Here is a 55,624-nt window from a genome sequence, read left to right as displayed (position 1 = left end):
CGAACTGCGAGCCGTGGGGGAGCTGTACGACACGTCGACCCCCGTGACCGTCACCCACACCTGGTGATCACCCGGAAACCCCGCAGGAGTCTCCCGTATGCATGACGACCGCAAGCTGGTCGAAGCACGCCTCCGGCGCGTCCTCGACGAGCGCATCCGCCCCGCCGTGTACCCCGAGTCCGTGCCGCTCCAGGTCGCGGTGTGGCACGCGCCCGGCGAACCCGTCCCGGTGGCGGAGGGACTCGCCGCCGAGCCCCGGCCCGTCGAGGCCGGCGCCCGCTGGGGCGCACCCTGGGGCACCAGCTGGTTCCGGGTCACCGGGACCGTGCCCGAGGAGTGGGCCGGCCGCACCGTCGAGGCCGTGCTCGACCTCGGCTTCGACGAGAACATGCCCGGCTTCCAGTGCGAGGGCCTCGTCTACCGGCCCGACGGCACCCCGGTGAAGGGCCTCAACCCGCGCAACCAGTGGGTGCGGATCGGCGCTCCCGTCGCGGGCGGCGAAGAGGTGCGTCTGCACATCGAGGCCGCCTCCAATCCGGTCATCCTCGACTACCACCCCTTCCGGCCGACCTGGCTGGGCGACAAGGACACCGCCGGGCACGAGCCGCAGTACACCCTCACCCGCATGGACCTCGCCGTCTTCGACGACACCGTCTGGCAGCTCGTGCAGGACCTCGAGGTGCTCGGCGAGCTGATGGCCGAGCTGCCCGAGGACTCCGCGCGGCGCTACGACATCCTGCGCGCCGTCGGCCACGTCCTGGACGCCGTCGACCTCCAGGACGTGAACGGCACCGCCGCCACCGCCCGGGAACGGCTCACCGCCGTCCTGGCCACCCCCGCCGTGCCCTCCGCCCACCGGATCAGCGCCGTCGGCCACGCGCACATCGACTCGGCGTGGCTGTGGCCGCTGCGGGAGACGGTCCGCAAGGTGGCCCGTACGACGTCCAACATGACCGCGCTCGTCGAGGACGAGCCGGACTTCGTGTTCGCCATGTCGCAGGCCCAGCAGTGGGCCTGGGTGAAGGAGCACCGGCCCGAGGTGTGGGCGCGGGTGAAGAAGGCCGTCGCCGACGGGCGGTTCGTCCCGGCCGGCGGCATGTGGGTGGAGTCGGACACCAACATGCCGGGCTCGGAGGCCATGGCCAGGCAGTTCGTGCACGGCAAGCGGTTCTTCCTCGACGAGTTCGGCGTCGAGAACGAGGAGGCCTGGCTGCCGGACACGTTCGGCTTCGCCGCCGGGCTGCCGCAGATCATCAGGGCGGCGGGCTCCAAGTGGCTGCTGACGCAGAAGATCTCCTGGTCGCAGACCAACAGCTTCCCCCATCACACCTTCCGCTGGGAGGGCATCGACGGCACGCGGATCTTCACCCACTTCCCGCCCGTCGACACCTACAACTGCTCCATGAAGGGCAGCGAGATCGCCCACGCGGCACGGAACTTCAAGGACCGGGGCCGCGCCCGGCACTCCCTCGCACCCACCGGCTGGGGCGACGGAGGCGGCGGCACGACCCGGGAGATGGTCGCCAAGGCCGCCCGGCTGCGCGACCTGGAGGGCTCCGCGACGGTCAACTGGGAGACACCCCGCGCGTTCTTCGAGAAGGCCGAGGCCGAATACCCCGACGCCCCCGTGTGGGTGGGCGAGCTGTACCTCGAACTGCACCGCGCCACGCTCACCAGCCAGGCCAAGACCAAACAGGGCAACCGTCGCAGCGAACACCTGCTGCGCGAGGCGGAACTCTGGGCCGCGACGGCCGCCGTACGCACCGGATCCGCCTATCCCTACGAGGAGTTGGACCGGATCTGGAAGACGGTCCTGCTGCACCAGTTCCATGACATCCTGCCCGGCTCCTCGATCGCCTGGGTGCACCGCGAGGCCCGCGCCACCTACGACCGCCTGGCCGCCGAACTGACCGCGATCATCGACGCGGCCCAGCGCGCCCTGGCCGGGCAGGGCGACATCCCGCTGCTGTTCAACGCGGCCCCGCATGCCCTGCGGGGCGTCCCGGCGGGCGGCGCCGCGACCGCCGAGGCCGAGAGCACGACGACCCGCACGCCGGGCCCGGACGGCGGTCACGTCCTGGACAACGGCCTGCTGCGGATCACCGTCGACGTCAACGGGCTGGTCACCTCGGCGTACGACCTCGCCGCCGACCGCGAGACCGTCGCCCCCGGCACGGCCGCCAACCTGCTCCAACTCCACCCGGACTTCCCGAACATGTGGGACGCCTGGGACGTCGACGCCTTCTACCGCAACACCGTCACCGACCTCACCGAGGCCGACGAGGTCACCGCCGGCGAGGACGGGCGGTCGGTGCGGGTCGTCCGGTCCTTCGGCGCCTCCCGCGTCTCCCAGGTGCTGTCGCTGGCGCCGGGTGAGCGGCGCCTCGTCATCGACACCGAGGTCGACTGGCACGAGACGGAGAAGTTCCTGAAGCTGGCCTTCCCGCTCGACCTGCACGCCGAACGGTACGCGTCCGAGACCCAGTTCGGGCACGTCCACCGCCCCACCCACACCAACACCTCGTGGGAGGCGGCCAAGTTCGAGGCGTGCAACCACCGGTTCGTGCACCTGGAGGAGCCCGGCTGGGGCGTCGCGCTGGTCAACGACTCGACGTACGGCCACGACGTGACCCGCACGGTCCGCCCCGACCGGGGCACGACCAGCACGGTCCGCGCCTCCCTGCTGCGTGCCCCGCGCTTCCCCGACCCCGAGACCGACCAGGGTGTCCACCGCTTCCGGCACGCCCTGGTGCCCGGCTCCGGGATCGCCGACGCGGTCCGCGAGGGCTGGCGGATCAACCTGCCCGAGCGAAGGGTGACGGGTGCGCGTGAGGTCGCCCCGCTGGTCGCCGTCGACAACGACGCCGTCGTCGTCACGGCGGTGAAGCTCGCCGACGACGGCAGCGGCGACGTCGTGATCCGCTTCCACGAGGCCCACGGCGGCCGCGCCCGTGCCACCCTCACGGCCGGCTTCCCGGTCACCGGTCTCACCGTCACGGACCTCCTGGAACGCCCGCTCGCCGACACCGAGCCACCGGCGAGGGACGGCGACCGGATCGCCGTACGGCTCCGCCCGTTCGAACTGATGACGCTCCGGATGCGCAGGGCCTGAACCGGGCCAGGGAGGGCTGGGCTAGGGTTCCGGCATGCGATGCGCCATATGCGGCTCCGACCGGCTGAGCCCGGTCGGGGACCTGATCTCGGGCGAGAAGTGGATGGACCGCCTGTGTCTCAGGTTCGACCGCCCGGGGATTCTGAAGCCCCGTCCGACGTTCACCGCCGGCTTCGCGCGAGCCTGTCGTGACTGCGGGGCCCTGCTCCCCTTCCTCGCCGAGTACGAGCGCCGGCGCCTCGACGAGTCGGCCGACAGGCTGGCCGACGTGGAGGGCGCTCCGTAGCAGCCGCCCCGGCTACGACCGTCCGGCCGCCCGCGCCAGGCGCGTGGGCGGCAGGTACTCCCGGACGAACGTCCGCTCCCAGCACGCCCCGGTCTCGCGCAGTTCGCGCCAGGTCGTGTAGCGGTAGCGGAAGAGGCGGGCGCGAACGTGGCGGGGCGGCGTGTCCGGGGGGAACGGGGAGCGGCGCAGCAGGCGCAGGGTGTCCGGGTCGTTCTCCAGCAGCCGCTCGACCAGGGCGCCGAACCATTCCCCCGCGTAGCCCGGGGACAGCGCGGCGAACCACATCAGCCAGTCCAGGCGCAGGTGGTAGGGGGCGAACTGGCGCGGCCAGCGGTGCGGGTCGCCGGGCTTGCCCCGGAACGCGTACTCCCGCCAGTCCGAGTCCTGGCGCGGCACCTCCGCGAGCGTGCCCTCGACCACCACCTCGTAGCGGATACGGCTGACGCTGCCGAACGCGCCGTAGGTGTTGACCAGGTGGAGCGGGTCGAAGGAGCGGTTCATCACCTGGCGGCGGGAGACCATGTTCGCCACCGGGCGGTAACTCAGGAACAGCAGCAGCGCGGCGACCGCCGGCACCACGATCTCGTACCACAGCGGTGCCGGGGATGTGGACGGCTCGTTCCCGGGCAGGCGGAGCGCGGACAGCGCCAGCACGATGGTGATCCAGTTCAGCCAGGAGAAGTTGCCGGACAGCACCAGCCACAACTGGGTCGCGATCATCAGTGCGGCGGCGGCCGAGGCGATCGGCTGCGGGGTGAACAGCAGGACGGGTACGGCCAGTTGGGTGACGTGGTTGGCGGCCACCTCCACCCGGTGCAGGGGCGGCGGCAGATGGTGGAAGAACCAGCTCAGCGGGCCGGGCATCGGCTGGGTCTCGTGGTGGTAGTCGAGACAGGTCAGCTTGCGCCAGCAGGCGTCCCCGCGCAGCTTGATCAGCCCCGCCCCGAACTCGACCCGGAACAGGATCCAGCGCAGCATGAACAGCACCACGACCGGCGGCGCCACCTCGTCGTTGCCGAGGAACACCGCCAGGAAGCCGGTCTCCAGCAGCAGCGACTCCCAGCCGAACGCGTACCAGGTCTGGCCCACGTTCACGATCGACAGGTACAGCGCCCACGGCACCAGCCACAGCAGCATGCCCGCCCACAGGGGGAGTTGGTCGTGCGCCCCGGCCAGCAGAGCCGCCGACACCGCGCAGCCCGCCCAGGCGCAGCCCGCGAACAGCCGGTCCGAGTACCGCAGATGGAACAGGCTCGGCGCCCGCTTGAACGGAACCCGGGCGGTGAAGCGGGGGATCGGCAGCATGCCGCGCTCGCCCAGGAGGGGCCGGAACTGCCGGGCGGCCCCGAGGAACGCGACGAGGTACACGGCGGCCAGAGCCCGCTGGAGGACCAGCCGGCTCAGCCAGTAGTCGGGTGCGGTGAACCAGTCCACGGCTGTGCGCGCCCCTTCTGTGCGGCCGAACCGCATGACATGCCCCGAGTTGCCCGCCGGACGGGTGCGATGCAAACAATAGTGAGAAATCACCCACGGTGATGCGGAGGACGCGGTGCGGATACCTTTCGCCGGACTTGCCTTCGCGGCCTGCGCGGGCGCGACCCTGCTCGTGAGCGGCTGCGCCGGTGCCACCGGGGCCGCTGCCGGGACGCACCCCGCCGGGGAGGTGTTCCTCCAGCCCGCCGCGGCGCCCGGCCCCGACCCGTTCACGAACTCGACGGCCACCACCGCAGCGGCCTCTGCCTCGGCTTCGGTCCCGGCCTCGGATTCCGTCACCTCCTCCCGGCCGGCCGCGACGCCCGCGCGGGACGTGCGGTCGCTGTCCGGAACCACTCCGGGCCTGTACGGCGGCACCGCCCACGTGGCCGGCTGCGACGTCGAGCGGCAGATCGGCTACCTGGCCGCCGACCCCGCCAAGGGCGCGGCGTTCGCGCAGGGGGCGGGTGTCTCCCCGGCGTCGGTCCCCGGCTATCTGCGCGGTCTGACCCCGGTCGTGCTCCGCGCCGACACCCGCGTCACCAACCACGGCTACCAGGACGAGCGCGCGACCGAGTTCCAGTCCGTCCTGCAGGCCGGTACCGCCGTCCTCGTCGACGACCGGGGCGTGCCGCGCGTCCGCTGCGCCTGCGGCAACCCGCTGCGGCCGCCCGCGGCCCACAGCGGCTCCGCGACCGGCGGCACCGGCTGGTCCGGTTACCGGCCGGCCGAGGTGGTCGAGGTGACCCCGGCGCCCCACGCGGTCACCAGCATCACGATCGTCGACGTTCACACCCACACCTGGATCGAACGCCCGGTCGGACACGGCGTGGCCCACGACCACGTCGTACCGGCCCCGTCGTGGGCCACACCGACCCCGGCCGGCAAGCCCCCGCACTCGGGCAAGCCGCCGCACGCCGGGAAGCCGAGCCCGCACGCGACGCGCCCGACCGAGACCGGCAAGGCCACGCCGACGCCGATCCCGGACGCCTCGGCCTCAGCCCCAGCCTCCGCCCCCACCTCGGCCCCGGCCTCGGCTTCGGCCCTGGCTTCGGCCCCGGCCCTGGCTTCCGCCCCGGCCCTGGCTTCCGCCCCGGCCCTGGCTTCCGCCCCGGCCTCAGCCTCTTCCGCCGCATCCGCCTCCCCTTCCCCATCCCCATCCGCCTCCCCGTCGCCGAGCCGGACCGCGGACCACCTGGCCCCGCCCACCGCTCCGTCCCGTCCGCAGACACCGTCGGCCCCCCACCGGTCGCCGTCACCGCAGTCGCCCGGGCAGGACGCCCCGCCCACCGCCCCCGGCACCTCACCGGACGCGGCCTGAACGCCCGAACAACTCGAAGAATCGGACAAATGCTGGCAAGGTGGGCCCATGGCTGATCGGGGAGCGAGCGCCCTGTCACTCCCGGAGGACTGGCCCGCCCACCCGGACCCGATCCTGGCGCTCAACCGCATGGGCAGCTTCGACTGGGACCTGGACACCGGTCTGTTCCACATGGACGCCCAGGGCTACGAAGTGTTCGACCTGCTCCCCGAGGAGTTCGACGGACGCCCGGAGTCCCTCGCGGTCCGGGTGCCGCCGCCGGAGGCCGCCCGGCTCGACGCCGCCGTCGCCCACGCCATCAAGGACGGCAGCGAGAACTACGGCGCCTACTTCCGCATCCGCTGCCGCGACGGCACCCTGCGCTGGACCCACACCCAGGGCTACATCCGGCGCGACGAGACGGGCCGTCCCCGCCGGATCGTCGGCATCCTCCGGGACGCCACCCAGGAACTCGCCGCCGGCGAGACACGCAGCCTGCGCGCCGCCCAGGACGAGGCCTTCCGGCAGCAGACCAACGTCGTCGAGGTCACCTCCGCGGCCCTCGCCCACGCCCAGGGCGTCCAGGACGTCATCGACGTCCTCAAGTACGCCCAGGGCGTCCGCCACCTGGGCGCGGCCAGCCTGGTCATGGGACTGGTGGAGGCCGGCCGCATCCGGCTGGTCGCCGAGGGACCCGTGGGCAGCTTCGTGCCGGGCACCCGGGTCACCCGGATCGACGAGCCGTACCCGATGGGCGAGGTCGTCCGCACCCTCGTGCCGCGCTTCATCGAGTCGCCGGAGGAGTTCGCCCAGGGCTACCCGATCCTGTGGCCGCACCTCACCGAGCTGCACATCACCTCCGCCGCCTATCTGCCGCTGATCGCGCAGGCCCGCCCGATCGGCGCGATGGGGCTGCTCTACAACGACCGGCGCGGCTTCTCCGCCGAGGAGCGGTCCGTGCTGGTGGCGCTCGGCAGCAGCATCGCGCAGAGCCTGCAGCGGGCCATGCTCTACGAGCAGGAGAAGGACCTCGCCCAGGGGTTGCAGCAGGCGATGCTGCCGCGCACCATCCCCAGCGTCCGCGGCGCCGACGTCGCCGTCCGCTACCGCGCCGCCTCAGTCGGCGGCACGCTCGGACGGGACATCGGCGGCGACTGGTACGACCTCATCCCGCTGCCCGGCGGCCGGGTCGGCGCGGTCATCGGCGACGTCCAGGGCCATGACACGCACGCGGCCGCCGTCATGGGCCAGTTGCGGATCGTGCTGCGCGCCTACGCCGCCGAGGGGCACACCCCGGCCGCGGTGATGGCCCGTGCCTCGGTGTTCCTGCACGAACTGGACACGGACCGCTTCGCGACCTGCCTGTACGCGCAGGCCGACCTGTCCACGGGGGTCGTCCAGGTGGTCCGGGCCGGGCACATCGACCCGCTGGTGCGGGCCACGGACGGCACCTGCCGCCGCATCCCGGTCGACGGCGGACTGCCGCTCGGCCTCTCCGCCGAGTTCGGCCGGCTGGAGTACCCCGTCTCCACCCTGGAACTCGACCCCGGCGAGACCCTGCTGCTGTGCACCGACGGGCTCGTCGAGCAGCCCGGCGCCGACCTCGACGACGGCATGCGGACCCTCACCGCGCTCATCGCCGACGGCCCGGACGAGGTCCGCGACCTCGCCGACCGGCTCATCCAGATGGCCGAGGAACGCGGCGGCGACGACGACGTGGCCCTGCTCCTGCTGCGCCGCCGCGCCCCCGAGGCCCCCAGGGCCGGCGGCCGGCTCCAGCAGCACGTGGCACCGGGCGACCCCGAGGCGCTCACCCAGGCCCGGCACATGATCCGCGCCGCCGTGCGCACCTGGGGTGCCCGGGACCGGGCCGACGAGGTCGAACTGGTCGCCGACGAGCTGATCACCAACGCCCTGATGCACACCGAGGGCTCCGCGATCGTCACCCTCAGGGTCCTCGACGGCGCCGACCGCCGGCTCCGGGTGGAGGTCGAGGACTCCTCCAGCGCCCTGCCGCGCCGTCGGGAGGCCGGCGAGGACGGGGTGTCCGGGCGGGGTCTGCTGCTCGTGGACCGGCTCGCCGACGGCTGGGGCGTCGAGGCGCGCGGCGGCGGGAAGGCCGTGTGGTGCGAGTTCGTGGTCCCGCCCCGGGCCGGCCGCTGAGCGCACCGCCCCGGCGTTGTCGGTGGCGTTGTCGGTGCCGGATGGCACTCTGGACGTATGCCCGAACTGCCCGAGGTAGCGGCGCTGACGGACTTCCTCACCGAGCACCTGACCGGACGCCGGATGGTGCGGGTGCTGCCGGTCGCGATCAGCGTCCTGAAGACGTACGACCCTCCGCTCACCGCCGTCGAGGGCGGCGAGGTCACCGCCGTGCGCCGGCACGGCAAGTTCCTCGACGTCGGCACCGGGGACGGAATCCACCTGGTCACCCATCTGGCCCGCGCGGGCTGGCTGCACTGGAAGGACGAGGTGCCCACCGCGCCGCCCCGGCCCGGCAAGGGCCCGCTCGCGCTGCGGGTGACGCTGGACTCCGGCGCGGGCTTCGACCTCACCGAGGCCGGCACCCAGAAGCGGCTCGCGGTGTACGTGGTCCGCGATCCCCAGGACGTCCCGGGCATCGCCCGCCTCGGCCCCGACCCGCTCGCCGACGACTTCGACGCGGACCGCCTCGCCGCGCTGCTCAAGGACGAGAGACGCCAGATCAAGGGCGCGCTGCGCGACCAGAGCCTGATCGCGGGCGTCGGCAACGCCTACAGCGACGAGATCCTGCACGCCGCGAAGATGTCCCCCTTCAAACTCGCCGCGTCGCTTACGCCGGAGGAGACGCTGCGGCTGCACGAGGCGCTGCGTACGACGCTCACCGAGGCGGTCGAGCGGTCCCGGGGGGTGGCCGCGGGGCGCCTGAAGGCGGAGAAGAAGAGTGGGCTGCGGGTGCACGGGCGTGCGGGGGAGGCGTGTCCGGTGTGCGGGGACGTCATCCGCGAGGTGTCTTTCAGCGACTCGTCGCTCCAGTACTGTCCGACGTGCCAGACGGGGGGTAAGCCGTTGGCGGACCGTCGGTTGTCGCGGCTTTTGAAGTAAGGGTGCGCTCCGCTGCGTGGGTGTTCGGCTGCCGCGCCGTCGTGGCTTGTCCCGCCCGCGCGGCGGAGCCGCATATCGACACAGCCCCGCACCCCTAACGGGGCGCGTCCAGCGTGACCAGGTGGTGGCCGTCCGTCGTGCGGACCTCGTAGTGGTCGATGTCAAAGGGGTGCAGGGTGGTGTCGACCAGGGTGGTGGTCGTGGCGGCGTCGTGGGGGGCCACCATCCAGTTGCCGGCGAGTTGTTCCGAGCCGTCGTGGCCGATCACGACCAGCCGGCAGGAGTGCGGGCCAGAGGCGTCCTTGATCTCCAGGCGGAGCCGGCTGCCGTAGTCCTCGTTCTCGGAGGTGACCCGGGCCCAGACTCCGGTGTGCGGGTCCGTCGCGGCGGTGACGTGGGCGGCCGGTGCGCCGTGCCCGGCGAAGGCCATGACCCCGGGGCCGGCGGCGGCCAGCACCACCGAGGCGGCCAGGCCGTACAGGAAGCGGCGCCGGCGGGTCCGGTCGCGGCGGGCGATCTCGGCGAGCAGCCGGTCCAGCAGCCGGGGGCCGGGCTGGGCCAGCGGCGGCACGAAGCGCGGGGTGGCCCGCCGGTACAGCATCAACTGCCGTGTGGCCGCGCCGAATTCGGTCACGTGTGCCGCGCACTTGGGGCACTCCATGAGGTGGTCCTCGAAGCGGAAGGCGTCCGCCTCGTCCAGCACGCCGAGCGCGTACGCGCCGACGTCGCGATGCCGTTCCAGGGACCTCATGCCGAATCCTCGTGACCGTGGGGTGCGGGTGGGGTTACTCCTTGCTCCCACCCGTACGCAGCCGACAGCCGAATCACTCAAGCCCCGGACAGAATCGGGACCAAGAGATTCGGAGCGCCGCGCTCCCCGGATTGGTCCGATTTTCGGCAGCCCGCGAGAACCGGCCGGCGCGTGTCCCAGCGGGCTCAGAACAGGTGGATGGCGAGGTGCCCCAGAGGCAGTCCGAGCCGCCAGGCCGGGGTCCACACCTTCGGGCCCTCGTCCTCGCCGACCGGCGCGGCGCCTTCCGGCACCGCGTCGAGGTCGGGCGCCAGCAGCTCCGTCTCCTCCAGCCAGCGCCAGGCCTCGTCCGCCAGCGCGAGGTCCGGCGAGGGCGTGCGGGCGTCCGCCTCCTGCCCGGCCAGCTCGGCCATGCGCTCGCGCACCCACTCCCGCCACGGCTGGTCGTACGCCGTCAGCGACAGCCAGTTCTCCAGCTGGGAGACGACCCGGATGCCGGACAGCTCCCCGTCGGTGTCGGACAGGAACACGGTCAGCGCCAGCGCGTCCCGCCCGGCCCGGAACTCGAACGACGTCGGCGGCATCAGATCGCCCGTGCGCAGCAGCTCGTCGGCGATGTACTCGGCGTACAACCAGGCCATCGGGACGGTCAGTTCACCGCCGCCGGTGCCGTCCGTACTCTCGTGCCCTCTGTGCAGCATCCCTTCCTGCCTTCCTCCGGTGCGGGCGCGCCGCCCCGGTCCCCGGACCCGGCCCCCGTCCGGAACACGGATGATGAGGACAGCTGATGGCCCGAACGGGGGTCACAGCAAGGCGCTTTGCGAAGGCTTGACCCAGCCTCCGGTTTCACCGCAGGTCGGCCGCGCGTCCCGGCGGGTTCCGGTGCGGGGCGCGCGCCCCGCAATGCGCACGGGACTTCACGGTACCGGCTCGGGCGCCGGGGGTTCGCGCGCCGGGAACCACACCGGTCCCGCGGGTCCACAGGCGTACAAGCGCGTCACGGTGGTCCGGAGTGAGTGTCTTCACAGCCGGCCGCGGTGAACGGTCCGGCGGGTGCGGCGTCCGCCGGACGGCGGAGCCCGTACGGGCCAATGAGGATGCCTGAGCTGTTTGGGCGGGAAGTCAGATTCATACCCATGTGTCTGTCACGGATCGGTCGGTCAATACGACAACTCAGGGGTGAGTTGATGATCACACGCGGACGACAGGTGGCCCTGGCCCTGACCGCCCTCCTGACGGCGGCGGCCGCCTGCCAGAACCACGTGCGCCATGAGTCCACCGCCGGGCACCCGGCGCCGCCGCCGCCCTTCCGCGCGTTCACCCTGGTCGCCTCCGGTGACGTCCTGCCGCACACCTCGGTCATCGACCGGGCCCGCTACGACGCCGGCGGCGACGGCTACGACTTCCGCCCGATGCTGGCCGGCGTCGAACCCGTCGTCTCCCACGCCGACCTGGCTCTGTGTCACATGGAGACCGTCTACGGCGCCGACGGCGACTACACCGGCTACCCGGTGTTCAAGTCCCCGCCGCAGATCGCCCAGGGCCTCACCGCCACCGGCTACGACGGCTGCTCCACCGCCTCCAACCACTCCCTGGACGACGGCGCGGACGGCATCCGGCGCACCCTGGACGCCATGGACCAGGCCGGCCTGAAGCACGCCGGCACCGCCCGCACCGAGGCCGAGGCCCACTCGGTCACCATGCTCCGGGCCGGCGCGGCCAAGGTCGCGCACCTGTCGTACACGTACGGCACCAACGGCGCCCCGATGCCCCCGGGCGAGCCCTGGGCGGTGAACGTGACCGACCCGAACCGGATCGTCTCCGACGCGCGGGCCGCCCGGCTGGCCGGCGCCGACGTGGTCGTCGTCTCCCTGCACTGGGGCACCGAATGGCAGGACGCCCCCGACCAGAAGCAACTCGCCCTCGCCGACCGGCTCACCGCGTCCCGGACCAACGGCCGCCCCGACATCGACCTCGTCCTCGGCACCCACGCGCACGTCCCGCAGGCCTACCAGAAGGTCAACGGCACCTGGGTGGTCTACGGCCTCGGCGACCAGATCGCCGGGGAGATGTTCGACAACCGGGGAGTGCAGGACTCGCGCGGCAACGAGTCCACCATCGCCCGCTTCACCTTCTCCCCGCCCCCGGCCGCGGGCGGCCGCTGGCGCGTCACCAAGGCCGAGTTCGTTCCGCAGATGTACGACATCGACGCCGGCCGGGTCCTCGATCTGAACAAGGCCATCGCCGGCGGCGCCGAACTCCAGGGCGTCCGGGACCGCATCCGCGGCGTGGTGCTCAGCCGCGGCGGCGCCAAGGACGGCCTGGTCATGGCCAAGTAGCCGGGCTCCGGTGGCCGGGCCTGGCGATGATCAGGCCCGGTCGCGCGGCGTGGCCAGCGCCGAGTGGCGGTAGGAGTAGCCGAAGTAGATCCCGCACCCGATCACGAACCACACCGCGAACCGCACGCAGGTCTGCCACTGCGGGAACGTGATCAGCCAGATCGAGAGGACGATGCCCAGCGCCGGCACGAACGGCATCCACGGCGTGCGGAAGGTGCGCGGCAGGTCAGGCTGCCGGTAGCGCAGCACGACCACGGCCGTGCACACCACCACGAACGCCAGCAGGATGCCGATGTTGGTCAGCTCCGCCGCCTCCGCGATCGGGAAGAACCCGGCGATCACCGCCGACGCCACCCCGACGATCCAGGTGACCCGCGTCGGCACGTGCCGCGTCGGGTGCGTCTTGGCGAACCACTTGGGCAGCAGGCCGTCCCGCGCGGCGGAGAATCCCCTCACCCATTCGGAGCCTGGCCATGCGCCTCACCTCTTCGCCTTCGGCAATCGGCTGACGGCCGATCATGATGGCTCAGGGGCGCCCTTCCTGGGAAGACGCCACGCACGGGTTCGGCGGCCCCGCGCGTGCGCCGGGCCCTCACCGCCCCGCCCGCCCCCGGCGTCGCACAACCACCGGTTGTGCGCACGGGGCCCGCGGTTGTTTGCGCCGCGGACCGCCGCCCGCTTTCATGACCGGGGTCAACGGGAGGTTGTGCATGCGGCTGGGACGCCGGTTCGGGTGGCTGTGGGCCGCGTACACCGTCAGCGCCTTCGGGACCTGGCTCGCCTTCGACGCCCTCCCGCTGATCGCGATCCTCGTCCTGCACGCGGGGTCCGCCCAGGTGTCCCTGCTCGCCTCCGCCGGACTCGCCGTCGGCGCGGCGGTGGCCGTGCCGCTCGGGCCCTGGATGGAGTTCCGCCGCAAACGCCCGGTCATGATCACCACGGACCTCGTCCGGTGCGCGGCCCTGCTCAGCATCCCCGCCGCCTACGCCCTCGACGCGCTCGGATTCCCCCAGCTCCTGGTGGTCTCCATCGTCGTGGCGGCCGCCGGCATCACCTTCACCGCCGCCTCCGGCGCCCACCTGAAGGACCTCGTGGCACCCGCCGACCTGCTCACCGCCACCAGCAGGTTCGAATCCACCAGCTGGACCGCGACCGTCCTCGGCCCTCCGCTCGGCGGCGCCGCCGTCGGCGTTCTCGGACCGGTGACCACCATCGCCGTCGACGCCGTCAGTTACCTGCTGTCCGCCCTCGGCATCCGGGCCATCGGCGGCGCCGAAACCCCGCCTGCCCGCCCCACCGCCGCCCCGGCGCGGCGCCCCCGGGCCACCGACCTGCTCGACGGCTGGCGGTACCTGCTCACCGACCCCGCGCTGCGCCCGCTGTTCCTCAACACGGCCCTGGTCAACTCGCTCATCATGGCCGGCGCGCCGCTGCTCGCCGTCCTGATGCTGGGCCCGCTCGGCTTCGCGCCCTGGCAGTACGGGCTGGCCTTCGCGCTGCCCTCCCTCGGCGGTCTGCTCGGCTCCCGGCTGGCCCGCCCCCTCGCCGACCGCTACGGCAGGCGCCGCGTGCTGCTGACCGCGGGCGCGCTGCGTTCCTGCTGGCCGGTCGGGCTCGCGTTCGTCCGCCCCGGCGTGCCCGGCCTGCTCCTCGTGATGGCCGTGGAGTTCGGCCTGATCGCCTGCGCGAGCGTGTACACCCCGGTGCTCGCCGCCCACCGGCTGGATGTGACCCCGGCCGACCGGGTGGCCCGTACCCTCTCCGCCTGGTCGGTGACCGTCAAACTTAGCACCGCGGTCCTGACCGCCCTGTGGGGTCTGCTCGCCGCGCTCGCCGGTCCGCGCACCGCGATCGCCCTGGCCGGCGTCCTGCTGCTGGCGACGCCGGCGCTGCTGCCGGGCGTGCTCACGGCACCACGGTCACCGGCCACCGTCCCGCCTTCACCAGACGCACCGCCACCGACCCGATGATCCGGTGGCCCGCCTGCTCGGAGGCGCCCACCACCACCGCGTCCGCCTTCAGTTCGTCGGCCGCCTTCACCAGGCCGGTGTAGGGGTCACCGCGGAACGTGTGGAACTCCCAGCGCACGTCGAATATCCCGCGGACCCGCTCCGTCGCCTCCCGGATGTGGGCGATCAGGTCCTCGGCGATCTCGTCGGTCGTCTCCGCCACCGGCGCCCCGAGCGCCGCCCCGGCCGCCAGCACCGGCTGCACGTACACCACCGCCAGCAGCGCGTGCTGCCGCCGGGCCAGCCCGCCCGCGTACGCGGCGGCCCGCAGCGAGGACTCGGAGCCGTCCACACCGGCCACGATGACCTTGGGCCCGTCCGTGCCCCGCTCGAACCGCCCCGCGGACCGGTGGACCGGCTCGGACCCCTCATGATGCTCGCCCTGCTCGTGCTGTTCCGTCACGGCCGCGAGGCTATCGGAACCCCCGCTTCCCCCGGGAGGCCCGCCCACGCCGCTCCCGCGTCCGCGTTGCCCATCGCGCCCACGTCCGGCATCGCGGTGTGCTCACGGCCTCCGTTCCCTCCGGGCGCGGCTGCCGCTCCCGGCGCGCACCGGGGCCGCTCGACGGGCGAGGCGACCGGCTGCTTCCTACAGTCGGAACCATGACTGCCACCGCGGAGCCCGCCGCACGGCGCGACGTCACGGGCCCGCCACGTCCGCGGGCCGGCACCCGCCTGGCCTGGGTGCCCGAGGCCTTCGGGACGTTCTTCGCCGCGCTCGGCCTGCTCTGCGCCCTGCTCGCCGTCATCGCCCCGCTGCGCCACCCGCTCCGCCCCGTCGCCCGCACCCTCGACCTGCTGCTCGTCCCGGTCAGCGCCAACCTGGCCTACGCGGTGTTCCTCTTCCTGCTGGCCGCCGCGACCGCCGCCCGCAAGAAGGTCGCCTGGTGGCTGGTCGTCGTCTACCTCGGCCTCGTCGTCCTCACCGACGCGCTCGGCCTGGGCCTCGGCCTGTACGCCGAGTCGCTGCCCTCGCTCGTGCTGTGCGGGCTGCTGCTGATCCTGCTGGTGGTGGCCCGGGGACAGTTCTACGCCGCCTCCCGCCGCGGCGCCGTGTGGCGGGCCCTGGCCGTCCTGCTCGGCGGGCTCGTCGTGGCCGTCCTGCTCGGCTGGGGCCTGGTCATGTTGTTCCCCGGCAGCCTGCCGCAGGGCCAGCACCTGGCCTGGGCGGCCGACCGGGTCTGCGGCGGACTGGTCTCGAACAGCTCCTTCGCCGGCCGCCCGCCCCACCAGGTCACCTTCGTCCTCGGGCTGCTCGGAGCGCTCGCCCTCTTGAACGCCGCCGCCACGCTGTTCCGTTCGCAGCGCCTGGAGGCGGCCCTGCACGGCGACGAGGAGGCCCGCATCCGCGCCCTGCTCGGCGCCTACGGCGACCGGGACTCCCTCGGCTACTTCGCCACCCGCCGGGACAAGGCCGTCGTCTTCTCGCCCAGCGGCAAGGCCGCCGTCACCTACCGGGTCGAGGCCGGCGTCTGCCTCGCCAGCGGCGACCCCGTCGGCGACCCGGAGGCCTGGCCGCACGCCATCGGCGCCTGGCTGGACGTGGCCCGCCGGCACGCCTGGGCGCCCGCCGCGATGGGCGCCTCCGAGGACGGCGCCCGCGCCTTCGCCCGCGCCGGACTCGGCGCCCTCCAGCTCGGCGACGAGGCGATCCTGCACGTCGCCGCCTTCGACCTCAACGGCCGCGACATGCGCGTCACCCGGCAGGCCGTGCACCGCGTCCGCCGCACCGGCGCCACCACCCGCATCCGCCGCCACGCCGCCCTCACCGAACGGGAGACGGAGGAGCTCGTCGACCGGGCCGACGCATGGCGCGACACCGAGACCGAACGCGGCTTCTCCATGGCCCTGGACCGGCTCGGCGACCCCGCCGACGGCGACTGCCTGCTCGTCGAGGCCCTCGGCGAGGACGGCAGGCTCCTCGCCCTGCTGTCCTTCGTGCCCTGGGGACGCGACGGCGTCTCCCTGGACCTGATGCGCCGTGACCGCAGCGCCCCCAACGGGGTGATGGAGTTCATGGTCGCCGACCTGTGCGCCCACGCCCCCAAACTGGGCGTGCGCCGGATCTCCCTGAACTTCGCCGTCTTCCGCTCCGTCTTCGAGGAGGGCGCCCGCATCGGCGCCGGCCCCGTCCTGAGGCTCTGGCGCCGGCTGCTGCTGTTCTTCTCCCGCTGGTGGCAACTGGAGGCCCTGTACCGCTCCAACGCCAAGTACCGCCCCGAGTGGTACCCGCGCTTCATCTGCTACGGCGAGACCGCCTCCCTCGCCCGGATCGGCCTGGCCTCCGGCATCGCCGAAGGCTTCGTCTCCGTACCGTCGTTGCGCAAACTCTGGGGAAAGGGGCACCCGGGGCCCGGGCAGCGGCCCGCCACCACCGAGGGGCTGCCGTCCCTGTCGGCGCTCGGCCTCGACGGAGGGGACCAGGCCACGGCCGGCACCCCGGACGCGGGCCTGCCCGACCAGGTCCGCGTCCGGCACCGCACCCTCGACCGGCTGCGCGCGGGCGGCACCGACCCCTACCCGGTCGGCGTCCCCGCCCCGACCCACACCCTCGCCGACGTCCCGCAGGGCCAGGAGGTGACCGTCGCCGGCCGCGTCATGCTCGTCCGCGACTTCGGCGGCATCGTCTTCGCCGTGCTGCGCGACTGGTCCGGCGACCACCAGATCGCCCTCACCCGAGACCTCTCCGGCGCCGCCCTCGACCGCTTCACCGCCGACACCGACATCGGCGACCACATCACCGTCACCGGCCGCGCGGGCCTGAGCGACCACGGCGAGCCCACCGTCTTCGCCGCCTCCTGGCAGCTCACCGGCAAATGCCTGCGCCCGCTGCCCGACAAACGGCGGGGCCTCGCCGACCCCGAGGCCAAGGTCCGCCGCCGCTACCTCGACCTGGCGACCAGCCCGGACGCCCGCGCCGTCGTCCGCGCCCGCTCCGCCGCCGTACAGGGGCTGCGCCAGGGCCTGCTGGACCGCGGCTACCTGGAGGTCGAGACCCCGATGCTCCAGCAGATCCACGGCGGCGCCAACGCCCGCCCCTTCACCACCCACATCAACGCCTACGACCTCGACCTCTACCTGCGCATCGCCCCCGAGCTGTACCTCAAGCGGCTGTGCGTGGGCGGCCTGGAGAAGGTCTTCGAGATGGGCCGCACCTTCCGCAACGAGGGCGTCTCCTACAAGCACAACCCCGAGTTCACGATGCTGGAGGCCTACCAGGCGCACGCCGACTACGACGTGATGCTCGACCTCACCCGCGAACTGATCCAGGGCGCCGCGACCGCCGCGTACGGCCGCCCGGTCGCCCACAAGGACGGCACCGAGTACGACATCTCCGGCACCTGGCCCGTGAAGACCGTGTACGGCGCGATCTCCGAGGCGCTGGGGGAGGAGATCGGGCCCGGCAGCGAACTCCTCAGGCTGCACCGGCTGTGCGACCGCGCGGGAGTGCCGTACACCGCCGACGACGGCCCCGGCGACGTCGTGCTGGAGATGTACGAACGCCTCGTCGAGGAACGCACCCGGCTGCCCACCTTCTACAAGGACTTCCCGACCGACGTCTCCCCGCTCACCCGGCAGCACCGCACCGACCCGCGGCTCGCCGAACGCTGGGACCTGGTCGCCTTCGGCACCGAACTCGGCACCGCCTACTCGGAGCTGACCGACCCCGTGGAGCAGCGCCGCCGGCTCACCGCCCAGTCCCTGCTGGCCGCCGGCGGCGACCCGGAGGCCATGGAGATCGACGAGGACTTCCTCGACGCGCTCGAGTACGCGATGCCCCCGACCGGCGGCCTCGGCATCGGCGTCGACCGGCTCGTCATGTTCCTCACCGGCCGCACCATCCGCGAGACATTGCCCTTCCCGCTGGTACGGCGCCGCTGAGCCGCTCCTTTCGCGCTGCTCCGATCGGGTGCATTCGCGCCGCCACACCGGTGTCGCTGGGGTGCGCCCGAGGTTGGCCGGGCGACTGATGAGTCATGCAGAAGGATCAGTTGTTCACCCGGCGCCGGCTCCTGTTCGCCGGCGCCGCCGCCGTGGGTGCCGCGGGCACCGCCACCGGAGTCGTCCTGGCGGGCGGCGAGGACACCGGCGGCCGGGCCGCCCCCGCGCCGGGTCCCCAGGCACGCCAGGCCCCCAAGGCCTCCGCCTTCCGGCTCCAGCCCCTCACCGGCTACGGCCAACCGCGCGCCGCCCCGCCCGCGCTGAAGGCGCGGACCGAACCCTTCCTCGAGATCCCCGCCGCCGGCCGGCACATGATGCTCACCTTCGACGACGGCCCCCACCCGGACTACACCCCGCACATCCTGGACACCCTCGCCAAGTACGACGTACGAGCGATGTTCTTCGTGTGCGGCGAACAGGTCGAGTGGAACCGCGACCTGCTCGCCCGGATGGCCGACGAGGGGCACGTGGTCGGCAACCACACCTGGACGCACCCCCTGCTGATCCGGATGAGCCGCAAGAAGATCCGCTCCGAGATGAAGCGGACCAGCGACATCATCGAGGACACCTACGGGGAGCGGCCGCAGTGGTTCCGCGCCCCCTACGGCGCCTGGAACCGGAACGTGTTCGAGCTGGGCGCTGAGATGGGCATGGAGCCGATGGCCTGGACCGTCGACACCACCGACTGGACGACACCCGGCACCAGGACCATCGTCGAAAGGGTGGAGAAGGGCGCCGCCCCCGGTGTCGTCGTGCTCTCCCACGACGCCGGGGGCGACCGGACGCAGAGCGTCCGAGCGATCCGTGAGTACCTGCCGTATCTGATCGACCACGGCTACCACCTCACCGTGCCGCGTCACCGTCCCGTCTGACCGTCTGACGGGCCCTCACGGCGGGCGGCCGGCCGTGGGGCCCGCGTCCGCCCGGCCGCGACCGTCCGACCGCGTTCGTCGGCCGCTGGGAACTCACTTCACCGCGACCAGGCGGGCGAAGACGACGACGTTGCCGTCGTAGCCGTGCTGCTTGGAGAAGCCGCCGCCGCACGTGATGACCCGCAGCTCCGGAGTGCCCTTCGAGCCGTACACCCGGTCGCCGGGGAACTTGCTCTTCTCGAAGACCTCGATGCCGTAGATCTCGAACACCGCGGTCCTGCCGTCCTTGCGCAGGACCTCGATCCTGTTCCCCTTCTTCAGCGCCCCGAGGCCGTAGAACACGGCGGGGCCCTGCTTGTTGTCGACGTGCCCGACGATGACCGCGGTGCCCTTCTCGCCGGGGGAGACCGCACCGGTGAACCAGCCCGCCAGGTCGGCGTTGTCCGGCGGTGGCGCGGCCACCCAGCCGTCGGTGTCGAGACCGACCGGGATCACGGGCGCGTCGACCCGGATCGTCGGGATCCGTACGCGGTCGACCGCCGAGAACGGCAGCGCGGCCGGGGCGGAGGACGTGGACGTGTGCGCCGGGGCGGTGCTCGCCGGGGCGGCCGCCGACGCCGGCTGCGGCGGACCGGAGTCGAACTCCCCCGAACCGTTGCGGATGAGGGCCAGACCGGTCAGCAGCACCAGCGCTATGGCACCCCAGGGAGCGCGCTTCCGCCGCCGCTCCTCCTCTTCGGCGAGCTCGGACAGCTCGGACGCAGACATGCGCAGACCCCTCTCGTCACGGCCGTCACCACGCCCATCGCGCATGGGAAAACGCTAAGTCCCGCGCGCGCGGCGGGCGACGGGACGGGGGGCGAACGGGTGGCGCCCGGCCGGGGCGGTGCGCCATCCGAGTTGCCGTTCACAGGAAATTTCTGACGGGGCGTGACCTGCGGCTATATCCGATTGTGTGGTTTTCTGACGGCGTGTCCGCTCACCAGGACGGACCATTCTCGACATGCGGGCGTGTTCCGTGCGGCCGAGGGTCATGTGCAGAGGTGCTTTCTCGCCGATCGACCGGGGACGGGACCCGGGGCGCCTCTCGCGGAGGATCACATGCGAAACCAACGTGCCCTGGCAGCCGCGTGCGCCGCGGTCGCCGCGCTCGGGCTCGCCGCGCCGGTGGCCGTCGCGGACGGCATGGGCAACGGGGGCGGCCCCTCGAACAACAATTCCTTGACCGCGCCGGACAACGGCAACTTCAACGCGCCCGGCAACGGCAACAACAACGGCAACTGGAACAACGGGAACTGGAACAACAACAACGGCAACAACAACGGCAACAACAACGGCAACAACAACGGGAACTGGAACAACGGGAACGGCAACAACAACGGCAACGTCAACGGGAACAACAACAACAACTTCGGGAACGGCAACGGGAACAACCAGGGCAACAACGACGGCGGGCGCGGTGACGGCAACCCGCGCAACATCGTCGCCACGCCCAGCGTGCTCGCCGCCGGCTCCCGGCTCACCGTCACCGTCGAGGGCTGCCGCGGCGGCACCATGTCCTCCCGTGCCTCACGCACCACCCGCCTGACCCCGTACCGCGGCGACTCCGCGCGCGGCGTCGCCACCATCGACCGCGACGCCCGTCCCGGCCGGTACGACATCACGGTCAACTGCGACGGCCGGACCCTCACCCGCCCGTCCGCCTTCACCGTGCTCGGCGGTGTCCAGGGCGGCGTCGGCGGCAGCCAGTCCCACGGGGCCACGGCGACCGACATGGCCATCGGCGGCGGTCTGGTGGGCGCGGCCGTCATCGGGGGCGGCGTCTTCTGGCTGCGGCGCCGCAACGAGAAGCGGATCTGACGCGGCGCCCCGGGCGTGGGTCCCGGCGTCCGAGTGAGCCTCGCACGTGCACGGCCCTTCGCCCCGGCCCCCAGGGATCCGTTCCCCCGGGGATCCGGGGCGGAGCCCTGCCGTCCGCACGTCAGGCGCCGTCGTCCCCGGTGCGGCGGCGGGTGCGGCGGTAGGCGACCCCGAGCGAGCCGGCGATCAGGGCGGCGCCGAGGCCGATCTCCTTGGCGTCGAACCCGCCGATGCTGCCGCCCGCCCCGGCCTCGACCCCGTGCTGGGCCGGCCGCAACGGCATCGGCCGCGCCGTACCGCCGTCCTGGGCGATGGTGAGCTGGGTCCAGCCGCTCGACCCGTCGCAGCTGAACGTCACCCGGTACGCGGCCCCCGGCCGGGCGTCCCAGTCGATGACCGTGGCCGCCGTGTCCTGCCCCGGCGGGAGGCGGACCGTGTCGAAGACGCCCGAGGTGACCGTCGCGGTGCCCCGGCAGCCGCCGTCGCGGTTCAGCTGGAGGCTGACCTGGCCGCCCGCCGCCACGGTGGACGGGACGACCCGGAAGCCGAACGGGGTGATGCCGTGGCCGTCACCGGCGACGGCGGGCGGCGCCGACAGGGCGAGGGCGCCGGCACTCAGCAGTGCGGCCGAAGCGACGCGTATCGCAGGCATGGTGGTTCCTCCGGTCTGTCGAGGAGCAACCGCGGACCTCTTCCGCTCGCGCCGGACCTCTGCGCCGGGAATGCGCCTCGATGACCGGAACGCTAGGAACGCCGGCCCACCCGCGCGATCGCAGTAGTGCGAATGGGGCACGGGTGTGCGCCGTCCGGGGGAAGCCGTTGCGGCGGCCGGGTGACGTTTCCGCGCCGGGCGACACTCCCGGCCGTGCGCCGCCCGCGGGGAGACCGGACCGCTAGGTCCCGGCGTGCGGGAACAGGGTGAGGAACGGCTCCGCGGTCGTCGCGATGCCCCGGCTGAACGGGGCGTCGAAGTCCCAGATCAGGAAGAGCATGAAGGCGATGGTCGCGGAGAACACCCCGGCCAGGATCAGCTCTCGCCGGGTGCGCCGGATCTGCAGCGCGAAGACCATGCCGACCGTGATCAGCGCCCCGGTGATCAGCCCCCACCACACCACGGACGGCATGGTCGCCCCGGTGGAGTCGGCGCGGGCGTTGCGCGCCTGGTCGGCGGCGGCCATCTGGTCCAGCACCGGCTGGTAGGCCTGTGCCTCGAAGTCGTTCTTCGGCTGGTAGTCCGTGACGTCCGCGCGGACCCGTGCCAGCAGTTCGGTGCCGTGCCCGGTGACCCGCTCGTGGTCGGTCATCGACTTCCACTCGGTGGTGACGACGTAGCTCACGTACGCGTCGACGTCGTCCCGGATGTGGTCACGCACGGCCGGCGGGTAGACCCGGACCCGCTCCGAGATCTCGTGCAGCGCCTGGGCCTCGGCCTGCACATGGTCCTGGGCGGCGTTGCGGGCCTCCCACACGCCCGCGATGGCCAGCCCCAGGACGATGGCGTACACGACGCCGATCCACATGGTCATGTACTCGATGACGTCCGGCGTCTCGCTGGGGTCGTCGTCCTCGGCCGCGGTCCGGTGCCGTACGAGGGTGATGACGACCACCACGGCGCAGGCCCCCAGCATCGCGAGGACGAGAACAAGCCAATCCGACAACGGGTGACTCCTTAGGTGAGCGGCCCGGCGCGTCAGCGCGGGCGCAGCGCCGCGACGGCGACGATCGCGGGAACGGTGATGAGCAGGACGTAGGTGACGGGTGTGGTCGGGTCGGGCGCCGAGTGCGGCGTGGGCCGCGGGTGGTACGCCGGGTAGCTCACCGGGGTGACGGTGGGCCGGGGGCGGGGCTTGGCCGGCGGGGGCGGCTCCGGTGCCGGGGCGGGCGGAGGCGGCGGAGCCGGCCGGGCGGCCGGCCTCGGTGCGGGCGGGGGCTTCGGCGTCGGAGTGGGCCGCGGCTTCGGGGCCGGCTCGGCCGGCGGCGGCTTCCGGACCGGTGTGGGTGTGGGTACGGGGGTCGGTGTCGGGGTGGGCGTGGGCGTAGGGGTGGGAGTCGGCGGGCACGGCGGCGGGGGCGGCTCGGGACACGGCTGGGGAGCGGGCCAGTGGTGATCGGGTCCGTGGGGGCCGTGACCGTGATGCCCGCGACCGTCATGTCCGCCGTGACCTCCGTGGTCACCGTGACCGTCATGGCCGCCGTGATGCCCGCGGTCCTCGGGTGGGCCGTGGTGGCCGCCGCCGGCGACGGCCACCGCCACCGTGCCGTCCGGGCCCGTCGAGGCGTACGCGCAGGCGTCGGCCGACGCGCTGCCGACCGGGCAGCCCACGAGGGTCCACGTCAACGCCAGCAGGGCCAACGCCCGTGTGGCGGGCGCGCGTCGGGTCACTTCGGGTGCATACACGACGACGATCATGGGCAGCCGCGAGCCGTCGCACGCCAGAGTACGGCAGGAATGATCCGAAGGAGGGATAAGACAGGATCAGCCGTTTGACGGACCAAAGGGCCGAACTGGCCGGATGTGGACGCCCGTACGAGCCCCGGGAGGCGGACCTGGTGGGGACCCGGGCGCGGCCCGGGCGCAGGTCCGCCGAAGAAAATCCCTCACCCGTTGAACGCAACCACCCCCGCCCCGCGTACCCATGGCCGTGCGGCGGCGCACCAAGGCGAGCTGCAATTGCCATGCGAATCATGGGGAGTTGACGATGAATACCTCCTGGCGGACCGCCTCACTGGTGGCCACGGCCGCCGCGGTGCTGACGCTGACGACGGCGTGCGGTCAGGACAACACCACCACGCCGTCCTCGGCCGCCCAGAACGTCGGGGCCACGGCCGTACCGGGCGGCTACGGCAATCCGGGCACGGGTGCCGGGACGGGCGCGGGCAACGGCTACGGCGCCGACGGCAACCAGAGTTCGGCCTCCTCCGCCCCGGCGGCCCCCGCCGGCAAGCTGACCGTGGCCGCCAACCCCGACCTGGGCAACGTGGTGTCCGACGGCTCCGGCCTCACCCTGTACCGCTTCGACAAGGACACCGCGAATCCGCCCAAGTCGAACTGCGCCGGCGACTGCGCCACCACCTGGCCGCCCGTGCCCGCCGACGACGCCCAGGCCGGCGCCGGCATCGACAAGGCCCTGCTCGGCGAGGTCACCCGGGCCGACGGCAGCAAGCAGCTCACCATCGGCGGCTGGCCCGCCTACCGCTACGTCAAGGACGTCAACTCCGGTGACGTCAACGGACAGGGCGTGGGCGGGAAGTGGTTCGCCATGGCGCCGGACGGCAAGAAGGCCAAACTGTCCGACCTGCCCGGCCTGTCCGTCCGCAAGGACCCCAAGCTCGGGGACATCGTCGTGGACAAGAACGGCATGACGGTCTACCGGTTCCTCAAGGACAAGGCGTGGCCGAAGTCCGTCTCCAACTGCTCCGGTTCCTGCCTGGAGAAGTGGCCGGCCGTCGCGCCCGTCGAGAGCGGCGACACCAAGGGCATCCAGAAGAAGGGCCTCATGGGCTTCACCAGGCCCGACGGAACCAGGCAGATGACCGTCGACTGCTGGCCGATCTACACCTTCTCCGGTGACAAGGCCGCCGGAGACACCAACGGCCAGGGTGTGGGCGGCACGTGGTACGCCGTCTCGCCCTCCGGCAAGCCGGTCGGCGCGCCCGGCAAGTAGGGATCACCCGCCCGGGTCGACCGCCCGCCCGGGTCGACCGCCCGTCCGGGGCGATCGCCCGCACGGCCGGGCACCCGACCGAAGGTCCGCCCCCCTCCGCGCCGCACGGAGGGGGGCGGACCGCTGTGTGCGCTCGCCGGACGGCGCTCGTCGTCACCCAGCGCGCACGCGCGGGCACTTCCCGCAGGCAGTGACCGGGAACGGACGGTCAATTTCCGGTTCGGGTCGCTCCATTGGCGGGCGATCAGTAGCCTCAGCTCGAACACCGGATCGCCTGTCCCTGCCGTCTACGCGTTGGAGAGATACATGGAGCGTCCCGCCTGGGCCCCCCGGAGCATCGACATCTCGGTGCCGAGCGTTTCGCGTATCTACGACTACTACCTGGGCGGTTCGCACAACTTCGAGGTCGACCGGGAAGCGGCCCGCAAGGCGATGGAGTTCCTGCCGGGCCTGCCGAAGATCATGCAGGCGAACCGGGCGTTCATGCGCCGGGCCGTGCGCTACGCGGCCGGTGAGGGCATCACCCAGTTCCTCGACATCGGCTCCGGCATCCCGACGTTCGGCAACGTCCACGAGGTGGCCCGCGCCGCCGCCCCGGGCGCCCGGGTGGTCTACGTCGACCACGACCCGGTGGCCGTGGCGCACAGCCAGGCGGTCCTGGCGGGTGACGACGCCGCGGACGTCGTCGCCGCGGACCTGCGCAAGCCGCACGAGATACTCGCCAGCCCCCAGGTGGAGCGGCTGATCGACCAGAACCGTCCAGTGGCCCTCCTTCTCGTTGCCATACTGCACTTCGTGGAAGACACGGACGACCCGCACGCCGCGGTGGCCGAGCTGCGCGCGGCACTCGCCCCCGGCAGCCTGCTGATCCTCACGCATGCCTCGTACGAGGGAATCCCGCTGCCTCCGGAGCGGGCCGAGGGCGCGGTGGACGTATACAAGGACATTCGCAACCCGCTGATCATGCGCTCGCGCGACGAGATCGCGCGGTTCTTCGAGGGGTACGACATGGTGGAACCCGGACTGGTGCCGATGCCGCGCTGGCGCCCGGAGTCCGAGCCGGAGGACGAGGATCCGTTCGCCTTCTCCGGGTTCGCCGGCGTGGGGCGTACGGCGTGAGCGCGGAGCCGGACGGCCCGGAGGACAGACTGCGCCGGCTGACGACGATCTGGAGCCGGGCGCTGTTCCCGGTGACGTCGACGACGTCGACGCGCGCCGAGTTCGAGGAACAACTGCTCCCGCTCGCCCGCCGGCTGAGCGAGCTGCTGCGGGCCCGCGGCTTCGCCGCCGGGGAGGCGAAGGCGGTCGGCGCCGCCCTCGTCCACGCGCACTGCACCGACCCGGAGGCGCTCGCCCGCACCCTCGACTGCGTCGACGCCTACCTGGTGCTCTACTGCGGCGGGGACGGCCCCCAGGACGAACTGCGCATCCGCTCCTCCCGGTTGCAGCACGCCATGGCCGCCGGGTACGCGGAGGCGCTGCGCGAGCGCACCCTCGCCGAGCAGGAGGCCATCGCCCAGGCCGCGTTGCAGGCCCAGGGCGTGGTCGCCCAGGCGCTGCACGCCAGCGAGGCCCGCTTCCGCGCGGTGTTCGAGGGCGCCGCCATAGGAATCGGCATCGCCGACCTCGACGGCAACATCCTCCAGGTCAACCAGGCCCTGCTGCGCATGTTCGGGCTTCCCGAGCACTCCCTGCGGGGCCGCCGGGTGACGGACTGGAAGCACTCCGAGGACGCCCCCCAGACCTGGCGGCTGTACGACGAACTCGTGCGCGGCGAACGCGAGCACTTCCACATGGAGAAGGCGTTCAACCGGCCCGACGGCACGGTCCTGTGGACCAACCTGACGGTCTCCCTGCTGCGCGACGCCGACGGCGAACCGCAGTACCAGCTTGCCCTGATGGAGGACACCACCGAACGGCGGCTGCTCAACCTCCGGCTGCGCTACGAGGCCACCCACGACGCCCTCACCGGCCTGCCCAACCGCACGCTGTTCTTCGAGCGCCTGGAGAAGGCCCTGAACGCCGGCGAGGGCCAGCGGTTCGGCCTGTGCTACCTCGACCTGGACGGCTTCAAGACCGTCAACGACAGCCTCGGGCACGCGGCCGGCGACCGGCTGCTGGTGGAGGTCGCCGACCGGCTCCAGTCCTGCGCGACCGCGCCCGGCGAGATGGTCGCCCGGCTCGGCGGCGACGAGTTCGTCGCGCTCACCACCGGCCCCGCCGGGCGGCGCACGGTCGACGAACTCGCCGAGCAGATCATGAGCGCGCTGGTCACCCCGATCAGCATCGACGGCCGCGACCTGCTGGTCCGCGGCAGTCTCGGCATCGTGGAGGGACCCGCAGGGGAGCGCACGGCGGCGGAGGTGCTGCGCAGCGCGGACATCACGATGTACCGCGCCAAGTCGGCGGGCGGCAACCGGATCGAGCTGGCCGACGCCGAGGCCGACGCCCGCGCCATCACCCGGCACGGTCTGACGACCGCGCTGCCGACGGCCCTGGACCGCGGCGAGTTCTTCATCGAGTACCAGCCGCTGGTGCACCTCGGCGACGGCAGCGTCAGGGGCGCCGAGGCGCTGGTCCGCTGGCTGCACCCGCAGCACGGCATCCTCGGCCCCGACCGGTTCATCCCGCTCGCCGAGCACACCGGCCTGATCGTGCCGCTCGGCCGCTGGGTCCTGGAGGAGTCCGTCCGCCAGGCCCGCACCTGGCGCGAGCGGTACGGCGAGCACACGGCGGGCGGTCCGCTGCGCATCAACGTCAACCTCTCGCCCTGCCAGCTCACCCATCCCGGCCTGGTCCAGGACACCGTCGACATCCTCGAACGCGCCGGCGTCGCCCCGGACGCCCTCTGCCTGGAGGTCACCGAGTCCGCCCTGATCGGCGCCGACGACGACCTCCTCAAACCGCTGCGCCGACTGGCCGAGATGGGTGTCGACATCGCCCTCGACGACTTCGGCACCGGCTACTCCAACCTCGCCAACCTGCGCCGCCTCCCGGTGAGCATCCTCAAACTGGACCGCTCCTTCACCCAGGGCATGCAGCAGTTCCCGGCCGACCCCGTCGACCTCAAGATCGTCGAAGGCATCGTCTCCCTCGCCCACAGCCTCGACCTCACGGTCACCGTCGAGGGCGTCGAAACAGGAGCCCAGGCCGAACAACTCCGCATACTGGGCTGCGACACAGCCCAAGGCTGGTACTACGCCCGCCCGGGCCCCCCAGACCGCCTGCACGACCTGGCCCTGGCAGACGCCACGGGCTGAAGAAGGGGCGCCCTCTCATCACAGGGAGGGCGCAACCGGCCCCTAGCCTGCCGAGGGTGCCTTCTCATCGCCGAGAGGGCCCAACCCCCCAAGGGGCGCGGGGCTGTATCGATATGCGGCTCCGCCGCGTGGGCGCGACCAGCCACAACGCACCCGCACCCCGAAACGCACCGCACCCCGCACGACGCACCGCCCCGGCCCCAAAAGGACCCTCACCGCTCGATCAACATCCGCTGCAACTCCCGCGCAGCCCGAGGCGGAGCCACATCACTGCGGTGCGCCAGCGCGATGACCCGGTGCAGCCCAGGCCGTGCCAACGGGGTCACCCGAAGCCCGGTCCCGGCCCGCGCGGCAACCATCCGGGGCACCACAGCCACCCCCAACCCCGCCCGCACAAACCCCAGCACCGCGTCCATCTCACCCCCCTCCACCGCGAACTCCGGCTCGAACCCGGCGGAGCGACACGCCGCGACGGTCAGCTCCCGCAGGTCGTACCCGTGCCGGAACATCACCAGCCGCTCACCCTCCAGATCGGCGATGCCGACCACGCGCCCGCCGCGCCCCGGCGCCGGCGCCTCCGGTGAGGACACCACCACCAGGTCCTCCCGCAGCAGCTCCACCGTGGTCAGCGCGGGCGCCGGGGCCGGCAGCGGCAGCACGACCAGCGCGAGATCCAGCGCACCACGCGCCAGCTCTCGCACGAGGTCGTGCGAGCCGCCCTCCTCGACCAGCAGCCGGACGCCCGGATAGCGGTCGTGGAAGGCGCGCAGCACGTCCGGCAGCAGCCCCGTGCACAGACTCGGCGTCGCCCCGAGCCGTACCCGCCCGCGCCGCAACTGCACCAGCTCCTGCACCTCCTGCCGCGCCGTGTCCGCGTCCGCGAGGATCCGCCGGGCCAGCGGCAGCAGCGCCTCGCCCGCCGCGGTGAGGGTGATGTTGCCCCGGGCGCGCAGGAACAGATCGGCGCCCAGCTCCCGCTCCAGCGCCTTGATCTGCTGCGACAACGACGGCTGGGCGACATGGACCAGCTCGGCGGCCCGGGTGAAGTGCCGGGTCTCGGCGACCGCCACGAAGTACTGGAGCTGCTGGAACTGCATGGAGACCAGCATAGCCGTAGCCTATGGAAACAAGCTGGACCATGTCTTGGACCGATCGCACCTTTCGGCCCTAGCGTGCTGTGTCATGGCTCTGGTAACGCGGACGGACCGACGGCCGTCCATGGCGCGGACGGTGTGGGACTCCACCGTCGGCAAGAAGACCGTCATGGCGGTCAGCGGCGTGATCATGCTGCTGTACCTGGTCGCGCACGTGATCGGCAACCTGAAGATCTTCTTCGGGGCGGGGGAGTTCAACCACTACGCGCACTGGCTGCGCACGGTCGGCGAGCCCTTCATGCACTACGAGTGGACGCTGTGGCTCATCCGCGTCGTCCTGATCGTCGCGGTGCTCGCGCACGCGGTCTCCGCGTACCAGCTCAGCCGCCGCGACCTCAAGGCCCGCCCCAGCCGGTACGTCCACAGCAGGCCCCAGGCGAGCTACGCCACGCGCACCATGCGCTGGGGCGGCATCATCCTCGGCCTGTTCATCGTCTGGCACATCCTGGACCTGACCACCGGAACCGTGCACTCCGGCGGTTTCCAGGAGGGCCACCCGTACCAGAACGTCGTGGACACCTTCTCCACCTCGTACGGCGACGCGATCTACATCGTCGCCATGCTGGCGCTCGGCCTGCACATCCGGCACGGCTTCTGGAGCGCCGCCCAGACCCTCGGCGTCGGCAGCCGCAGGCGCGACCGCACCCTGAAGACCGTCGCCAACGTCCTCGCAGTGCTGCTCACGGCCGGCTTCATCGCCGTACCCGTGGGCGTGATGACCGGAGTGGTGAGCTGACATGACCTCCTACGCCGACTACGCGACCGGTGACCCGGTCGCCGACACCAAGGCCCCGGCCGGACCGATCCACGAGCGCTGGGACAGGCGCCGCTTCGAGGCCAGGCTCGTCAACCCCACCAACCGGCGCGGCAAGACCGTCATCGTCGTCGGCACCGGACTCGCGGGCGGCTCCGCCGGCGCGACCCTGGCCGAACAGGGCTACCACGTCGTCCAGTTCTGCTACCAGGACTCCCCGCGCCGCGCCCACTCCATCGCCGCGCAAGGAGGCATCAACGCGGCGAAGAACTACCGCAACGACGGCGACTCGGTCCACCGCCTGTTCTACGACACCGTCAAGGGCGGTGACTTCCGCTCCCGCGAGTCCAACGTCCACCGCCTCGCCCAGATCTCGGTGGAGATCATCGACCAGTGCGTGGCCCAGGGCGTCCCGTTCGCCCGCGAGTACGGCGGCCTGCTCGACACGCGTTCCTTCGGCGGCGTCCAGGTGTCCCGCACCTTCTACGCCCGCGGCCAGACAGGCCAGCAGCTCCTCCTCGGCGCCTACCAGGCACTGTCCCGGCAGATCGCGGCCGGCAACGTCGAGATGCACCCGCGCACCGAGATGCTCGACCTGATCACCGTCGACGGCCGGGCCCGCGGCATCGTCGCCCGCGACCTGGTCACCGGGAGGATCGACACCTACTTCGCCGACGCCGTCGTCCTGGCCTCCGGCGGCTACGGCAACGTCTTCTACCTGTCGACCAACGCCATGAACTCCAACGCGACGGCCGTATGGCGGGCGCACCGGCGCGGCGCGTACTTCGCCAACCCCTGCTTCACCCAGATCCACCCCACCTGCATCCCGCGCACCGGCGACCACCAGTCCAAGCTGACCCTGATGAGCGAGTCGCTGCGCAACGATGGCCGCATCTGGGTGCCCAAGGCCAAGGGCGACACCCGCCCTCCCCACCAGATCCCCGAGGACGAGCGCGACTACTACCTGGAGCGCGTCTACCCCTCCTTCGGCAACCTCGTGCCCCGCGACATCGCCTCCCGCGCCGCGAAGAACGTCTGCGACGAGGGCAGGGGAGTGGGCCCCGGCGGCCAGGGCGTCTACCTGGACTTCGCCGACGCCATCCGGCGGATGGGCAGGAAGAAGGTCGAGGAGAAGTACGGCAACCTCTTCGAGATGTACGAGCGGATCACCGCGGAGAACCCCTACGAGGTGCCGATGCGGATCTACCCCGCCGTGCACTACACGATGGGCGGCCTGTGGGTCGACTACGACCTCCAGACCACGATCCCCGGCCTGTTCGCGGTCGGCGAGGCCAACTTCTCCGACCACGGAGCCAACCGCCTCGGCGCCTCCGCCCTCATGCAGGGCCTCGCGGACGGTTACTTCGTCCTGCCGGCCACCATCAACGACTACCTGGCCCGCAACCCGCTCGACGACGACCTGACCGCCGACCACCCGGTCGTCCAGGAGGTGCTGGCCGAGACCGAGGACCGCCTCAATCTGCTCCTCGCCGTCGACGGCGACCGCACCCCCGACTCCTTCCACCGCGAACTCGGCGAACTCATGTGGGAGTTCTGCGGCATGGCCCGCACCGACACCGGGCTGCGCAAGGCACTGGAGCGCATCCCGCAGATCCGCGAGGAGTTCTGGCGGCGCATCAAGGTCCCCGGCAGCGGCGAGGAACTCAACCAGTCCCTGGAGAAGGCCAACCGCATCGTCGACTACCTCGAACTGGCCGAGCTGACCTGCCTCGACGCCCTGCACCGCGCCGAGTCCTGCGGCGGCCACTTCCGCGAGGAGTCCCAGACCCCCGACGGCGAGGCGGCCCGCAAGGACGACGAGTTCGGCTACACGGCCGCCTGGGAGTTCACGGGCGCCGGCGAGGCCCCCACCCTGCACAAGGAAGACCTGGTCTTCGAGTACGTCCACCCCACCCAGCGGAGCTACGCATGAGGCTCACCCTGCGCGTCTGGCGGCAGAAGAACGCCGACGCCGACGGCGCCATGTCCACCTACGACGTGGACGGCATCTCACCCGACATGTCCTTCCTGGAGATGCTGGACGTCCTCAACGAACAGCTCATCCTCGGCGGCGAGGAACCGGTCGCCTTCGACCACGACTGCCGCGAGGGCATCTGCGGCGCGTGCAGCCTCGTCATCAACGGCGACGCGCACGGCCCCGAACGCACCACCACCTGCCAGCTGCACATGCGGTCCTTCCGCGACGGCGACACGATCGACGTCGAACCCTGGCGGGCCTCCGCGTTCCCGGTCATCAAGGACCTCGTCGTCGACCGGTCCGCCTTCGACCGGATCATCCGGGCCGGCGGCTACGTCACCGCCCCGACCGGCTCCGCGCCCGAGGCGCACGCGACGCCGGTGCCGAAGGCGGACGCCGAGTTCGCGTTCGAGCACGCGGAGTGCATCGGGTGCGGGGCGTGTGTGGCCGCGTGTCCCAACGGGGCGGCGATGCTGTTCACTTCGGCGAAGGTGAACCATTTGAACGTGCTGCCTCAGGGGGCGCCGGAGCGGGAGACGCGGGTGCTGGACATGGTGGCCCAGATGGACTCCGAGGGGTTCGGGGGGTGCACCTTGGCCGGCGAGTGCGCCGGCGCTTGTCCCAAGGGGATTCCGCTGATGTCCATCACGAGCATGAACAAGGAGTGGTTGCGGGCTGCCCGGAAGGTGGGGAGGGGGTAGCGCCGGTACGGGGTGCGGGCCCGCTGTGGCTGGTCGCGCAGTTCCCCGCGCCTCCTACGGGGCGCTGCAGTGATCGTTCGTCGTATCTGGCGGACGGGCGGGGTCGGGAGTGGTGCTCATCCCCGGCCCCGTCTGGCTTTCGTACCCCCTCAGGGCATGACACGCGCCAAGTACGGTGCCGTCGCGCTGCCCTTCGTCGCTACGACCTCGGACGGTGGGCCGGACGCGATGACGCGGCCGCCTTGGTCGCCGCCGCCCGGGCCGAGGTCGATGACCCAGTCGGCGTCCGCGGCCACCGTCATGTCGTGCTCGACCACGACGACCGTGTGGCCGGCGTCGACCAGGCCGTGCAGCCTGTCCATCAGGACCTCGACGTCGGCCGGGTGCAGGCCGGTCGTCGGCTCGTCCAGGAGGTAGAGGGTGTGGCCGCGGCGGCCCCGCTGCAGCTCGCTCGCCAGCTTGATGCGTTGCGCCTCGCCGCCGGACAGTTCGGTGGCGGGCTGGCCGAGCCTGAGGTAGCCGAGGCCCACGTCGAGCAGCGCGGCCAGGCTGCGGGCCGCCGCCGGGGTGTCCGCGAAGAACTCCGCCGCGCCCTCCACGGTCAGGTCCAGGACCTCGGCGATGTTCCGTCCCCGGTACGTGACGTCCAGGGTCTCCGGGTTGTAGCGGGCGCCCGCGCAGTCCGGGCACGGCGCGTAGGTGCTCGGCAGGAACAGGAGTTCCACGCTGACGAAGCCCTCGCCCTGGCAGGTCTCGCAGCGGCCGCCCGCGACGTTGAAGGAGAACCGGCCGACGCCGTACCGGTGTTCCCGTGCGTCGTCGGTGGCGGCGAACACCTTGCGTACGACGTCGAACAGGCCGGTGTAGGTGGCCAGGTTGGAGCGCGGGGTGCGGCCGATGGGCCGCTGGTCCACCCGGACCAGCCGGTCCACGCCCGCGAGGTCCTCGGTCAGCGCGCCGAGCAGGGTGGACTTGCCCGAGCCGGACACACCCGTGACCGCCGTGAACGCGCCGAGCGGGAACCCGGCCGTCACCTCCCGCAGGTTGTGCCGGGTCACCGGACCGACCTGGAGCCAGCCGCGCGGCTCACGGACCTCACGGGCCGGTCCCGGCGCCTCGTCGAAGAGGTGGCGTGCCGTCGCCGAGTCCTCGACCGAGGCGAGTTCGGCCAACGGCCCGCTGTAGAGCACCTGTCCGCCGTGCTCGCCCGCGCCCGGTCCGACGTCCACCACCCAGTCGGCGCCGCGCACAACCTCCAGCTGGTGCTCCACCACGAACACCGAGTTCCCGGCCGCCTTGAGCCGGTCCAGCACCGTCAGCAGCGCCTCGGTGTCGGCCGGGTGCAGACCCGCCGAGGGCTCGTCCAGGACGTACACCACACCGAACAGCCCGGAGCGCAACTGCGTGGCCAGCCGCAGCCGTTGTAGCTCGCCCGCCGAGAGCGTGGGGGTCGAGCGGTCGAGGCTCAGATAGCCGAGGCCCAGCTCCACCACCGGCGCGATCCGGGACTTCAGGTCCTCGGTGAGGACACGGGCCGTCTCCGAGTCGCCGTGCAGCAGTCCGGACAGGTCGGTCAGGGGAAGGGCGGCCAGGTCGGCGATGGTCCGGCCGGCGAAGGTGACCGCGAGCGCCTCGGGCCGCAGCCTGCTGCCTTCGCAGGCCGGGCAGGGGGCGGCGGTCAGGAAGCGTTCCGCCTTCGCCCGCAGCGTGGGGGACTTGGTGTCCGAGTAGGTCTTGAGCACATAGCGCCGGGCGCTCATGTACGTGCCCTGGTAGGGGCGTTGGATTCGGTCGGCGTCCCGGAGGGGATGCACGGTGACGACCGGCTGCTCGTCCGTGAACAGGATCCACTCCCGCGCCTCGGCGGGCAGTTCGCGCCAGGGCCGGTCCACGTCGTACCCGAGCGCGTCGAGGATGTCGCGCAGGTTCTTGCCCTGCCAGGCACCCGGCCAGGCCGCGATCGCGCCCTCGCGGATCGACAGGGCGGGGTCGGGGACCAGCAACTCCTCGCTGGTGCGGTGCACTTGGCCGAGACCATGGCACTCGGGGCAGGCTCCGACGGCGGTGTTCGGCGAGAAGGCGTCGGAGTCGAGCCGCTCGGCGCCCGGGGGATAGGTCCCGGCGCGGGAGAACAGCATGCGCAGGGAGTTGGAGAGGTTGGTGACCGTGCCGACGGAGGAGCGCGCGGTGGGGGCCGAGCGGCGCTGCTGCAGCGACACCGCGGGCGGCAGCCCGGTGATCTCGCCGACCTTGGGCGCCCCGACCTGGTGGATCAGCCTGCGCGCGTACGGCGCGACCGACTCGAAGTAGCGTCGCTGGGCCTCGGCATACACGGTGCCGAACGCCAGGGACGACTTCCCCGAGCCGGACACGCCGGTGAACACGGCCAGCACATCCCGGGGGATGTCCACGTCGACGCCCCGGAGATTGTGCTCACGGGCGCCGCGGACGCGGACGTACGGATCGTGGGGGCTGTGCACTACCCGCTACGGCTGCGGAGGCTGGTCCTGGTCCCTCCTGAGCTGCTCATTCAGCTTGTCCTGCGCGGTGTCGACCTGCGAGCTGTACTTACCCTGGGTGCGCTCGTCGAGCATGTCGCCGCTTTTGTCGATGCCCTTGCCGGCCTGGTCTTCGTGGCCCTTGAGCATTTGCTTGAGCTTGTCCATGACGGACATGGCAGCCCTCCTCGTAGCTTGAGGCTTCCCCTCCAGAGTCACCGCCCCGCGCCGGGTTCGCATCTCGAGACGGCGGCGAGCCGCCGATAGGAGTCCAGCAGGGCCGTACGGTCGTAGCTGCTCGTGGTGACGAGGGCTTCGTCCGCGCCCGTCTCCTTCAGCACCGACTCCAATTCGTCCGCGACCTCCTCCTCGGTGCCGGCGACGTGCCCGGCAAGCGCGGCGTCGTACAGGTCGCGCTCCTTCGCGGTCATCGTGCGCCGTTCGATGTCGCCGGCCGGTGCCAGCGGCGGGAACGTGCCGTGCGTGCGCGCGTGTGCCGCCGCCCACGCCTCCGGCACCAGCAGCCGGCGCGCCTCCCGCGAGGTCGCCGCGACCGCGACCGAACCGGAGATCACCACGTACGGCTCCGGAGCCCAGGCGGACGGCCGGAACGCCGAGCGGTAGACGTCGATGCCGCGCAGCATCCGCTCCCGGTCGCGCAGGTCACCGATGACCATCGGCAGCCCCGCGTCGGCGGCGATCCGCGCGCCCTCGCCCATGGCCAGCAGGTACGGCGGCACGCGCAGCCCCTCCGCAGGGCGGGCCCGCACTCCCGTGGGCGAGGTCCCCGCGAACCAGCCGAGCAGCTCGGCGACCTGTGCGGCGAAGTCCTCGGCGTCGTCCTTGTCCCGGCCGAGCGCCTTGCGGACCCCGCCGGTGAAGCCCACCGAGCGGCCGAGGCCCATGTCGATCCGGCCCGGGAACAGCGACTCCAGTACGCCGAACTGCTCGGCGACGACGAGGGGTTGGTGGTTGGGCAGCATGACCCCGCCCGTGCCGACCCGGATCGTGCGGGTGGCGGCGGCCACGGCCGCGGCCAGCACGGTCGGCGCGGACCCGGCCACCCCGGGCACGCCGTGGTGCTCCGAGACCCAGAAGCGGTGGTAGCCGAGCGCCTCCGCCTCCCGGGCCAGCGCGACGGTGTCCCGCAGCGCCTCCGCGGGCGGACGGCCCTCCCGGACGCGGGAGCGGTCCAGGACGGAGAACGGGGTCCGGGCGATCAGTGCACTCACACCACCGTTCAACACTTGGGCGGCCCCAGGATTCCCGCACCCCGCCGTGCCCGGGTGGTTAGGGTGATCGTGTGACCGACAGCCAGCAGCGGCCGCTCGCCGTGTTCGACCTCGACAACACCCTCGCCGACACGGAGCACCGCCAGCACTTCCTGACGGAGCGGCCGCGGAACTGGGACGCGTTCTTCGCCGCCGCGCCGCACGACCCGCCGCTCACCGAGGGCGTCGCCCTCGCGCTCGACAGCTCGCGGGAGTGCGACATCGTGTACCTCACGGGGCGGCCCGAGCGTTGCCGGCGCGACACCCTGGACTGGCTGGCCGCCCACGGGCTGCCCGAGGGGCCGGTCCATATGCGGGGCAACGCAGACCGCAGGCCCGCCCGGCACACCAAGCTGGAGATCCTGCGCCGGCTCGCGCGCGAGCGGGAGATCCGGGTCCTCGTCGACGACGACGCGCTCGTCTGCGACGACGCGGAGGCCGCCGGATTCACCGTCGTACGGGCACGGTGGACCGGCCGGTCCACCGTGCTGGAGGACGCCCAGGAGCGCGAGGGGCGCACCTGACGCCAGGAGCCGGGGCGGGGGCGGCGGGGAGTCAGCCCTCGTCGTCGATGCGGAACCCCACTTTCAGACCCACCTGCCAGTGCTCGATCTGCCCGTTCTCGATCTGGCCCCGGACCTGGGTCACCTCGAACCAGTCCAGGTTGCGCAGGGTCTGGCCGGCACGGTTGATGCCGTTGCGGACGGCCTGGTCGACGCCCTCGTGGGAGGTGCCGACGATCTCGGTGACCCGGTAGGTGTGGTTCGACATTCGGGTTGCTCCTCTCCGCCGTGCGGCGGGGCGGCCGGCCGCGTCGTCCGGACACGCGTGCCGGACGCCGCACGTCCGCCGTGACGGATATGTCACGGCTCACTCCACGGTGCCGTATCCGCGCCCGGTCCGCGAGGCGTCGTCCCGGATCGCCGATCCGCACTTGACCTCCGCATTGGTACATACCAAAATCCAGCCACACCCGTGCGAGCCTCCGGACTCGCCCCCCACGCCGGGCCCCCTTCCCTGTCCGCACCACCCAGACAGAACAGGACCCCTCGTGAGACGTCGTCTGCTCGCGCTCCTCTGTGTCACCGGCTCCCTCGTCAGCGGCTGCGGGCTGCTGCCGGGCGGGCACGACCGGCAGACCGTCACGGTGTGGCTGATGAAGGGCAGCGCCTCCCCGCAGTTCCTCCAGCGCTTCACCGACGACTTCGAACGCGCCCACACCGACCTCCGCCTCGACATCCGCATCCAGGACTGGACCGGCATCGGGGCGAAGGTGCACACGGCGCTGAAGGCCGAGTCCGGGAAGGGCCCGGACGTCATCGAGGTCGGTAACACCCAGGTGTCGCAGTACGTCGACGACGGCCGGCTCACCGACCTGACCCTGGAGTCGATGCGCGACTGGGGCAGCCAGGACTGGCTGCCCGGCCTCGCCGACCCCGGCAAGGACGGCGGCCAGCAGTACGGCATCCCCTGGTACGCGGCCAACCGCGTCGTCATCTACCGCAAGGACCTCTTCGAGCAGGCCGGCATCACCACCCCGCCCAGGACGCGCGCGCAGTGGATGTCCGTCACCGAGAAGCTGAACACGGGCGGCCGGCAGGGCATCTACCTCGCCGGACAGGACTGGTACACCCTGGCCGGGTTCATCTGGGACGAGGGCGGCGACCTCGCCGTGCAGCGCGAGAACCGCTGGCAGGGCACCCTGGGCACCCCGGCCGCGCTGCGCGGGATGGAGTTCTACCGGAAGCTGCAGGCCCTGGGCCGGGGTCCGGCGGACTCCGACGAGGAACACCCGCCGCAGGCCAAGGTGTTCGCCGCGGGCGGCGTCGCGCAGATCATCGGCGTACCCGGGCTCGCCCAGTCCATCGTGCAGCAGAACCCGGATCTGAAGGGCAAGCTCGGTTTCTTCCCGGTCCCGGGCAAGACCGCGGCCCGGCCCGGCACCGTCTTCACCGGCGGCTCCGACCTCGTCGTCCCGCAGAACACCGACACGCCGTACGCGGCGACCGCCGTCGTCGGGGCGCTCACCGGCGCCCGGTGGGACACCGAACTCGCCCGCACCATGAACTACGTGCCCAACAAGCCGTCGCTGGCGGGCAAGGTGGCCGGCGAGCAGGGGGTCGCCGCCATGGCGGCGGGCGCCGCGCACGGCCGGGCGACCCCCAACACACCCGACTGGGCCGCCGTCGAGGCGGACAACCCGATCAAGGGCTACATGACCAAGGTGCTGGGCGGGGCGGACCCGGCGACCGAGGCCCGCCGCGCCTCGCACAAGATCACCGAACTGCTCACTCCGCAGCTGTAGTCGGGGCAGCCCGGGAGGCCGGCCGCCGCCCGCTCACCGCGCCACGCTCAGCGACAGGGCGAAGCGGCCCGCCTCGTCCGTCCACCAGTGGGTCAACTCCATCCCGACCGCGGCGAGTTCTCCGGTGACGCCGTCCTTGCGGAACTTCGCCGACACCTCCGTGCGCAGCTCCTCGCCGGCCGCGAAGTGCACGGCGAGGTCCAGTGCGGGGATCTTCACCGTCTGCGCCGTACGGGAGCGCAGCCGCATCTCGATCCACTCCAGGTCGGCGTCCCACCGGGCCACGTGGTCGAAGGCGCCGGGATCGAAGTCGGCGCCCAGCTCGCGGTCGATCACGGCGAGGACGTTCTTGTTGAACGCGGCCGTCACTCCGGCCGCGTCGTCGTAGGCCCGGACCAGCACTCCCTCGTCCTTGACCAGGTCGGTGCCGAGCAGCAGTCCGTCGCCCGGCGCGAGCAGGGTGCGCACGGTGGCCAGGAACGCGGCCCGTTCGGCGGGCAGCAGGTTTCCGATGGTGCCCCCGAGGAAGGCCACCAGCCGGGGGCCGGGTGTCGCGGGCAGCGCCAGCGGGGCGGTGAAGTCGGCGATCAGGGCGTGCACGTCGAGGTCGGGGCGGTCCGCCACGAGCGCCTGCCCGGCCCGGATGAGCGCGCTCTCGCTGACGTCGACGGGGACGTACGCCCGAAGCCCGGTGAGGGCGTCCAGCAGATAGCGGGTCTTCTCCGAGGACCCGGAGCCGAGTTCGACCAGGGTGCGGGCGCCGCTCGCGGCGGCGATCTCCCCGGACCGGCCGGCGAGGATCTCCCGCTCGGCCCTGGTCGGGTAGTACTCCGGCAGTCCGGTGATCTCGTCGAACAGCTCACTGCCCCGGGCGTCGTAGAACCACTTGGGGGGCAGCGACTTGGGGGTGGCGGTGAGGCCGCGGCGGACGTCGGCGCGCAGGGCGGCGTCGGTGGCGTCCTCGGGGAGGGTGCGGGTGACGTGCAGGGGACTCACGAACAGGGCTCCTTACGGGATGCGGGATGCGGCCTCCGGGTCCTCGACCGTCGCGAGCAGCACACCGGCGCGGGTCGCGGTGAGCAGCGTGCGGTCGGGGACCTCCTGCCAGAGCGGGTTGTCGTCGTACGGCTCGGAGGCGACGACCGTGCGCAGGCCCGGCTCCGTGCGGTACCAGAGGGTGTCGCCCCAGGTGGTGGCGGTGATGGTGGTGCCGTCGGTGAGCAGCAGGTTCAGCCGGGAGCCGGGGCAGGCGGCGGCCAGCCGGGCCACGGTGTCGCCGAGTGCCCGGTCGGGCTCCTCGCCCTGCCGCAGCCGGTGGAGCACCAGCGCCCACACGAACGCGGAGTCGGTGCTCGCCTGCAGCGACAGCAGGTCGGCCGGGGGCAACTCGGACACCAGCGGGGCCGCCGAGTGCGGCCAGCCGGTGAGCGCGCCGTTGTGGCTGAACAGCCACCGCCCGTCCGCGAACGGCGCCGCCGCCGCCTCGGCGTCCGCACCCGCGAGGGTCGCGTCCCGTACGGCGGCGAGCACGGCACCGGAGCGTACGACGCGGGCCAGGTCGGCGAAGGACAGGTCGGCCCAGACCGGTCCGGCCCGCCGGTAGCGGGCCGGCACCGGATCGTCCGGCGCGTACCAGCCCACGCCGAAGCCGTCGGCGTTGACCGTGCCGTACCGCTGCCGCCTCGGCGCCCACGACTGCCGCAGCAGGCTGTGCGGCGGCTCCACGAGCAGCCGCCCCAGCGGTTCCTCGGGCCCCACGAAGGCCAGGTGGCGGCACATCAGACGGCCTCCGAGCGGGCGGTGCGGAACCCGGAGAAGATCTGCCGCCGGACCGGGTAGTCCCAGTTGCGGAAGGTGCCCCGGCAGGCCACCGGGTCCACGGCGAACGAACCGCCGCGCAGCACCTTGTACTCGGGGCCGAAGAACACCTCCGAGTACTCCTTGTACGGGAACGCCGTGAAGCCCGGGTACGGCAGGAAGTCGCTCGCCGTCCACTCCCACACGTCGCCGATCAACTGCCGTACGCCGAGCGGGGACGCACCGGCCGGGTAGCTGCCGGCGGGGGCGGGCCGCAGGTGCCGCTGGCCCAAATTGGCGTGTTCGGGCGCCGGTTCGGCGTCGCCCCACGGGTAGCGCCGCGAGCGACCGGTCGCCGGGTCGTGCCGGGCCGCCTTCTCCCACTCCGCCTCGGTGGGCAGCCGGCGTCCGGCCCAGCGGGCGTAGGCGTCCGCCTCGTACCAGCACACGTGCAGCACGGGCTCCTCGCAAGGGACGACCTCGGTGACCCCGAAGCGGCGCCGCAGCCACTGGCCGCCCTCCCGGAACCAGAACTGCGGGGCGTTCAGGGAGTGCTGCCGGACGTGAGCCCAGCCCTCCGGCGTCCACCAGCGCTCCGTGTCGTAGCCGCCGTCCCCGATGAACGCCTGGTACGCCGCGTTCGTCACCGGGGTCGTGTCGATCCAGAACGGTGCCACGTCCACCGGGTGCGCGGGGCGTTCGTTGTCCAGTGCCCAGGGCTCGGTGGAGGTGCCCATGGTGAACGGGCCGCCGGGGACCAGGACTTCGGCCGGCCCGGTGAACGGTGGGGCCGGTTCCGGGTCGGGCGCGGTCAGGGCCTGCGGGCCCGTGCGGAGCTGATGGGTGATCAGCATGGTCTCGTCGTGCTGCTGTTCGTGCTGGGCGATCATCCCGAAGGCGAAGCCGGCCTCGGTCAGCCGGGTGCCGGTGAAGTCCGCGCCCTCCAGCAGGTCCAGGGCCCGGCCCCGCACCTCGGCCGCGTACCGGCGGGCCTCACCGGGCGGCAGCAGCGGCAGCGAGAGGCGTTCGGCCCGCGGATGCTCGAAGGCGTCGTACAGGCCGTCGATCTCGGGCCGCATCGCCTCCCGGCCGCCGACCGCCCGCAGCAGCCACAGCTCCTCCTGGTTGCCGATGTGCGCGAGGTCCCACACCAGCGGGGACATCAGCGGCGAGTGCTGTGCGGTGAGGTCGGGCTCCTCGACGCACGTGGTGAGCAGGGTGGTGCGGTCGCGGGCGGTGAGCAGCGAGGCGAGCGCCCGCTCGCGCAGGGTCTCGGTGGAGGGCGCATCGGACTCGGTGGCGGGCGTGTCGGTCTCGGGGGCGGTCATGTGCGGATGTCCTTCCTCCCGTGGGCGGCGGCGCCCCCGGTCGAGCGAGGCCCTGTGCGGTCCGGGTCCGGCGCGAGCGGGTCCACCCCGGGCGGTCCCGCCGCGCGCAGGTGGTCCAGCAGGTCGTCGGCCGGGCAGCGGCCCCGCCGGACGTAGCGGTCCGTGTAGGCGGCCACGGCGTCGGTCACCTCGGTGGTGGCGCCGAGCCGGGGCAGCGCCTCCAGCGCCGCCGCGAAGCAGGCGACGGCGGCCTCGTGCAGTTCGGGGTCGGCGAGCCCGTGCCGGGCCGCGTCGATCCACAGCGGGTTGTGAGGTGCGGGACGGTCCCCGGCGCGCTCGGCGAGCGGCTTCACCGTGCGGTGCGCGGTCTCGGCGGCCTCCGGGTCGTCGAACAGCGCCGCCGTCACCGCGAGCGGCACGATCCAGCCGTCGTCGCCCGGCTGCGCGTCGATCATGCGCAGCTCCAGGTGACCGCGCGGCCGGACCGGCGGGAACAGGGTGGTCAGGTGGTAGTCGAGGTCCGCCCGGGTGGGCGGCCGGGGTGCCCCGGAGCGGGTCCACTCCCGGAAGGTCAGCCCCTCGGGCACGTCCCACGGGCCGGCGTCACGGCGGACGCACATCACCGGCGCGTCCAGCGCGTGCCGGGCCCAGGCGGCCCGCGGCTGCGCGTGCGCGGGAGGAGCGCCGGCCCGTCCGGGGCCGATCTCCATCCACAGCAGCTGACGGGTGGACCGCCAGCCGGTCGGTTCCCGGCCGACCAGCGGGGAGTTGGCGAACGCGGCCACCAGGACGGGGCCCAGCTGGTGCGCCAGCCACCAGCGCCGCTCGTGGCCGAGCGGTCCGGGCTCCTCGTACCCGGCGTCCAGGCACACCTGGACGGAGGCCGAGGTGCACATCATGTGCCGGCCGGCGGTCCCGGTCCGGTCGAGGCAGGTCTCCATGGCGTCGTAGCGCGGTTCGCGCAGGAACCGGCGGGGTGTGTGCCAGGGATCGTGGCCGACGCCGACGAGTCCGAGGCCGTCCTCGGCGAGGACCGCGCGGACGGCGTCCAGGTCGGCGGAGACGGTGCCGACGCACTCCATCAGGCTGGCGGCGGGCGGCGAGCTGAGCTCCAGCTGGCCGCCGGGTTCGACGGTGAGGGCCGAACCCAGGCGTACGGTGCGCAGGGCGGCGTAGGCCGCTTCGAGTCGTTCGGGGGTCACCGGGAGCTGCGGCAGCCGCAGCTCGTGGACGAGCCATTCCACTTCCACCCCGAGGGTGCGGGGCGGACCTGTCTTGAAGCAGATGCCCCTGACCAGGGCCTCCACCTCGGCCTCGGTGACGGCGGTGCGGCGCCGCGTACGGCCGTCACCGTCGTTCAGTGAATCGGACATGTCGGGATCCTCCTGAGATTCCACCATGCCACCGGCCCGGCTTTCCGTGCGCCGGGCAGGCACTCGTTCCACCCAAGACCCTCGCGCGGATTCGCACAAGGGTGCCCATAGGGACGTTCCGAATCGGTCATCTCCGTTTCCGCGGGTGTTTCCCGCCGTCGGCCCCGCCGGGAAAACTCCGTTGCACCGCACGTCCAGGATCGCTCACGATGCGTTCATGAGCACGACGGGGGAGAACGCGCGGCCTGCGCTCACGGCGTCCACGGGGGTGGCGCCGTGAGCGCACGGCTGCGCGGGATCGCGAGCGAGACGGAACGGATCGTGGCGGCGGGGGCCTACCGCGCGCCGGACGGGAGCGAGGTGCCCCTCGCGGCGGCGGTCGAGGCCGCCCGCGCGGGCACGCGGATGTACGGTCCGGAACCGGTTGCGGTGGTCCCGCCCACCGAAGCGGAGCCGCTGTTCGAGGTCACGGGCGAGAGCAGCCTGGAGGCGGCCCGCCGGCTGGCCGCCGCGCCCGTCGCCGTCCTGAACTTCTCCTCCGCCCGCAACCCGGGCGGCGGCTACCTCAACGGCGCCCAGGCGCAGGAGGAGGCCCTGTGCCGCGCCTCCGCCCTGTACACGTGTCTCCTCGAGGCCCGCGGCTTCTACGACCACCACCGCACCCACCGCGATCCGTTCTACACCGACCGGGTCGTGCACTCCCCGGCCGTGCCCGTCTTCCGGGACGACCGGGGCGCCCTCCTTGCCCGGCCGTACCTCGCGGGCTTCCTCACCGCCGCCGCGCCCAACGCGGGCGTCGTCCGGCGTACGGCCCCGGAGCGCGCCGGCGAACTGCCGGGCGCCCTGGCCGTGCGGGCCGAGCGCGTCCTGGAGACCGCCGCCGCCCACGGCTACCGCCGGCTGGTGCTGGGCGCCTGGGGCTGCGGCGTCTTCCAGAACGACCCGGCCGATGTCGCGGACGCCTTCCACGCGCTGCTGGAACCGGGCGGCCGGTTCGGCCGGGCCTTCGAACACGTGGTGTTCGGCGTCCTGGACCGCACCCGGGGAGCGACGGTCCGGGCGGCCTTCGCGGGGGCGTTCGGCTCACTGGAGAGCCGGCGTCAGGTCCAGCCGTAGCGCTCGTGCAGCCGCTGCCGGACCAGGTTGAACCGCATGCGGTCCAGCGCGCACGCCTCGCGGCGCATACCCGCCTCGTGCAGCCGGAGGACGCGATCGACGTCCACCCAGGAGTCCCGGCCCGACCGGTCCCAGGGGCCGCTCCCGATCGCCACCCACTCGCGGTCGTCGTCGTGCCGCTTGCTGGACAGTTGCACGGCGAGGAGTGTGCCCGCAGTCTCCCGGGCGACGACCAGCACCGGCCGGTCCTTGCCCCGGCCGTCGTTCTCCTCGAACGGCACCCAGGTCCACACGATCTCCCCGGGATCGGGATCGCCGTCGTGCGCGGGCGAGTACTCGGTGCGCACCCGCCCGACCTGGCGCGGATCGGCCTCGCTGGTGGCATGGGGGCCGTAGCGGCCCGGGACGTCTTCATCGGTAAACGTGCTCACAGGCAGGCACCCTAGCTCTCCCGGCCCCGGGCGCAACGTCCGTCCCGACTCCAGGCGTTACGGCAGGTCGGCGCGGGATCTGATCTGCATGCCCGGGCGGCGGCGGTGCACGGTCAGGTAGGCGAGGCCGCGCTGGCCCGCGGTGATGCTGCGGGTCGAGCCGTGCGGCAGCCAGAGTACGGCGCCCTCCGCCAGGGCCCGGGGCTCGTCCTGGGTGCCGCTGCCGACGGCACCGTCCCCGGAGACGACGAGCAGCAGGACGTCCAGGTGGGGCTCGGTGTGGGTGTCGACGCGGGCGCCCGGCGTCAGCCGGACCACGTTGGCGTCGAGTTGGCGGCCCTCCTCGGCCAGCTTCCACAGCACCGCGCCCGGAGCCGGGGGACCGGCGGCGAGGGCGACGGCATCGCACAGGACGCGCGGTTCGGGCTGTTCGGGCTGTTGGGGATGCGCGGGCTGTTCGGGTGGTGCCCCGGTGCGGTGTGCCGGGTCCGTGCCGGTGGCGGGCGGCGGGGTCGCGCGGTCCCCTCGGTTCCTGTGCTCCACGGGGTCCACCCTACAATTACTCCAGACCGCGATCGTGAAAAATGCGTGCAGGTGAAAGGAGTGGTCCTCCATGGGCACGCGGGAGAGTCCGCGCCGGCGCGCAGTCCTGGACGTGCTGCGCGCCGCCCCCGCCCCGCTCGGCGTGAGCGAGACGGCCGAACGGATGGGCGTGCACCCCAACACCGTGCGCTTCCACCTGGACGCGCTGGTCACCGACGGGCTCGTCGAACGCCGGGTGGACGACCCCTCCGGCCCCGGCCGGCCGCGGACCGTGTACACCGCCCGGCCCGGCATGGACCGCGGCGGCACCCGCGGCTACCGGCTGCTCGCGCGCATGCTGCTGAGCCGCTGGGCCGGCGCCGACCCGGCCGAGGCGCACGCCGAGGCACTGGAGACGGGCCGCACCTGGGGCCGTTTCCTGGTGGACCCGCTGCCGCCCGGCCGCCCGCCCAAGGCCGAGCGCGCCACGGCCGGACTCCTCGCCCTGCTGGACGACCTGGGCTTCGCACCCGAGCCGGAAGGCGGCGAAGAGGCCGGCCGCACGACTCCGGAACGGATCCGGCTGCGCCACTGCCCCTTCCTCGAACTCGCCGAGGAGTACGGCCAGTTGGTCTGCCCAGTCCATCTCGGTCTGATGCAGGGCGCGTTGGCGGAGCTGCGCGCGCCGCTGACCGCCACCGCCCTCGAACCGTTCGCCGAACCCGACGTCTGCCTGGCCCATTTGGCCGGGGCGGCCGCCGACGACTGAAGCGCCAGGAGAGGTAGTTTTCCACCGATGAACACCGCATCGGCCGCCGCGAGCGCGGTCGTCTTCGTCTGGCTCGGAATGGTGCTGGCGATCTCCTTCCTGGAGGCGCCGCTCAAGTTCCGCGCGCCGGGCGTGACCATACCCGTGGGCCTGGGCATCGGCCGGCTGGTGTTCCGGGCGCTGAACGCCGTGGAGGCCGTGCTGGCCGCCGTCGTCATCGCCGCGGTCGCCGTGGGCGGCTCGGCCGCGTCCGGGGTGATCGCCCTGACGGCCGCCGCGGCCGTTCTGCTCCTCGGCCAGTTGGCCGTCGTCCGGCCGCGCCTGAACCGACGCTCCGACCGGGTCCTGGCCGGCGAGGAACTGCCGCGCTCCCGCAGCCACTTGTGGTATGTGGGGTTCGAGGCCGCCAAGGTCGCCGTCCTGATCGCCCTCGGCGTCAGCCTCCTCGCCGCGAGGTGACCTCTGCGGCGTGTCTCGTCCGCGAGGTGACCTCGGGGCGTCGCGCCCGCGGGCTGACCTCTGAGGCGTGTCGCGCGACACGCCCTGGCGCCGTCACGCGGCCTCGGCGTCCGCCGCCTGCACTTGGGGCGGCCACCGCTCGTGCCAGTTCAGCTCAGCCTCCAGCTGGGCGGCGAGCGAGACGAGCAACGGCTCGCTCGCGGCCGGACCGAGGAGCTGGGCGCCCACCGGGAGTCCGGGCGCGACGAAGCCCGCGGGGACGTTGACGCCGGGCCAGCCGAGGACGTTCCACGGCCAGGCATAGGGGCAGGCGGCGATCATCGCGCGGTCGGTGGCCAGCCCGCCGAGCCTGTACAGGGCGCCGATCCGGGGCGGGGGAGCGGCCGTCGTCGGCGCGAGGACCACGTCGTACGACCCGAAGAACCCGCCGATCCGCCGGTGCAGGACCGCCTCGGCGCGCCGGGCCGCCCGCAGCGGGGCCCCGCCGAGCAGCCGGCCCAGCCGGGCCGCGTCCCGGGTGCGCCGGTCGAGCAGTGCCGGGTCGGGCGCGTCGCGGACCCACTCGGCGATGCCCACGGTGGCCCGGGGCACGAAGGTCAGCCCGATCTGGCCGTACGGCGGGTCGGCCTCCTCCACGTCGTGCCCCAACGCGGCCAGCTTCTCGGCGAGTCGGACGACGAGGGCCCGCACCTGAGGGTGGAGGCGGGCCGGTACCGCGGTGAACGGCGGCTTCAGCGACAGGGCGATGCGCAGCCGCCCCGGGTCGCGGCCGACCGCGTCGAAAACGGTCAGGGCGGCCGGGCAGTGCGGGTCCCGGGCGTGGTTGCCGCTCGCCGCGTCGAGCAGCAGGGCGGCGTCGGCGACCGTGCGGGCCAGGGTGCCGTTGACGGTGATGCCCTGGAAGGACTCGCCGCGCGGCCAGGTCGAGATGCGGCCGCGCTGGGGCTTGATGCCGACCAGATGGGTCCAGGAGGCCGGGATCCGCACCGATCCGGCGCCGTCCGACCCCAGCGCGGCCGGTACCAGGCCCGCCGCGACGGCGGCGGCCGAACCGCCCGAGGAACCTCCGGGAGTGTGGCCGGTGTGCCACGGATTGCGGGTGTCCCCGAACGCGGCGCCCTCGGTGAACGGCCACTGCCCCAGCTCGCAGGTGTTGGTCTTGCCGATGATCACCGCTCCGGCGGCGCGCAGCCGTCGTACCGCCTCCCCGTCCTCGGCCGCGGCGGGGAAGTCGCCCCGGCAGCCGAACGCGGTCGGCTCGCCCGCCACGTCCATGTCGTCCTTCACCGCCACCGGAACGCCCAGCAGCGGCCGCCGCACGCCTGCCGCCAACTCCCGGTCAGCGGCGTCCGCTTCGGCCAGGGCGGCCTCGGCGCGCACCACGCGGAAGGCGTTCAGCGTCGGCTGGGTGGCCGCGATCCGGGCCAGGGACCGCTCCACCAGGGTGCGGGAGGTCACCTCGCCCTCGGCCAGCGCGCGAACGGACTCCGCGAGACCTGCGGCACGGTCGGGCGTCATGGCGGGGAACCTCCGGGGGAGCGTCCTGGCACGGTGTCTACCGAACGGTAACCTCTCGGGCGAGGGTGTGCGATAGGTTCCCGGCCATGACCGAACTCGCCGCTGTCGCCTGGCCACCCGCCCCGATCAGGACCGAGCGGCTCGTGCTCCGTGAGTCGGAGGCCCGCGACCGCGTGGCCTTCATCGACCTGCTCGCCTCGGCCGACGTGCACGTCTACCTCGGGGGCCCGCGACCGCGCGCCGAACTCGACCGCGAGGTACCGGAGATACCCGCGCGACGGCCCGGTCACTTCGTCATCGAGCTCGACGGAGCGATGATCGGCGTCGTCCACCTCACCCCGCACGACGAGGAGAGCGCGGGGCACAGTTCGGCCGGACCTCGGTCAGGCCGAACTCGGTTACCTGCTGATGCCAAGGGCGTGGGGCCGCGGGTACGGCGCCGAGGCGTGCGCGGCGGCCCTCGACTGGTTCGCCGCGGAACGTCCCGGCGCATGCGTGGTGTTGCGCACCCAGACCGCCAACGAGCGCTCGATGCGCCTGGCGGCCGGCCTGGGGTTCACCGAGGTGGAGCGGTTCCACGCCTACGACGCCGAGCAGTGGTTCGGCGTGTGGAGTCCGGCCGTACGGGTGGGGTGAGCCGGAAAGCCGGAACGCCCGGCCGGAAGAGTCCGGCCGGGCGTTCGGCGTTCGCGTGAAAAGACCGCAGTCGCGGGTGTCAGGCGGCCACGGCCTCGCCGACGTTGCCGTGCAGGCGGGCGACGACCTCGGTCAGCTGCGCGGCGACCTCGGCGTCGTCGGCCGGGTGGGTCTCGGCGAAGCGGGTCACGGAGCCCGGGATGGACAGCTTGATGTCCTCGATCACCTTGCCGCCGGCGATGCCCACGGCCTTGCGGGTGTCGTCCTGCGCCCACACGCCGCCGTACTGGCCGAAGGCGGTGCCGATGACGGCGACCGGCTTGCCGCCGAAGGCGCCGGCGCCGTAGGGGCGGGACAGCCAGTCGATGGCGTTCTTCAGGACGGCCGGGATGGTGCCGTTGTACTCGGGCGAGAAGAGCAGGAAGGCGTCGGCGGCACCGGCGGCCTCCCGCAGCGCGGCCGCGGCGGCCGGGACGCTGCCCTCGACGTCGATGTCCTCGTTGTAGAAGGGGAGCTCGGCGAGACCCTCGTAGAGCACGACGTCCGCGCCCTCCGGGGCGAGCTTGACGGCCGCCTCGGCGAGCTGGCGGTTGTGCGAACCGGCGCGGAGGCTGCCGACGAGCGCGAGGATGCGAACAGACATGGGAACTCCAAGGGGGGTGACAAGCGCTTCAACGATCCGGACCGAGGTCCGTTTAAGTTTGTATCAGGCTAACCGGACCGCGGTCCAGTTTTGTTCCCGATGCTTTACGCTGGCTTCATGTCCAGCGCCCCGCCCCCCTTCCCGAAGCCCCCGGAGTCCCTCGGTCCGCCGCACCTGCTGGAGGTCGGCCCGGCTCCGGACGAGCCCTGCCTGCGCGCCGACGCCGCGCGCAACCGGGCCCGGCTGCTGGAGGCCGCCGCCCGGCTGATCGCCGAGCACGGGGTGGAGGGGGTCACCATGGAGGCGGTGGCCGCCGCGGCGCAGGTCGGCAAGGGCACGGTGTTCCGCCGCTTCGGCGACCGCACCGGGCTGCTGACGGCCCTGCTGGACCACTCGGCGAAGCAGCTCCAGGCCGACTTCCTCGGCGGACCCGCGCCCCTGGGGCCCGGCGCGCCACCGCTGGAGCGGCTCCGGGCGTTCGGTGTGGCGGTGCTGTACCGCTCGGCCGAGCAGCTCGACCTGCAACTGGCCGCCCAGCCGCACCCGACCCGCCGGTTCTCCCACCCGGCCGCGCTCGCGCTGCGCACCCACGTCACGGTGCTGCTGCGCAAGCTGGTGCCGACCGCCGACTGCGACCTCCTCGCCCAGACCCTCATGGCCAGCCTCGACCCCGCCCTGATCCACCACCTGATCCGGCAGTGCGGGATGCCCATGGAGCGGCTGGAGACCGGCTGGATGGACCTGGTCGCCCGTGTCACCCGCACGGAACCGCCCCGCTGAGGGCCGGTCGGACGCCAAGCGCTCTCCGGCGCGCCGAAAGGGCCCGCGGCACGGCCGCGGGCCCCAGGGCAGGCCGTCGTCCCCCTCCCGGGTGCTACTGCGCCCCGTCCTGCCCCTGCTGCTCGGCGATGCTCTTACGGACCTCGTCCATGTCCAGCTTGCGGGCCTGTCCGATGACGTCGGTCAGCGCGGCCTCGGGGAGCGCGCCCGGCTGCGCGAACACGGCGACCTGGTCACGGACGATCATCAGCGTCGGGATCGACTGGATGCCGAAGGCCTGCGCCAGCTCCGGCTGCGCCTCCGTGTCCACCTTGCCGAACACCAGGTCCGGATTGCCCTCGGCAGCCTTCTCGTACACGGGTGCGAACTGACGGCACGGCCCGCACCACTCCGCCCAGAAGTCGATGAGAACGAACTCGTTCTCCGTGACCATCTGGTCGAAGTTCTCCTTGGTCAGCTCCACGGTGCTGCTGCTCATGGCCTTCCCTCTTCCTGGTGTCGGGGTGCTGCCGACGACGCCAACGCGGGCGGCCGGTCGCGTATTCCGGTGCGCGTACGCCCGTATTCCGCGCACGTACCCATGTGGCCACCGGGCACACCACCCAGCAGACTGACCCCATGACGGAAACGGAAGCCATCGCGTACGACGTCGTGGTGCTCGGCGCCGGACCCGTGGGGGAGAACGTCGCCGACCGCATCCGCGCGGGCGGCCTGACCACCGCGGTCGTGGAGAGCGAACTCGTCGGCGGCGAGTGCTCGTACTGGGCGTGCATGCCCAGCAAGGCGCTGCTCAGACCGGTCATCGCCCGGGCCGACGCCCGCCGCCTGCCTGGCCTGAGCGGGGCCGTCCAGGGGCCCCTCGACACCGACGCCGTCCTCAGCCGGCGCGACACCTACACCTCGCACTGGCAGGACGACGGCCAGGTCGGCTGGCTCGACGGCATCGGCGCCGACCTGTACCGGGGCCACGGCCGGCTCGCCGGCCCCCGCACGGTCACCGTCACCGGACCCGACGGCACCGTCACCACCCTCACCGCCCGGCACGCCGTCGCCGTCTGCACCGGCACCCGCGCCCAGCTGCCCGACCTGCCCGGACTCGACGGTGTGGGGCCCTGGACCAGCAGGGAGGCCACCAGCGCCAAGGCCGCCCCGGGCCGGCTGATCGTCGTCGGCGGCGGTGTCGTCGCCACCGAGATGGCCACCGCCTGGCAGGCCCTCGGCTCCCGCGTCACCCTCCTCGTCCGCGGCAAGGGCCTGCTCAACCGCATGGAACCCTTCGCCGGTGAACTCATCGCCAAGGCGCTCACCGAGGCCGGCGTCGACCTGCGCACCGGCACCTCCGTCGCGTCCGCGACCCGCGAGAACGGGACCGTCGTCGCCGTCACGGGCACCGGCGACTGCATCGAGGCCGACGAGATCCTCTTCGCCACCGGCCGCGCCCCACAGACGGACGACATCGGGCTCGACACCGTCGGCCTCGAACCCGGCTCCTGGCTCGACGCCGACGACACCCTCCGCGTCACCGGCACCGACTGGCTGTACGCGGTCGGCGACGTCAACCACCGGGCGCTCCTCACCCACCAGGGCAAGTACCAGGCCCGTATCGCCGGCTCCGCCATCGCCGCACGCGCCGCCGGCGACCCCGTGACCGCAGAGCCCTGGGGCGCCCACTCGGCCACCGCCGACCACGACGCCGTACCCCAGGTCGTCTTCACCGACCCCGAGGCCGGTGCCGTCGGCCTGTCCCTCGCCGAGGCCGAACAGGCCGGGCACCGCGTGCGCGCGGTCGACGTCGAGTTCTCCTCGGTCGCCGGGGCGGGTCTGTACGGCGAGGACTACCGGGGCCGCGCCCGCATGGTCGTCGACGTCGAGCAGGAGATCCTGCGAGGCGTCACCTTCGTCGGCCCAGGCGTCGGAGAACTCGTCCACTCGGCCACCGTCGCGGTCGCCGGCCGGGTCCCGATCGGCCGCCTGTGGCACGCGGTGCCCTCGTACCCGACGCTCAGCGAGGTGTGGCTGCGCCTGCTGGAGGCGTACCGGGACAGCTGAGCCTGCTGTACGGCGTCTCCGCAGCCGCTACGGCAGCCCGAAGCCCAGCGCCTCGGCTGCCGCCACCGGGGCCGGAGCGTTCCAGCGGGCCAGCACCGCCTCGTTCGTCGACAGCGAGCGCGGCTCGGCCCGGTCCAGGTAGAGCGTGCCGTCCAGGTGGTCCGTCTCGTGCTGCACGATCCGGGCGGGCCAGCCGGTGAAGGCCTCGTCCACCTCGCGGCCCAGCTCGTCCTGGCCCCGCAGCCGCACCTCGACGGGCCGGGCCACCACCGCCTGCCAGCCCGGCACGCTCAGACAGCCCTCGAAGAACGCGGCACGAGCGGTGCCGACGGGCTCGTACGACGGATTGACCAGCACCCGGAACGGCTGCGGCACCCGGCCCCGGACCCGCGCGACCTCCTCGGACACCGGCGCCGGATCCTCGATGACCGCGATCCGCAGCGGCACGCCCACCTGCACGGCGGCGAGGCCCACGCCGGGCGCCGCGCGCATCGTGCCGTGCAGGGACTCGACGAACCGGGCCAGCAGAGCGTCGCCGAGCTGCCCGTCGTACGGCTCCGTGCCCCGCCGCAGGACGGGATGGCCCGCCGCGACGATGGGCAGGGGCCCGCCCGCGGCGAGGAGCTCCTCGACCCGTTCGGCGAGAGGTGCGCGGTCGTCACTGGGTGTCGCCATCACGCCAGCATGCCACGTTGGGCGCTCGCCACCCGGGGTACTTGCGACAGCATGACGCAAGCGCAGTTCGCCGTCGGCGACCACGTCCGGTGGAACTCGGAGGCCGGACCCGTCGAAGGCGTGATCATCAAGAAGCACACCCGCGACGTCGAGTACAAGGGGCACATGCGCCGCTGCTCCAAGGACGACCCGCAGTACGAGATCAAGAGCGACCGGACCGACCACGTCGCCCTCCACAAGGGGGGCGCGCTGACGAAGCTGTAGCGGACGGACCCGCGGTGGGTGAGGCGGTGGAACGGTGAACCGCGTCTGTACGGTCGGGCACTCGACCCGCGACTTCGACGAGCTCCTGGCGATGCTGCGCGCCCACGACGTCACCTGCCTGGCCGACGTCCGCTCCTTCCCGTCGTCGAGGAAGTACCCGCAGTGGAACCAGGCGGCGATCACCGAGGCCCTGCCGTCCGACATCTCCTACCGCTGGATCCGCCGGCTGGGCGGCCGGCGGCACACCCCCAAGGGCGTGCCCAGCGTCAACGGCGCCTGGCGGGTCAAGGCCTTCCGGGACTACGCCGACTACATGGCCGGTGAGGAGTTCGCGCACGGTCTCGCCGAACTGCTCGACCTGGCCGGGCACGAACGGCCGGCCATCATGTGCAGCGAGGCGGTGCCCTGGCGCTGTCACCGCCGGCTCGTCACCGACGCGCTGCTCGTCGCCGGCGTGGAGGTGCTGCACATCCTCTCGCCCACGTCGTCGAAACCGGCCGCCCTCAACGAACACGCCCGCGTCCGGGACGGCCACCTGATCTACCCGCCGCCCCCGGACGAATGAGCCGCTCGGCTGCCGCGCCGCCGGGGCCGGTCGCGCAGTTCCCCGCGCCCCTTCGGGGCGCGCAACCCTCGGGCCACCGCGTCCCCCGCGCCCCTGCGGACCGTTGCGGTGCAGCCGTGCGCGATCACACAGCGCGGACTCGGCCGGTGGGGCGATCACGGACCGCGGCACGGTCACGGAGGCCGGTCCCGCGTCATCGCGCGCTGCGCACATACACGCGGTCACCGTCGGTCCGCACGTCCCAGCGTGGCTCGTCGACTGTCGCCGGGCCCCGTACGGCGGCGCCGTCCGCGAGCCGGAAGACGCTGCCGTGCCAGGGGCAGCGGACGCAGCCGTCGTCGAGGACCGCCCCTTCGTCGAGCGGCCCCCCGGCGTGGGTGCAGGTCGCCGAGAGCGCGTACAGCTCCCCGGCGTGCCGTACCAGCATCACCGGCACGCCGCCGGCCGTGACCCGCAGGGGTACGCCGTCGGTCAGTGCGGACAGCGCCGCGACCTCGGTCCAGTCGGTGACGGTCTCCTGGAACGCGGTGTGGTCGACGCCGACGCCCCGGACGTACGACAGGTGACCGCCCAGGTAGGCGGCGCACACGGTGAGGCCGAGACCGGCGCAGCCGAGCGCCGCCCCGGCCCGGTGCCGTCCTCGCCGTCGGGCCGCCCAGGACGCGGCCTGCAACGTGGTCGCCACGACATTGCCCAAGGCGTGCACGAGGCCGACCCGTCTCGTCCCGCCGTAGGTGTCGGACCAGTCGGCCGCCCCCGCCACGGCGGCCGGCACGGTGGCGACCAGCCCCAGGCCCACCAGGCGGCGCGCCGACGCCGCCCCGGATCCGCCCGCCGTCAGGTCCAGGGCCGAGGCCATCACCCAGGCCCCGATGGGCAGGTCCGTCAGCACGGGGTGCAGCGGATGACTCAGCCAGGTCCCCGACAGCGCGTTCTTGACCGCGTCGCGGCTCGTGGCCCGGGCCACCCAGCCGGCGGCCGTGTCGCAGAGACCGTCGAGTGCATTGAGATTCTCGACGCCTTCGATGATGTCCTCGATCGCCTTCGGCATGCCGGTGGCTCCTCGTTCGCTCGCACCCGTGCCCACCCTCGCACCGAGCTGCCCCCGGGGCCGCGCCCGCGCGTCCATACGGCTGACACCTCCGCGCCCCGGTGGCATCGCTCCGGAACGGCGCGGCGAGGCCCGACCGGACCGGACGTCAGCCGCCCAGCATCCTGCGCACGGCGTCGCGCGTGCGGTCGGCCACCGCGGCGAACGGCCCCAGTGCGAGGTTCCTGGCGCGGGACTCCATGCCGGGGTGCGGGCGGGTGGGGGCGACGATCTCGGCGGTGCGCAGGAGTTTCGCCAGGGTCTGCAGCGCCCCGTCGTCGGAGGCCGCCCGCAGCGCGGGGAACTCCTGCTCCTCCTCGGCCCGGGCGTGCGCCTCCACGGCGTCGCGCAGGGCGACGAACCGGGGCCTGAACTCGGCGGCGTCCGGGTCGGTGTCCTCCAGAGCCGCCAACAGCCGTTTGGCCTCCGCCTCCTGCTCCAGCAGACCGGCGACCAGCTCGTCGCCGTCCTCCAGGACACGCCGGACGTGCGGGTGGACGACCTCCTCCTCGGCCGTCTCGTGCACCGGCAGGAGGTGGACCAGCGAGTGGAGCGCCTTGCGCCGCTCCTTGCCGTCGACGGCGAGCACCCGCTCCATCCGGCGCCGGATCTCCTCGTGCTGCTGCTCCAGCAGGATCACGACGTCGTTGCTGTCCGGGTCCTGGCCCACCGTTGTGTGAATCGACATGCCCGATCGCCTTCTTCAGGGTGGCCGTGCCTCACGCCGGTCCCGCCGGGCCGGTTGAGTACCCCCGTCCGCCCCGCCGACACGCGCCGCGCTGACCCCGGCGTCCACGGCCCGAGGACATCCGGCGTCAACAGCCCGGTGGCACCTGCGTCAACGGCCCAGGGACACCGACGCCGCGGCCACCGCCACGAGGCAGGCGCCCACCGCCAGCGTGCCCGCCAGGCAGCGGGCGCGGAGCGTCCGGTAGCGCTCCTCGTACTCGCCGCGCAGTGACCGGCAGCGGGCCGCGATCCGTTCCAGGTCCTGC

General features: G+C 73.0%; 52 protein-coding genes and 2 pseudogenes (2 of these 54 only partly in view). 27 read left to right on the top strand and 27 right to left on the bottom strand.

Annotation, left to right across the window (positions count from 1 at the left end; genetic code table 11):
* The 3 genes in view from ABZ854_RS21455 to ABZ854_RS21445 are tightly spaced (at most 34 nt apart) and all read left to right on the top strand, a layout consistent with a single transcriptional unit that may run on beyond the window.
* A protein-coding gene (locus ABZ854_RS21455; RefSeq protein WP_361213146.1) for an endo-beta-N-acetylglucosaminidase crosses the window boundary here: on the top strand, positions 1-67 show its 3' portion. The gene continues 2,003 nt to the left of window position 1, outside the view; only the last 67 of its 2,070 coding nucleotides appear in the window; the start codon falls outside the window, past its left edge; its stop codon occupies positions 65-67.
* A gap of 30 nt (positions 68-97) precedes the next feature.
* Positions 98-3,112, top strand: a complete 3,015-nt coding sequence (locus tag ABZ854_RS21450) for a glycoside hydrolase family 38 C-terminal domain-containing protein (RefSeq protein WP_361213143.1) — start codon at positions 98-100, stop codon at positions 3,110-3,112.
* A 34-nt stretch (positions 3,113-3,146) separates the two neighbouring features.
* On the top strand, positions 3,147-3,398 hold the full coding sequence (locus ABZ854_RS21445; protein ID WP_361213140.1) for a hypothetical protein: 252 nt from the start codon (positions 3,147-3,149) through the stop codon (positions 3,396-3,398).
* Between the two features lie 12 nt (positions 3,399-3,410).
* Here ABZ854_RS21445 and ABZ854_RS21440 read toward each other — a convergent pair whose 3' ends face one another.
* Entirely contained in the window at positions 3,411-4,832 is a 1,422-nt protein-coding gene (locus ABZ854_RS21440; protein ID WP_361213137.1) for a lipase maturation factor family protein, read from the bottom strand.
* Between the two features lie 115 nt (positions 4,833-4,947).
* On the opposite strand from ABZ854_RS21440, the gene ABZ854_RS21435 reads away from it, so the two are divergent.
* Genes ABZ854_RS21435 through ABZ854_RS21425 form a run of 3 tightly spaced genes read left to right on the top strand, consistent with a single transcriptional unit; the run spans position 4,948 to position 9,255 of the window.
* Positions 4,948-6,192 carry a DUF6777 domain-containing protein gene (locus ABZ854_RS21435; RefSeq protein WP_361213134.1) on the top strand — a complete coding sequence of 415 codons (1,245 nt, stop codon included), beginning with the start codon at positions 4,948-4,950 and terminating at the stop codon, positions 6,190-6,192.
* Positions 6,193-6,240: 48 nt separating this feature from the next.
* Complete coding sequence (locus tag ABZ854_RS21430; RefSeq protein WP_361213131.1) at positions 6,241-8,334, top strand: SpoIIE family protein phosphatase; 2,094 nt, start codon at positions 6,241-6,243, stop codon at positions 8,332-8,334.
* Positions 8,335-8,391: 57 nt separating this feature from the next.
* On the top strand, positions 8,392-9,255 hold the full coding sequence (locus tag ABZ854_RS21425) for a DNA-formamidopyrimidine glycosylase family protein (RefSeq protein WP_361213128.1): 864 nt from the start codon (positions 8,392-8,394) through the stop codon (positions 9,253-9,255).
* 94 nt (positions 9,256-9,349) lie between these two features.
* On the opposite strand, the gene ABZ854_RS21420 is transcribed toward ABZ854_RS21425, so the two are convergent.
* Together ABZ854_RS21420 and ABZ854_RS21415 are read right to left on the bottom strand one after the other, a co-directional pair.
* A complete protein-coding gene (locus ABZ854_RS21420; RefSeq protein WP_361213125.1) occupies positions 9,350-10,006 on the bottom strand; it encodes a zf-HC2 domain-containing protein in 657 nt (218 codons plus the stop codon).
* A gap of 185 nt (positions 10,007-10,191) precedes the next feature.
* On the bottom strand, positions 10,192-10,707 hold the full coding sequence (locus ABZ854_RS21415; protein ID WP_361213122.1) for a hypothetical protein: 516 nt from the start codon (positions 10,705-10,707) through the stop codon (positions 10,192-10,194).
* 486 nt (positions 10,708-11,193) lie between these two features.
* On the opposite strand from ABZ854_RS21415, the gene ABZ854_RS21410 reads away from it, so the two are divergent.
* Positions 11,194-12,345 carry a CapA family protein gene (locus ABZ854_RS21410; protein ID WP_361213119.1) on the top strand — a complete coding sequence of 384 codons (1,152 nt, stop codon included), beginning with the start codon at positions 11,194-11,196 and terminating at the stop codon, positions 12,343-12,345.
* 30 nt (positions 12,346-12,375) lie between these two features.
* Here the strand turns inward: ABZ854_RS21410 and ABZ854_RS21405 are convergent.
* Positions 12,376-12,792, bottom strand: a pseudogene (locus tag ABZ854_RS21405) (APC family permease); the annotation flags it as partial.
* A 263-nt stretch (positions 12,793-13,055) separates the two neighbouring features.
* On the opposite strand from ABZ854_RS21405, the gene ABZ854_RS21400 reads away from it, so the two are divergent.
* Positions 13,056-14,315: an MFS transporter gene (locus ABZ854_RS21400; RefSeq protein WP_361213116.1), complete on the top strand. Its 1,260-nt coding sequence runs from the start codon at positions 13,056-13,058 to the stop codon at positions 14,313-14,315.
* Here ABZ854_RS21400 and ABZ854_RS21395 read toward each other — a convergent pair.
* Entirely contained in the window at positions 14,251-14,658 is a 408-nt protein-coding gene (locus ABZ854_RS21395) for a universal stress protein (protein WP_361213203.1), read from the bottom strand. The genes ABZ854_RS21400 and ABZ854_RS21395 overlap by 65 nt on opposite strands.
* A 299-nt stretch (positions 14,659-14,957) precedes the next feature.
* Here ABZ854_RS21395 and lysX point away from each other — a divergent pair, with 299 nt between their 5' ends.
* Both lysX and ABZ854_RS21385 read left to right on the top strand, forming a co-directional pair.
* Positions 14,958-18,236, top strand: a complete 3,279-nt coding sequence (lysX, locus tag ABZ854_RS21390) for a bifunctional lysylphosphatidylglycerol synthetase/lysine--tRNA ligase LysX (RefSeq protein WP_361213113.1) — start codon at positions 14,958-14,960, stop codon at positions 18,234-18,236.
* 95 nt (positions 18,237-18,331) lie between these two features.
* Entirely contained in the window at positions 18,332-19,168 is an 837-nt protein-coding gene (locus ABZ854_RS21385) for a polysaccharide deacetylase family protein (protein ID WP_361213110.1), read from the top strand.
* A 93-nt stretch (positions 19,169-19,261) separates the two neighbouring features.
* On the opposite strand, the gene ABZ854_RS21380 is transcribed toward ABZ854_RS21385, so the two are convergent.
* Positions 19,262-19,936, bottom strand: a complete 675-nt coding sequence (locus ABZ854_RS21380) for a class F sortase (protein ID WP_361213107.1) — start codon at positions 19,934-19,936, stop codon at positions 19,262-19,264.
* Positions 19,937-20,269: 333 nt separating this feature from the next.
* Between ABZ854_RS21380 and ABZ854_RS21375 the strand changes: the two genes are divergently transcribed.
* The gene (locus ABZ854_RS21375; protein WP_361213104.1) at positions 20,270-21,028 is read left to right on the top strand and encodes a hypothetical protein; all 759 of its coding nucleotides are present in this window, start codon (positions 20,270-20,272) and stop codon (positions 21,026-21,028) included.
* A gap of 121 nt (positions 21,029-21,149) precedes the next feature.
* On the opposite strand, the gene ABZ854_RS21370 is transcribed toward ABZ854_RS21375, so the two are convergent.
* The 3 genes from ABZ854_RS21370 to ABZ854_RS21360 all read right to left on the bottom strand — a co-directional run bounded on the left by ABZ854_RS21370 (position 21,150) and on the right by ABZ854_RS21360 (position 22,847).
* Positions 21,150-21,680: a hypothetical protein gene (locus tag ABZ854_RS21370; RefSeq protein WP_361213101.1), complete on the bottom strand. Its 531-nt coding sequence runs from the start codon at positions 21,678-21,680 to the stop codon at positions 21,150-21,152.
* Between the two features lie 241 nt (positions 21,681-21,921).
* Positions 21,922-22,686, bottom strand: a complete 765-nt coding sequence (locus ABZ854_RS21365) for a hypothetical protein (RefSeq protein WP_361213098.1) — start codon at positions 22,684-22,686, stop codon at positions 21,922-21,924.
* Between the two features lie 32 nt (positions 22,687-22,718).
* Complete coding sequence (locus ABZ854_RS21360; RefSeq protein ID WP_361213095.1) at positions 22,719-22,847, bottom strand: hypothetical protein; 129 nt, start codon at positions 22,845-22,847, stop codon at positions 22,719-22,721.
* An 880-nt stretch (positions 22,848-23,727) separates the two neighbouring features.
* Here ABZ854_RS21360 and ABZ854_RS21355 point away from each other — a divergent pair.
* The 3 genes from ABZ854_RS21355 to ABZ854_RS21345 all read left to right on the top strand — a co-directional run bounded on the left by ABZ854_RS21355 (position 23,728) and on the right by ABZ854_RS21345 (position 27,953).
* Entirely contained in the window at positions 23,728-24,693 is a 966-nt protein-coding gene (locus tag ABZ854_RS21355; protein ID WP_361213092.1) for an SCO0930 family lipoprotein, read from the top strand.
* Between the two features lie 306 nt (positions 24,694-24,999).
* Positions 25,000-25,812, top strand: coding sequence for an SAM-dependent methyltransferase (locus ABZ854_RS21350; RefSeq protein WP_361213089.1), 813 nt, complete (start codon positions 25,000-25,002; stop codon positions 25,810-25,812).
* A complete protein-coding gene (locus tag ABZ854_RS21345) occupies positions 25,809-27,953 on the top strand; it encodes an EAL domain-containing protein (RefSeq protein ID WP_361213086.1) in 2,145 nt (714 codons plus the stop codon). Before ABZ854_RS21350 ends, ABZ854_RS21345 begins: the two co-directional genes overlap by 4 nt.
* 212 nt (positions 27,954-28,165) lie before the next feature.
* Here the strand turns inward: ABZ854_RS21345 and ABZ854_RS21340 are convergent, their stop codons facing one another.
* Entirely contained in the window at positions 28,166-29,050 is an 885-nt protein-coding gene (locus ABZ854_RS21340) for a LysR family transcriptional regulator (RefSeq protein WP_361213200.1), read from the bottom strand.
* Positions 29,051-29,171: 121 nt separating this feature from the next.
* Here ABZ854_RS21340 and ABZ854_RS21335 point away from each other — a divergent pair, with 121 nt between their 5' ends.
* From ABZ854_RS21335 to ABZ854_RS21325, 3 genes are read left to right on the top strand one after another with little or no spacing between them, the layout of a single operon-like run.
* On the top strand, positions 29,172-29,843 hold the full coding sequence (locus ABZ854_RS21335; protein WP_361213197.1) for a succinate dehydrogenase: 672 nt from the start codon (positions 29,172-29,174) through the stop codon (positions 29,841-29,843).
* Between the two features lies 1 nt (position 29,844).
* Positions 29,845-31,794, top strand: a complete 1,950-nt coding sequence (locus ABZ854_RS21330; RefSeq protein WP_361213083.1) for a fumarate reductase/succinate dehydrogenase flavoprotein subunit — start codon at positions 29,845-29,847, stop codon at positions 31,792-31,794.
* Positions 31,791-32,540 carry a succinate dehydrogenase/fumarate reductase iron-sulfur subunit gene (locus tag ABZ854_RS21325; protein WP_361213080.1) on the top strand — a complete coding sequence of 250 codons (750 nt, stop codon included), beginning with the start codon at positions 31,791-31,793 and terminating at the stop codon, positions 32,538-32,540. The genes ABZ854_RS21330 and ABZ854_RS21325 overlap by 4 nt, the downstream gene beginning before the upstream one ends.
* Positions 32,541-32,689: 149 nt before the next feature.
* Here ABZ854_RS21325 and ABZ854_RS21320 read toward each other — a convergent pair whose 3' ends face one another.
* From ABZ854_RS21320 to ABZ854_RS21310, 3 genes are read right to left on the bottom strand one after another with little or no spacing between them, the layout of a single operon-like run.
* Positions 32,690-35,020: an excinuclease ABC subunit UvrA gene (locus tag ABZ854_RS21320; RefSeq protein ID WP_361213077.1), complete on the bottom strand. Its 2,331-nt coding sequence runs from the start codon at positions 35,018-35,020 to the stop codon at positions 32,690-32,692.
* A 6-nt stretch (positions 35,021-35,026) separates the two neighbouring features.
* On the bottom strand, positions 35,027-35,215 hold the full coding sequence (locus tag ABZ854_RS21315; RefSeq protein ID WP_361213074.1) for an antitoxin: 189 nt from the start codon (positions 35,213-35,215) through the stop codon (positions 35,027-35,029).
* Between the two features lie 38 nt (positions 35,216-35,253).
* Positions 35,254-36,270: an LLM class flavin-dependent oxidoreductase gene (locus ABZ854_RS21310; RefSeq protein WP_361213071.1), complete on the bottom strand. Its 1,017-nt coding sequence runs from the start codon at positions 36,268-36,270 to the stop codon at positions 35,254-35,256.
* Between the two features lie 71 nt (positions 36,271-36,341).
* On the opposite strand from ABZ854_RS21310, the gene ABZ854_RS21305 reads away from it, so the two are divergent.
* Complete coding sequence (locus tag ABZ854_RS21305; RefSeq protein WP_361213068.1) at positions 36,342-36,833, top strand: hypothetical protein; 492 nt, start codon at positions 36,342-36,344, stop codon at positions 36,831-36,833.
* A gap of 31 nt (positions 36,834-36,864) precedes the next feature.
* On the opposite strand, the gene ABZ854_RS21300 is transcribed toward ABZ854_RS21305, so the two are convergent.
* Positions 36,865-37,080 (bottom strand): dodecin, encoded by a 216-nt coding sequence (locus ABZ854_RS21300; RefSeq protein WP_129305369.1) that lies wholly within the window; start codon positions 37,078-37,080, stop codon positions 36,865-36,867.
* Between the two features lie 280 nt (positions 37,081-37,360).
* Here ABZ854_RS21300 and ABZ854_RS21295 point away from each other — a divergent pair, with 280 nt between their 5' ends.
* Positions 37,361-38,614 (top strand): extracellular solute-binding protein, encoded by a 1,254-nt coding sequence (locus tag ABZ854_RS21295; protein WP_361213064.1) that lies wholly within the window; start codon positions 37,361-37,363, stop codon positions 38,612-38,614.
* 33 nt (positions 38,615-38,647) lie between these two features.
* Here the strand turns inward: ABZ854_RS21295 and egtD are convergent, their stop codons facing one another.
* From egtD to egtA, 4 genes are read right to left on the bottom strand one after another with little or no spacing between them, the layout of a single operon-like run.
* Positions 38,648-39,610 carry an L-histidine N(alpha)-methyltransferase gene (egtD, locus tag ABZ854_RS21290; RefSeq protein ID WP_361213061.1) on the bottom strand — a complete coding sequence of 321 codons (963 nt, stop codon included), beginning with the start codon at positions 39,608-39,610 and terminating at the stop codon, positions 38,648-38,650.
* A 12-nt stretch (positions 39,611-39,622) separates the two neighbouring features.
* On the bottom strand, positions 39,623-40,393 hold the full coding sequence (gene egtC, locus ABZ854_RS21285) for an ergothioneine biosynthesis protein EgtC (protein ID WP_361213058.1): 771 nt from the start codon (positions 40,391-40,393) through the stop codon (positions 39,623-39,625).
* Complete coding sequence (gene egtB, locus ABZ854_RS21280) at positions 40,393-41,739, bottom strand: ergothioneine biosynthesis protein EgtB (protein WP_361213055.1); 1,347 nt, start codon at positions 41,737-41,739, stop codon at positions 40,393-40,395. Before egtB ends, egtC begins: the two co-directional genes overlap by 1 nt.
* Entirely contained in the window at positions 41,736-43,112 is a 1,377-nt protein-coding gene (gene egtA, locus ABZ854_RS21275) for an ergothioneine biosynthesis glutamate--cysteine ligase EgtA (RefSeq protein ID WP_361213052.1), read from the bottom strand. Before egtA ends, egtB begins: the two co-directional genes overlap by 4 nt.
* A 276-nt stretch (positions 43,113-43,388) precedes the next feature.
* Here egtA and ABZ854_RS21270 point away from each other — a divergent pair, with 276 nt between their 5' ends.
* Complete coding sequence (locus ABZ854_RS21270; RefSeq protein ID WP_361213049.1) at positions 43,389-44,228, top strand: TIGR02452 family protein; 840 nt, start codon at positions 43,389-43,391, stop codon at positions 44,226-44,228.
* Here ABZ854_RS21270 and ABZ854_RS21265 read toward each other — a convergent pair.
* Complete coding sequence (locus ABZ854_RS21265; protein WP_361213046.1) at positions 44,213-44,659, bottom strand: type II toxin-antitoxin system PemK/MazF family toxin; 447 nt, start codon at positions 44,657-44,659, stop codon at positions 44,213-44,215. The genes ABZ854_RS21270 and ABZ854_RS21265 overlap by 16 nt on opposite strands.
* Before the next feature lie 57 nt (positions 44,660-44,716).
* On the bottom strand, positions 44,717-45,070 hold the full coding sequence (locus tag ABZ854_RS21260; protein ID WP_361213194.1) for a hypothetical protein: 354 nt from the start codon (positions 45,068-45,070) through the stop codon (positions 44,717-44,719).
* A 202-nt stretch (positions 45,071-45,272) separates the two neighbouring features.
* Here ABZ854_RS21260 and ABZ854_RS21255 point away from each other — a divergent pair, with 202 nt between their 5' ends.
* Positions 45,273-45,950: a helix-turn-helix domain-containing protein gene (locus tag ABZ854_RS21255; protein WP_361213043.1), complete on the top strand. Its 678-nt coding sequence runs from the start codon at positions 45,273-45,275 to the stop codon at positions 45,948-45,950.
* Between the two features lie 27 nt (positions 45,951-45,977).
* Entirely contained in the window at positions 45,978-46,409 is a 432-nt protein-coding gene (locus ABZ854_RS21250) for a hypothetical protein (protein ID WP_361213040.1), read from the top strand.
* Between the two features lie 93 nt (positions 46,410-46,502).
* Here the strand turns inward: ABZ854_RS21250 and ABZ854_RS21245 are convergent, their stop codons facing one another.
* Complete coding sequence (locus ABZ854_RS21245) at positions 46,503-47,927, bottom strand: amidase (RefSeq protein WP_361213037.1); 1,425 nt, start codon at positions 47,925-47,927, stop codon at positions 46,503-46,505.
* 86 nt (positions 47,928-48,013) lie between these two features.
* Between ABZ854_RS21245 and ABZ854_RS21240 the strand changes: the two are divergent.
* A pseudogene (locus ABZ854_RS21240) lies at positions 48,014-48,563 on the top strand (GNAT family N-acetyltransferase).
* Positions 48,564-48,642: 79 nt separating this feature from the next.
* Here ABZ854_RS21240 and ABZ854_RS21235 read toward each other — a convergent pair.
* Entirely contained in the window at positions 48,643-49,206 is a 564-nt protein-coding gene (locus ABZ854_RS21235) for an NAD(P)H-dependent oxidoreductase (protein WP_361213034.1), read from the bottom strand.
* Positions 49,207-49,305: 99 nt separating this feature from the next.
* On the opposite strand from ABZ854_RS21235, the gene ABZ854_RS21230 reads away from it, so the two are divergent.
* Complete coding sequence (locus tag ABZ854_RS21230) at positions 49,306-49,986, top strand: helix-turn-helix domain-containing protein (protein WP_361213031.1); 681 nt, start codon at positions 49,306-49,308, stop codon at positions 49,984-49,986.
* 94 nt (positions 49,987-50,080) lie between these two features.
* On the opposite strand, the gene trxA is transcribed toward ABZ854_RS21230, so the two are convergent.
* Positions 50,081-50,464: a thioredoxin gene (gene trxA, locus ABZ854_RS21225; RefSeq protein ID WP_361213028.1), complete on the bottom strand. Its 384-nt coding sequence runs from the start codon at positions 50,462-50,464 to the stop codon at positions 50,081-50,083.
* Between the two features lie 140 nt (positions 50,465-50,604).
* Here trxA and ABZ854_RS21220 point away from each other — a divergent pair, with 140 nt between their 5' ends.
* On the top strand, positions 50,605-52,035 hold the full coding sequence (locus ABZ854_RS21220; RefSeq protein WP_361213025.1) for an NAD(P)/FAD-dependent oxidoreductase: 1,431 nt from the start codon (positions 50,605-50,607) through the stop codon (positions 52,033-52,035).
* Positions 52,036-52,062: 27 nt separating this feature from the next.
* Here ABZ854_RS21220 and ABZ854_RS21215 read toward each other — a convergent pair whose 3' ends face one another.
* Positions 52,063-52,710 carry a peptide deformylase gene (locus ABZ854_RS21215; protein ID WP_361213022.1) on the bottom strand — a complete coding sequence of 216 codons (648 nt, stop codon included), beginning with the start codon at positions 52,708-52,710 and terminating at the stop codon, positions 52,063-52,065.
* 51 nt (positions 52,711-52,761) lie between these two features.
* Between ABZ854_RS21215 and ABZ854_RS21210 the strand changes: the two genes are divergently transcribed.
* On the top strand, positions 52,762-52,974 hold the full coding sequence (locus tag ABZ854_RS21210) for a DUF2945 domain-containing protein (RefSeq protein ID WP_361213019.1): 213 nt from the start codon (positions 52,762-52,764) through the stop codon (positions 52,972-52,974).
* A 34-nt stretch (positions 52,975-53,008) separates the two neighbouring features.
* Positions 53,009-53,539, top strand: a complete 531-nt coding sequence (locus ABZ854_RS21205; protein WP_361213017.1) for a DUF488 domain-containing protein — start codon at positions 53,009-53,011, stop codon at positions 53,537-53,539.
* A gap of 193 nt (positions 53,540-53,732) precedes the next feature.
* Here the strand turns inward: ABZ854_RS21205 and ABZ854_RS21200 are convergent, their stop codons facing one another.
* From ABZ854_RS21200 to ABZ854_RS21190, 3 genes are all read right to left on the bottom strand, one after another.
* A complete protein-coding gene (locus ABZ854_RS21200) occupies positions 53,733-54,590 on the bottom strand; it encodes a Rieske 2Fe-2S domain-containing protein (protein WP_361213014.1) in 858 nt (285 codons plus the stop codon).
* A 148-nt stretch (positions 54,591-54,738) separates the two neighbouring features.
* Positions 54,739-55,317: a hemerythrin domain-containing protein gene (locus ABZ854_RS21195; protein WP_361213011.1), complete on the bottom strand. Its 579-nt coding sequence runs from the start codon at positions 55,315-55,317 to the stop codon at positions 54,739-54,741.
* Positions 55,318-55,467: 150 nt separating this feature from the next.
* Positions 55,468-55,624, bottom strand: the 3' portion of a protein-coding gene (locus tag ABZ854_RS21190) for a cytochrome C oxidase subunit I (protein WP_361213008.1). The gene runs 188 nt beyond the window's last position; the window shows 157 of its 345 coding nt (coding positions 189-345); the start codon falls outside the window, past its right edge — the gene reads right to left on this strand; the stop codon is at positions 55,468-55,470.

The sequence above is a fragment of the Streptomyces sp. NPDC047028 genome, assembly GCF_040644095.1.
GTDB lineage: Bacteria > Actinomycetota > Actinomycetes > Streptomycetales > Streptomycetaceae > Streptomyces.
Note: the sequence above shows the minus strand (reverse complement) of the source record. Positions and strands in the feature narration are given on the sequence as shown.

What these genes read in the sequence shown, in the direction of transcription:
- ABZ854_RS21450 (WP_361213143.1), top strand. Translation starts at nt 98, where the DNA reads ATGCATGACGACCGCAAGCTGGTCGAAGCACGCCTCCGGCGCGTCCTC.
- ABZ854_RS21445 (WP_361213140.1), top strand. Translation starts at nt 3,147, where the DNA reads ATGCGATGCGCCATATGCGGCTCCGACCGGCTGAGCCCGGTCGGGGAC.
- ABZ854_RS21430 (WP_361213131.1), top strand. Translation starts at nt 6,241, where the DNA reads ATGGCTGATCGGGGAGCGAGCGCCCTGTCACTCCCGGAGGACTGGCCC.
- ABZ854_RS21425 (WP_361213128.1), top strand. Translation starts at nt 8,392, where the DNA reads ATGCCCGAACTGCCCGAGGTAGCGGCGCTGACGGACTTCCTCACCGAG.
- ABZ854_RS21420 (WP_361213125.1), bottom strand. Translation starts at nt 10,006, where the DNA reads ATGAGGTCCCTGGAACGGCATCGCGACGTCGGCGCGTACGCGCTCGGC.
- ABZ854_RS21415 (WP_361213122.1), bottom strand. Translation starts at nt 10,707, where the DNA reads ATGCTGCACAGAGGGCACGAGAGTACGGACGGCACCGGCGGCGGTGAA.
- ABZ854_RS21410 (WP_361213119.1), top strand. Translation starts at nt 11,194, where the DNA reads ATGATCACACGCGGACGACAGGTGGCCCTGGCCCTGACCGCCCTCCTG.
- ABZ854_RS21400 (WP_361213116.1), top strand. Translation starts at nt 13,056, where the DNA reads ATGCGGCTGGGACGCCGGTTCGGGTGGCTGTGGGCCGCGTACACCGTC.
- lysX (WP_361213113.1), top strand. Translation starts at nt 14,958, where the DNA reads ATGACTGCCACCGCGGAGCCCGCCGCACGGCGCGACGTCACGGGCCCG.
- ABZ854_RS21385 (WP_361213110.1), top strand. Translation starts at nt 18,332, where the DNA reads ATGCAGAAGGATCAGTTGTTCACCCGGCGCCGGCTCCTGTTCGCCGGC.
- ABZ854_RS21380 (WP_361213107.1), bottom strand. Translation starts at nt 19,936, where the DNA reads ATGTCTGCGTCCGAGCTGTCCGAGCTCGCCGAAGAGGAGGAGCGGCGG.
- ABZ854_RS21375 (WP_361213104.1), top strand. Translation starts at nt 20,270, where the DNA reads ATGCGAAACCAACGTGCCCTGGCAGCCGCGTGCGCCGCGGTCGCCGCG.
- ABZ854_RS21370 (WP_361213101.1), bottom strand. Translation starts at nt 21,680, where the DNA reads ATGCCTGCGATACGCGTCGCTTCGGCCGCACTGCTGAGTGCCGGCGCC.
- ABZ854_RS21355 (WP_361213092.1), top strand. Translation starts at nt 23,728, where the DNA reads ATGAATACCTCCTGGCGGACCGCCTCACTGGTGGCCACGGCCGCCGCG.
- ABZ854_RS21350 (WP_361213089.1), top strand. Translation starts at nt 25,000, where the DNA reads ATGGAGCGTCCCGCCTGGGCCCCCCGGAGCATCGACATCTCGGTGCCG.
- ABZ854_RS21340 (WP_361213200.1), bottom strand. Translation starts at nt 29,050, where the DNA reads ATGCAGTTCCAGCAGCTCCAGTACTTCGTGGCGGTCGCCGAGACCCGG.
- ABZ854_RS21335 (WP_361213197.1), top strand. Translation starts at nt 29,172, where the DNA reads ATGGCGCGGACGGTGTGGGACTCCACCGTCGGCAAGAAGACCGTCATG.
- ABZ854_RS21330 (WP_361213083.1), top strand. Translation starts at nt 29,845, where the DNA reads ATGACCTCCTACGCCGACTACGCGACCGGTGACCCGGTCGCCGACACC.
- ABZ854_RS21325 (WP_361213080.1), top strand. Translation starts at nt 31,791, where the DNA reads ATGAGGCTCACCCTGCGCGTCTGGCGGCAGAAGAACGCCGACGCCGAC.
- ABZ854_RS21315 (WP_361213074.1), bottom strand. Translation starts at nt 35,215, where the DNA reads ATGTCCGTCATGGACAAGCTCAAGCAAATGCTCAAGGGCCACGAAGAC.
- ABZ854_RS21300 (WP_129305369.1), bottom strand. Translation starts at nt 37,080, where the DNA reads ATGTCGAACCACACCTACCGGGTCACCGAGATCGTCGGCACCTCCCAC.
- egtC (WP_361213058.1), bottom strand. Translation starts at nt 40,393, where the DNA reads ATGTGCCGCCACCTGGCCTTCGTGGGGCCCGAGGAACCGCTGGGGCGG.
- egtB (WP_361213055.1), bottom strand. Translation starts at nt 41,739, where the DNA reads ATGACCGCCCCCGAGACCGACACGCCCGCCACCGAGTCCGATGCGCCC.
- egtA (WP_361213052.1), bottom strand. Translation starts at nt 43,112, where the DNA reads ATGTCCGATTCACTGAACGACGGTGACGGCCGTACGCGGCGCCGCACC.
- ABZ854_RS21255 (WP_361213043.1), top strand. Translation starts at nt 45,273, where the DNA reads ATGGGCACGCGGGAGAGTCCGCGCCGGCGCGCAGTCCTGGACGTGCTG.
- ABZ854_RS21250 (WP_361213040.1), top strand. Translation starts at nt 45,978, where the DNA reads ATGAACACCGCATCGGCCGCCGCGAGCGCGGTCGTCTTCGTCTGGCTC.
- ABZ854_RS21245 (WP_361213037.1), bottom strand. Translation starts at nt 47,927, where the DNA reads ATGACGCCCGACCGTGCCGCAGGTCTCGCGGAGTCCGTTCGCGCGCTG.
- ABZ854_RS21235 (WP_361213034.1), bottom strand. Translation starts at nt 49,206, where the DNA reads ATGTCTGTTCGCATCCTCGCGCTCGTCGGCAGCCTCCGCGCCGGTTCG.
- ABZ854_RS21230 (WP_361213031.1), top strand. Translation starts at nt 49,306, where the DNA reads ATGCTTTACGCTGGCTTCATGTCCAGCGCCCCGCCCCCCTTCCCGAAG.
- trxA (WP_361213028.1), bottom strand. Translation starts at nt 50,464, where the DNA reads ATGAGCAGCAGCACCGTGGAGCTGACCAAGGAGAACTTCGACCAGATG.
- ABZ854_RS21220 (WP_361213025.1), top strand. Translation starts at nt 50,605, where the DNA reads ATGACGGAAACGGAAGCCATCGCGTACGACGTCGTGGTGCTCGGCGCC.
- ABZ854_RS21215 (WP_361213022.1), bottom strand. Translation starts at nt 52,710, where the DNA reads ATGGCGACACCCAGTGACGACCGCGCACCTCTCGCCGAACGGGTCGAG.
- ABZ854_RS21210 (WP_361213019.1), top strand. Translation starts at nt 52,762, where the DNA reads ATGACGCAAGCGCAGTTCGCCGTCGGCGACCACGTCCGGTGGAACTCG.
- ABZ854_RS21200 (WP_361213014.1), bottom strand. Translation starts at nt 54,590, where the DNA reads ATGCCGAAGGCGATCGAGGACATCATCGAAGGCGTCGAGAATCTCAAT.
- ABZ854_RS21195 (WP_361213011.1), bottom strand. Translation starts at nt 55,317, where the DNA reads ATGTCGATTCACACAACGGTGGGCCAGGACCCGGACAGCAACGACGTC.